Origin of the sequence: uncultured Bradyrhizobium sp., from assembly GCF_936943645.1 — a bacterium.
Lineage (GTDB): Bacteria > Pseudomonadota > Alphaproteobacteria > Rhizobiales > Xanthobacteraceae > Bradyrhizobium.
Genome location: NZ_CAKZJO010000038.1, coordinates 1 through 57352, shown reverse-complemented (window position 1 = coordinate 57352; position 57352 = coordinate 1). Strand labels below are relative to the sequence as shown.

At 61.3% G+C, this 57352-nt stretch carries 51 protein-coding genes (1 of these 51 cut by a window edge); 23 read left to right on the top strand and 28 right to left on the bottom strand.

Annotation, left to right across the window (positions count from 1 at the left end; all coding sequences use genetic code 11):
- The 3 genes from Q0743_RS04270 to Q0743_RS04260 all read right to left on the bottom strand — a co-directional run.
- A protein-coding gene (locus tag Q0743_RS04270; RefSeq protein WP_298240343.1) for a cytochrome P460 family protein crosses the window boundary here: on the bottom strand, positions 1 to 549 show its 5' portion. 60 nt of this gene lie to the left of the window's left edge; only the first 549 of its 609 coding nucleotides appear in the window; the start codon lies at positions 547 to 549; its stop codon lies off the left edge, out of view.
- Between the two features lie 178 nt (positions 550 to 727).
- Positions 728 to 2131: an amidase gene (locus Q0743_RS04265; protein ID WP_298240342.1), complete on the bottom strand. Its 1404-nt coding sequence runs from the start codon at positions 2129 to 2131 to the stop codon at positions 728 to 730.
- A gap of 232 nt (positions 2132 to 2363) precedes the next feature.
- Positions 2364 to 3878, bottom strand: a complete 1515-nt coding sequence (locus Q0743_RS04260) for an amidase (protein ID WP_298240341.1) — start codon at positions 3876 to 3878, stop codon at positions 2364 to 2366.
- A gap of 221 nt (positions 3879 to 4099) precedes the next feature.
- Between Q0743_RS04260 and Q0743_RS04255 the strand changes: the two genes are divergently transcribed.
- From Q0743_RS04255 to Q0743_RS04245, 3 genes are read left to right on the top strand one after another with little or no spacing between them, the layout of a single operon-like run.
- On the top strand, positions 4100 to 4717 hold the full coding sequence (locus Q0743_RS04255) for a sulfite oxidase-like oxidoreductase (protein WP_298240340.1): 618 nt from the start codon (positions 4100 to 4102) through the stop codon (positions 4715 to 4717).
- Positions 4704 to 5465 carry a ferredoxin reductase gene (locus Q0743_RS04250; protein ID WP_298240339.1) on the top strand — a complete coding sequence of 254 codons (762 nt, stop codon included), beginning with the start codon at positions 4704 to 4706 and terminating at the stop codon, positions 5463 to 5465. Before Q0743_RS04255 ends, Q0743_RS04250 begins: the two co-directional genes overlap by 14 nt.
- 7 nt (positions 5466 to 5472) lie before the next feature.
- Positions 5473 to 5739 (top strand): DUF6510 family protein, encoded by a 267-nt coding sequence (locus tag Q0743_RS04245; protein ID WP_298240338.1) that lies wholly within the window; start codon positions 5473 to 5475, stop codon positions 5737 to 5739.
- A 249-nt stretch (positions 5740 to 5988) separates the two neighbouring features.
- Here the strand turns inward: Q0743_RS04245 and Q0743_RS04240 are convergent, their stop codons facing one another.
- From Q0743_RS04240 to Q0743_RS04190, 11 genes are all read right to left on the bottom strand, one after another.
- Positions 5989 to 6759: an SDR family oxidoreductase gene (locus tag Q0743_RS04240; RefSeq protein ID WP_298240337.1), complete on the bottom strand. Its 771-nt coding sequence runs from the start codon at positions 6757 to 6759 to the stop codon at positions 5989 to 5991.
- Between the two features lie 29 nt (positions 6760 to 6788).
- Positions 6789 to 7763: a zinc-binding alcohol dehydrogenase family protein gene (locus Q0743_RS04235; RefSeq protein WP_298240336.1), complete on the bottom strand. Its 975-nt coding sequence runs from the start codon at positions 7761 to 7763 to the stop codon at positions 6789 to 6791.
- On the bottom strand, positions 7763 to 8671 hold the full coding sequence (locus Q0743_RS04230) for an alpha/beta fold hydrolase (RefSeq protein ID WP_298240335.1): 909 nt from the start codon (positions 8669 to 8671) through the stop codon (positions 7763 to 7765). Before Q0743_RS04230 ends, Q0743_RS04235 begins: the two co-directional genes overlap by 1 nt.
- A gap of 140 nt (positions 8672 to 8811) precedes the next feature.
- On the bottom strand, positions 8812 to 9780 hold the full coding sequence (locus Q0743_RS04225) for an AraC family transcriptional regulator (protein ID WP_298240334.1): 969 nt from the start codon (positions 9778 to 9780) through the stop codon (positions 8812 to 8814).
- 305 nt (positions 9781 to 10085) lie between these two features.
- A complete protein-coding gene (locus tag Q0743_RS04220) occupies positions 10086 to 10685 on the bottom strand; it encodes a response regulator (RefSeq protein ID WP_298240381.1) in 600 nt (199 codons plus the stop codon).
- Positions 10686 to 10702: 17 nt separating this feature from the next.
- Positions 10703 to 12349, bottom strand: coding sequence for an ATP-binding protein (locus Q0743_RS04215; protein ID WP_298240333.1), 1647 nt, complete (start codon positions 12347 to 12349; stop codon positions 10703 to 10705).
- 325 nt (positions 12350 to 12674) lie between these two features.
- The gene (locus Q0743_RS04210; RefSeq protein WP_298240332.1) at positions 12675 to 13289 is read right to left on the bottom strand and encodes a sensor histidine kinase; all 615 of its coding nucleotides are present in this window, start codon (positions 13287 to 13289) and stop codon (positions 12675 to 12677) included.
- A 489-nt stretch (positions 13290 to 13778) separates the two neighbouring features.
- Entirely contained in the window at positions 13779 to 14726 is a 948-nt protein-coding gene (egtD, locus tag Q0743_RS04205; protein ID WP_298240331.1) for an L-histidine N(alpha)-methyltransferase, read from the bottom strand.
- Between the two features lie 81 nt (positions 14727 to 14807).
- On the bottom strand, positions 14808 to 15293 hold the full coding sequence (locus Q0743_RS04200) for a sigma-70 family RNA polymerase sigma factor (protein WP_298240380.1): 486 nt from the start codon (positions 15291 to 15293) through the stop codon (positions 14808 to 14810).
- Between the two features lie 152 nt (positions 15294 to 15445).
- Positions 15446 to 15811, bottom strand: coding sequence for a response regulator (locus Q0743_RS04195; protein WP_298240330.1), 366 nt, complete (start codon positions 15809 to 15811; stop codon positions 15446 to 15448).
- Positions 15812 to 16201: 390 nt separating this feature from the next.
- On the bottom strand, positions 16202 to 16888 hold the full coding sequence (locus Q0743_RS04190) for a haloacid dehalogenase type II (RefSeq protein ID WP_298240329.1): 687 nt from the start codon (positions 16886 to 16888) through the stop codon (positions 16202 to 16204).
- Between the two features lie 336 nt (positions 16889 to 17224).
- Between Q0743_RS04190 and Q0743_RS04185 the strand changes: the two genes are divergently transcribed.
- A complete protein-coding gene (locus Q0743_RS04185; protein WP_298240328.1) occupies positions 17225 to 22426 on the top strand; it encodes an AAA family ATPase in 5202 nt (1733 codons plus the stop codon).
- Between the two features lie 113 nt (positions 22427 to 22539).
- Here Q0743_RS04185 and Q0743_RS04180 read toward each other — a convergent pair whose 3' ends face one another.
- A complete protein-coding gene (locus Q0743_RS04180; RefSeq protein ID WP_298240327.1) occupies positions 22540 to 23454 on the bottom strand; it encodes an AraC family transcriptional regulator in 915 nt (304 codons plus the stop codon).
- Positions 23455 to 23744: 290 nt separating this feature from the next.
- Between Q0743_RS04180 and Q0743_RS04175 the strand changes: the two genes are divergently transcribed.
- The 5 genes from Q0743_RS04175 to Q0743_RS04155 all read left to right on the top strand — a co-directional run bounded on the left by Q0743_RS04175 (position 23745) and on the right by Q0743_RS04155 (position 28528).
- Complete coding sequence (locus Q0743_RS04175; protein WP_298240326.1) at positions 23745 to 24500, top strand: HAMP domain-containing sensor histidine kinase; 756 nt, start codon at positions 23745 to 23747, stop codon at positions 24498 to 24500.
- A gap of 172 nt (positions 24501 to 24672) precedes the next feature.
- On the top strand, positions 24673 to 25545 hold the full coding sequence (locus Q0743_RS04170; protein WP_298240325.1) for a DUF427 domain-containing protein: 873 nt from the start codon (positions 24673 to 24675) through the stop codon (positions 25543 to 25545).
- Between the two features lie 58 nt (positions 25546 to 25603).
- Positions 25604 to 27367, top strand: coding sequence for an MOSC and FAD-binding oxidoreductase domain-containing protein (locus Q0743_RS04165; protein ID WP_298240324.1), 1764 nt, complete (start codon positions 25604 to 25606; stop codon positions 27365 to 27367).
- A gap of 30 nt (positions 27368 to 27397) precedes the next feature.
- Positions 27398 to 27829 (top strand): VOC family protein, encoded by a 432-nt coding sequence (locus Q0743_RS04160; RefSeq protein WP_298240323.1) that lies wholly within the window; start codon positions 27398 to 27400, stop codon positions 27827 to 27829.
- 381 nt (positions 27830 to 28210) lie between these two features.
- A complete protein-coding gene (locus tag Q0743_RS04155) occupies positions 28211 to 28528 on the top strand; it encodes a hypothetical protein (protein WP_298240322.1) in 318 nt (105 codons plus the stop codon).
- A gap of 14 nt (positions 28529 to 28542) precedes the next feature.
- Here the strand turns inward: Q0743_RS04155 and Q0743_RS04150 are convergent, their stop codons facing one another.
- Positions 28543 to 29550, bottom strand: a complete 1008-nt coding sequence (locus Q0743_RS04150) for an AraC family transcriptional regulator (RefSeq protein WP_298240321.1) — start codon at positions 29548 to 29550, stop codon at positions 28543 to 28545.
- A gap of 127 nt (positions 29551 to 29677) precedes the next feature.
- Between Q0743_RS04150 and Q0743_RS04145 the strand changes: the two genes are divergently transcribed.
- The 5 genes from Q0743_RS04145 to Q0743_RS04125 all read left to right on the top strand — a co-directional run bounded on the left by Q0743_RS04145 (position 29678) and on the right by Q0743_RS04125 (position 33450).
- Positions 29678 to 30214 carry a carboxymuconolactone decarboxylase family protein gene (locus Q0743_RS04145; protein WP_298240320.1) on the top strand — a complete coding sequence of 179 codons (537 nt, stop codon included), beginning with the start codon at positions 29678 to 29680 and terminating at the stop codon, positions 30212 to 30214.
- Between the two features lie 43 nt (positions 30215 to 30257).
- The gene (locus Q0743_RS04140; protein WP_298240319.1) at positions 30258 to 30770 is read left to right on the top strand and encodes a DUF417 family protein; all 513 of its coding nucleotides are present in this window, start codon (positions 30258 to 30260) and stop codon (positions 30768 to 30770) included.
- Positions 30771 to 31120: 350 nt separating this feature from the next.
- Positions 31121 to 31831 (top strand): SDR family oxidoreductase, encoded by a 711-nt coding sequence (locus Q0743_RS04135; RefSeq protein WP_298240318.1) that lies wholly within the window; start codon positions 31121 to 31123, stop codon positions 31829 to 31831.
- Between the two features lie 106 nt (positions 31832 to 31937).
- A complete protein-coding gene (locus Q0743_RS04130) occupies positions 31938 to 32471 on the top strand; it encodes a DUF417 family protein (RefSeq protein ID WP_158671076.1) in 534 nt (177 codons plus the stop codon).
- A gap of 91 nt (positions 32472 to 32562) precedes the next feature.
- Positions 32563 to 33450, top strand: a complete 888-nt coding sequence (locus Q0743_RS04125; RefSeq protein ID WP_298240317.1) for a haloalkane dehalogenase — start codon at positions 32563 to 32565, stop codon at positions 33448 to 33450.
- Positions 33451 to 33717: 267 nt separating this feature from the next.
- Here Q0743_RS04125 and Q0743_RS04120 read toward each other — a convergent pair whose 3' ends face one another.
- From Q0743_RS04120 to Q0743_RS04100, 5 genes are all read right to left on the bottom strand, one after another.
- Positions 33718 to 35298 carry an OprO/OprP family phosphate-selective porin gene (locus tag Q0743_RS04120; RefSeq protein ID WP_298240316.1) on the bottom strand — a complete coding sequence of 527 codons (1581 nt, stop codon included), beginning with the start codon at positions 35296 to 35298 and terminating at the stop codon, positions 33718 to 33720.
- A 200-nt stretch (positions 35299 to 35498) separates the two neighbouring features.
- Positions 35499 to 36323, bottom strand: coding sequence for a haloacid dehalogenase type II (locus Q0743_RS04115; protein WP_298240315.1), 825 nt, complete (start codon positions 36321 to 36323; stop codon positions 35499 to 35501).
- Between the two features lie 62 nt (positions 36324 to 36385).
- Positions 36386 to 37732: a cytochrome c gene (locus Q0743_RS04110; RefSeq protein ID WP_298240314.1), complete on the bottom strand. Its 1347-nt coding sequence runs from the start codon at positions 37730 to 37732 to the stop codon at positions 36386 to 36388.
- The gene (locus tag Q0743_RS04105) at positions 37729 to 39498 is read right to left on the bottom strand and encodes a GMC family oxidoreductase (RefSeq protein ID WP_298240313.1); all 1770 of its coding nucleotides are present in this window, start codon (positions 39496 to 39498) and stop codon (positions 37729 to 37731) included. The genes Q0743_RS04110 and Q0743_RS04105 overlap by 4 nt, the downstream gene beginning before the upstream one ends.
- A gap of 2 nt (positions 39499 to 39500) precedes the next feature.
- Positions 39501 to 40274 carry a gluconate 2-dehydrogenase subunit 3 family protein gene (locus Q0743_RS04100; RefSeq protein WP_298240312.1) on the bottom strand — a complete coding sequence of 258 codons (774 nt, stop codon included), beginning with the start codon at positions 40272 to 40274 and terminating at the stop codon, positions 39501 to 39503.
- 816 nt (positions 40275 to 41090) lie between these two features.
- Here Q0743_RS04100 and Q0743_RS04095 point away from each other — a divergent pair.
- The 5 genes from Q0743_RS04095 (at position 41091) to Q0743_RS04075 (ending at position 47994) form a co-directional block, all read left to right on the top strand.
- Entirely contained in the window at positions 41091 to 41393 is a 303-nt protein-coding gene (locus Q0743_RS04095) for a hypothetical protein (protein ID WP_298240311.1), read from the top strand.
- Positions 41394 to 42074: 681 nt separating this feature from the next.
- Entirely contained in the window at positions 42075 to 42305 is a 231-nt protein-coding gene (locus tag Q0743_RS04090) for a hypothetical protein (RefSeq protein WP_298240310.1), read from the top strand.
- A 168-nt stretch (positions 42306 to 42473) separates the two neighbouring features.
- Positions 42474 to 45239, top strand: a complete 2766-nt coding sequence (locus tag Q0743_RS04085) for a DUF2235 domain-containing protein (RefSeq protein ID WP_298240309.1) — start codon at positions 42474 to 42476, stop codon at positions 45237 to 45239.
- A gap of 128 nt (positions 45240 to 45367) precedes the next feature.
- The gene (locus Q0743_RS04080) at positions 45368 to 46051 is read left to right on the top strand and encodes a response regulator transcription factor (protein ID WP_298240308.1); all 684 of its coding nucleotides are present in this window, start codon (positions 45368 to 45370) and stop codon (positions 46049 to 46051) included.
- Entirely contained in the window at positions 46048 to 47994 is a 1947-nt protein-coding gene (locus Q0743_RS04075; RefSeq protein WP_298240307.1) for an ATP-binding protein, read from the top strand. Before Q0743_RS04080 ends, Q0743_RS04075 begins: the two co-directional genes overlap by 4 nt.
- Before the next feature lie 289 nt (positions 47995 to 48283).
- On the opposite strand, the gene Q0743_RS04070 is transcribed toward Q0743_RS04075, so the two are convergent.
- A complete protein-coding gene (locus Q0743_RS04070) occupies positions 48284 to 48589 on the bottom strand; it encodes a hypothetical protein (RefSeq protein ID WP_298240306.1) in 306 nt (101 codons plus the stop codon).
- Between the two features lie 237 nt (positions 48590 to 48826).
- Here Q0743_RS04070 and Q0743_RS04065 point away from each other — a divergent pair, with 237 nt between their 5' ends.
- The gene (locus Q0743_RS04065) at positions 48827 to 49051 is read left to right on the top strand and encodes a hypothetical protein (RefSeq protein WP_298240305.1); all 225 of its coding nucleotides are present in this window, start codon (positions 48827 to 48829) and stop codon (positions 49049 to 49051) included.
- Positions 49052 to 49117: 66 nt separating this feature from the next.
- On the opposite strand, the gene Q0743_RS04060 is transcribed toward Q0743_RS04065, so the two are convergent.
- Together Q0743_RS04060 and mddA are read right to left on the bottom strand one after the other, a co-directional pair.
- The gene (locus Q0743_RS04060) at positions 49118 to 49540 is read right to left on the bottom strand and encodes a GFA family protein (protein ID WP_298240304.1); all 423 of its coding nucleotides are present in this window, start codon (positions 49538 to 49540) and stop codon (positions 49118 to 49120) included.
- Between the two features lie 211 nt (positions 49541 to 49751).
- Positions 49752 to 50540, bottom strand: coding sequence for a methanethiol S-methyltransferase (gene mddA / locus Q0743_RS04055; protein WP_298240303.1), 789 nt, complete (start codon positions 50538 to 50540; stop codon positions 49752 to 49754).
- A 134-nt stretch (positions 50541 to 50674) separates the two neighbouring features.
- On the opposite strand from mddA, the gene Q0743_RS04050 reads away from it, so the two are divergent.
- Positions 50675 to 52222: a winged helix-turn-helix domain-containing tetratricopeptide repeat protein gene (locus Q0743_RS04050; RefSeq protein ID WP_298240302.1), complete on the top strand. Its 1548-nt coding sequence runs from the start codon at positions 50675 to 50677 to the stop codon at positions 52220 to 52222.
- Positions 52223 to 52347: 125 nt separating this feature from the next.
- On the opposite strand, the gene irr is transcribed toward Q0743_RS04050, so the two are convergent.
- On the bottom strand, positions 52348 to 52833 hold the full coding sequence (gene irr, locus Q0743_RS04045) for a Fur family transcriptional regulator Irr (protein WP_298240301.1): 486 nt from the start codon (positions 52831 to 52833) through the stop codon (positions 52348 to 52350).
- 180 nt (positions 52834 to 53013) lie between these two features.
- Between irr and Q0743_RS04040 the strand changes: the two genes are divergently transcribed.
- A complete protein-coding gene (locus tag Q0743_RS04040) occupies positions 53014 to 53325 on the top strand; it encodes a hypothetical protein (protein ID WP_298240300.1) in 312 nt (103 codons plus the stop codon).
- A 3-nt stretch (positions 53326 to 53328) separates the two neighbouring features.
- Here Q0743_RS04040 and Q0743_RS04035 read toward each other — a convergent pair whose 3' ends face one another.
- The 3 genes from Q0743_RS04035 to Q0743_RS04025 all read right to left on the bottom strand — a co-directional run bounded on the left by Q0743_RS04035 (position 53329) and on the right by Q0743_RS04025 (position 55495).
- Positions 53329 to 53898: a DUF2147 domain-containing protein gene (locus Q0743_RS04035; protein ID WP_298240299.1), complete on the bottom strand. Its 570-nt coding sequence runs from the start codon at positions 53896 to 53898 to the stop codon at positions 53329 to 53331.
- 32 nt (positions 53899 to 53930) lie between these two features.
- Entirely contained in the window at positions 53931 to 54593 is a 663-nt protein-coding gene (locus Q0743_RS04030; protein ID WP_298240298.1) for a DUF3313 domain-containing protein, read from the bottom strand.
- A 263-nt stretch (positions 54594 to 54856) separates the two neighbouring features.
- Positions 54857 to 55495 carry a TetR/AcrR family transcriptional regulator gene (locus tag Q0743_RS04025; RefSeq protein ID WP_298240297.1) on the bottom strand — a complete coding sequence of 213 codons (639 nt, stop codon included), beginning with the start codon at positions 55493 to 55495 and terminating at the stop codon, positions 54857 to 54859.
- A 217-nt stretch (positions 55496 to 55712) separates the two neighbouring features.
- On the opposite strand from Q0743_RS04025, the gene Q0743_RS04020 reads away from it, so the two are divergent.
- A complete protein-coding gene (locus Q0743_RS04020) occupies positions 55713 to 57263 on the top strand; it encodes an ABC transporter substrate-binding protein (protein WP_298240296.1) in 1551 nt (516 codons plus the stop codon).
- Positions 57264 to 57352: the final 89 nt, after the last annotated feature.

Below are 57352 nucleotides of genomic sequence, written 5' to 3'. Positions count from 1 at the left end.
GGCGTTGGCAATGTGGCAGTAGGCGCACTCGTCCTTCGACTTCACCTTGGCCATCGTCGCCTTTGGTTCATGATGATTGAAGTTGAAGTACCCCCAGCCATTTGTCTCGGCAAAGCGCTTGGAGTCCTTGACGGTCACGTCGGCTCCGTTCCACTTGCCCGGAAAATACCCGCGTCCCGACGCTTCCGTCCGCGAACCGTCGGCATTCTCCTGCGGCAACGTGAGCTGCAATTCCTTGAAGAGGATCGTCCCCTCGGGGAATTCGCCGGTCTTCTTGTAGATCTCGTACGAACCGGGCTCGATATAGACGTTGTGAAATTCCGGAAAGTTTGCTTGCCCCGCGTTGAGGGCATTTGGCGTCAAGGGTGAACCGACATAGACCCACTCGTGGAAATTCTTTGGCAGGAGCAGCTGTCCGTCCGCCGTGTATTGCGGCAAGTAACGCGCAGTGCTTTGAGCGCTGCTGTCCTTCAGCGATCCGAAAAACAGCATCGTCGCAACCGCACTGCCCGCGATGACCACCGCTGCTGCCTGAGCTCCAATCCGCATAGCTTTCTCCCGCGATTGCAACCGAGCGCGCATGGCGTCGGCACGAATGATCTGTCGGGGTCCGGGATAACCAATCGCAACAAGACTTGCGCGTCGGCGATTGCCCTCTCTTTTTCTATCTTGATGTATTCTGTTCGCACGGCGCCGCGCTGAGATCACTGGACATCGCGCACGGTGATCAGGCGGTCAGACCCGAAATCGAGGGTACTCTCAAGTGATGGTCCGTACGGCTCTCAAATGCTTGCCCGACCCGCAGAATGGCTTCCTCCTCAAATGGCTTGCCGATAATTTGAAGACCGATCGGAAGCCCATCGGGCGCGAAGCCACACGGAATGGAAGCTGCTGGAAAGCCCGCCAGATTGAAGGGAGCGCAGAATCTCGCAGAGACCTCGAAGACCGTCTCCTCCTTTGCGCCAATCTTGCTCATAGTCTGGCCGACCTTCATCGCGGTATTCGGCAAGGTCGGGGTGACCATGACCTCCACGGCTTCCATGGCGGCGCGCAGTGACGACCTCCAGGCATGCCGGACGCGCTGCGCATTGATATAGGTTGTGGCAAGCGTCAGCTCGCCGGCCTCAAGCAGAAATCGCACATCGCTCGCGTACAAGTCGCCTTTCGAACGGAGGCTCTGCTGATGATAGGTCGCGGCCTCCGCCAGGGCGATGGCGAGCCACGAGTCGATGATTGCTTCCATGCTCGGGACGGTTAGCGGGACGATCACTGCTCCCAGCCTCTCGAGCACGATCACGGCTTCGCCGACAGCATGCGCCACCGCGGGCTGGACGTCATCGAAGAAGTAATTGCTCGGCACGCCGATGCGGATCCCCCTGACGTCGCCGTCCAGAGCCTTCGTATAGTCCGGCACCGGAAGGTTCCTGCTGCTTGGATCATTCGGATCGACCCCGCTCATGACGCCGAGCAGAACCGCAAGGTCTCTCACGGTCTTTCCCATCGGGGCGGGATGATCAAGCGACCAGCTGACGACGGTGATGCCCGCCTTGCTCACGCGACCAAAGGTCGGCTTGATGCCAGCGACGCCATTCGCCGCGGCCGGTGTGCGGATCGAACCACCGCTATCGCTGCCTACGGCGGCCAGGCACAGCCGGGCCGCGAGGGCCGCCGCCGCGCCGCCGGTCGAGCCCGAAGGAATGTGGTCCAGATTCCACGCATTGCGCGTCGGGGGAGCGTCAAAGCCGAAGGCAAATTCATAAGTCGTGGTGGTCCCGAGCAAGACAGCTCCGGCGTCCTTAAGCTTACGGATGACGGCGCCATCGGCCCGTGCGGCATAGTTTTCCCGTACCCGTGAGCCGGAACGGGTCTTGACGCCGGCAATGTCGTACAGTTCCTTGACCGCGATCGGGATGCCATGCAGCGGACCGCGATATTGGCCGTTGCGAATTTCGGCATCGGCTTGCTTTGCGGACGCCCGCGCCTGCTCAGACAGCACTTCGACAAATGCCTTCAGATGAGGATCAATCCTGGAGATCCGCCCCAGCATGTGCTCGGTGAGGTCGATGGGCGAAAGGGACCGGGACAGTATCGCTTGAGCTGCCCCCGTAACGTCCAGACCGGCAATGTCCATTCTTCAAGCTCCGTTATCGTGGATCAAACACGAGTGCCGGAGGCGATTCGATTGGCAGCGTGTCCGCTCGCCGAATGACTGCCGCTCTCGCCGACGCCATCAACGCAGCGATCCCGACTCGGTCCACCTCTGCGATGGAGAGGTTCACTGTCGCTGCCAGTTCGCTCACGATTGCCGGATTCATCGGATCATCGCTCATTGAAAATCTCCGTCGCTCACAAGGCCTCGTCGGTCACGCCTGAAGGGGGCGCTCACGGCAAATTCGGTAATTGTCGTGCCATGGCCGAAGCCGCTCGAACGCAGCGCTCGCCGCCAGCACATCCGAATCGGCATTTCTCCGGCCTATGATTTGCATCCCGACCGGAAGTCCCTCGGACAGACCCGCCGGGATCGACGCCGCCGGATGTCCCGTAAAGTTGACAAAGTAGGTCAGGCACCAACCGATAAGAGGATCTATCTCCACGCCGTTGATGGACGTTGGACCGATCGTATTCCCGTCGCTTGAATTATCGACCGGCGGACACGCGAGAGTGGGCGTGACGAGCAGATCGAACTCCTCGAAAACACGCTGGAAAGCGTCGTACACCTCGGTCCGGACGGCCTGGTCTCGAAAGAAATCGAGACCAGACATCCGATTGGTCTTTTCGACCCAAGCCAGATATTCAGGCGGAAAGTCAGCGCGATGCTGCCCGAACAGATCGATGCCATCGCGCCTGATGTTCTCGATCGCCTGCAGGTTCAGAAGCATGTAGAGGCGAGACCAGACGTCGCTCAATTCCCGCTGCGAACGGGAGATGCCGAGCTTGACTTCCTGAACGTGAGCTCCGGCTTCCTCGAAGGCCATCAACGCGCGGCCAACCGTCTCCGCCACCTTTCCGTCGACCGGAAAGACATCCAGGTTCGGACTATAGGCAATCTTGAGACCGCGAATGGAACGTCGGGTCGCCGCCGTGAAGTCGACCGCCGGATCGGTCAGGCTGAAAGGATCCCGCGGGTCATGGCCTGCAAGGACGTTCAAAGCGACGGCTGCGTCCTCGACCGTCCTGGTGATAGGACCTTCGAAGAGGAAGGGCGAATCAGCCGCGCCGAATGCGTTAGGGCGCACCAGGAACGGCACGCGGCCAAAGGATGCCTTGTAACCGTAGACGCCACACCAGGCGGATGGAATGCGTATTGATCCGCCGGCATCCGTGCCTTCTGCAATGGGCAGCAGTCCATCGGCCACCGCTGCGGCACTGCCGCCGGAGGAGCCGCCGGAATTCTTGGAAAGATTGAAAGGGTTGCGTGTGGGACCAAATAGGTAATTGTCGCAGGTTCCCCGGAAGCCCATGAGGGAGCTGTTAGTCTTGCCCAGAAACACCGCTCCGCCACGTTTCTCCATGCGCTCGCAAAATGCGCAGTAGCCGTTCACGACGTGGTGCTTCAGCGCACGGATGCCGCCAAGGCTCGCTGGCCAACCCGGCTTGAAGTCGAACAGATCCTTGAGCGCCGACGGGATGCCATGCAGCGGCCCCAGCGGCTCGCCGGCACATAGTGCGCGTTCGGCCTCTTTCGCACTTGCACGGGCTCCCTCGAAATCGAGATAAACGAGCGCGTTGAGGCTCGGATTGCGCACTTCAATGCGCCGAATGAAGTCGTCGATCACTTCAACCGGCGACAATTCGCGCCGACGGATGCGAGCTGCCAATTCCTGAGCGCTGAGGTAAGCAAGCTCGTCCGAATGCAGCGCCCGCCTCACGTCCGACATCGTTACCTCCTGCTCGAACCACTCAAAATCGCTGGGCTCTAGATATTGAAATGAGCCGTGGCTGCGCTTTCGCGATTGCTCTGTCTTTCTCGATCTTGATGCATTCTCCGCAACGGCCATCGACAAGCCATCAACCGAGGTGCATCTGCGTTGGAGCGGGATCCACGGCACACCGATATCTCGTCCGGACTCCTGCGCGTCAGACACAAGGACACGCATCCATGGACCAGCCTATTGTTTCCCGTGGCTTCAGATCAAAACGACAGACTTCCGGAGCGGCCGAGTTGCCGCCCGGGCAGTATCTAACGACCGACTTCCCCGTGCTCTCCGCCGGACCGACACCGGACATCCGTGTCGCCGACTGGAAAGTTGCGCTTCAACTTGGCGGAACGTTGCTCGGCAGGTGGACCTGGGACGAATTCGAAGCACTGCCCCAGACCACGATCAAAACTGACATTCACTGCGTCACGAAATGGTCGAAGCTCAACACGGTTTGGCAGGGCGTCACGTTCGACGACCTTCTCAAGGTGGTCGGACTGGACGAGCCCCCCAATACGTTTGTCATGGCGCATTGTGACGGTGGTTACACAACGAACCTTCCCCTTGCGGACCTGGTCGGCGGAAAAGCGATGATTGCGACCCGCTATGAGGGCTTGCCGCTCGCTCCGGCTCATGGAGGCCCTGCGCGGCTTGTTGTTCCTCATCTATATTTCTGGAAGAGCGCAAAGTGGCTCCGGAGACTGCGCTTCATGCCCAAGAACGAGCCGGGGTTCTGGGAGTCGCGTGGCTATCACAACTACGGCGATCCCTGGAGGGAACAGCGATATGACGGCGATTGACGCGCCTCGGTTGCGGTCCCGGATCGAATGGCAGATCGGACGCGTGCAGGCTATCGTTGCCGAAACAAGCCGGGTGAAGAGCATCGTCCTGCAGCCCGCCCGTTGGCCCGGGCACCAGCCAGGACAACACGTCGACATTCGCCTCACAGCCGACGACGGCTATCGGGCTGAACGAAGCTACTCGATCGCATCGCCTCCGTCGGAGCAGCTCATTACCCTCACCGTGGAGCGGATCGAGGACGGCGAGGTCTCCTCCTATCTGCTCGATGAGCTGCAGATTGGTGACGCTCTCGAGTTTCGCGGACCGATCGGCGGCTACTTTACCTGGAATCAAACGGCCAATCACCCCATATGCCTCGTTGCCGGCGGCAGCGGGGTTACGCCGCTCATGGCCATGTTGCGTCACCGACGAGCATTGCGCGTCCCCATACCTGCATCGTTGATCTATTCGGCTCGCAGCCTGGACGACATCATTTACCGGGATGAACTCGATGCGATGTCATACAGCGATGCGGATCTGCGCGTGATCTATGCTCTTACTCGCGAGGGTCCTCGCGATTGGAACGGACATAAAGGACGGGTCGACGAAGTCCTGCTCGCGAAGAACAGCTTTGCGCGCGAGGAAGACCCCTTGTTCTTTGTCTGCGGTCCCGCAGGGTTTGTTGAGAGCATCTCAAGCATGCTGGTGAAGCTCGGCTTTGACCCGCTCGCCATCAAGACTGAACGCTTTGGACCATCAGGAGGATAGTTGTTCCATGTTCAACACTATCTCTGACCTCATCATCGGCGGCGACCCAGCTACACACCTACTTCAGGCACCCTTCGCATTTGACATCACCCTGACGAAAGTTCAGTGCGACGCATGCTGCACGATGGTCGGCCTTGGCTCTCTTGTCGCAAGCGGAGGGCGCTCGGAGGCGATCGTAAGGTGTTCCAATTGTGGAAACGAGCTGATCAGGGCGGTGCGTACCCGAGAAGGACACCTGCTTGAACTGAGCGGGGTGCGGCACCTGCGCTTCTGAACGCTAGCCCTGGTTCGCATACTCTTGGCGCGACTGCGAAGCGGCCCGCCACCGCGGTGATCGCAGCGGCAAAGTCCCCCGGAAAGCGCCGGGCCTCCTCAGCGATCGACCGCTACGGAGAACAACTTCGAAATGCTCGGGGTAACCCATGCCATGCTCTGCCGCGAAAGCCGGTACACGCGATCGGCGGCCGAATGGCATCAGGCCTTCCAAGCGCGTGCTTTCCGCCCTCGAGGGCATGCACCGAACTCAAATCGATTTCACCTCACCGCCATCCATTCGCAAGGCCGCCCCGGTCATCCAACGCGCGCCTGGCGATACCAGGAACGCCATCAGTTCAGCGATCTCTTCCGGCTCACCGTAGCGCGCGATACCGGCATCCCTGGGGAATTTCGTGGTCGCTTCCTCGACCGTCATGTTATGCGAAGCAGCCCAATGCTCAAGATAGGAGCGGCGGCGCCCCGTCATGACCGGGCCGGGCAGAACGCTATTGACTTGCACTCCATCGCCAATCCCCTTGTCGGAGAACGCCTTTGCCAGGGCGATGATCGCGGCATTGATGGTACCTACCGCGGCATAGGGCGCTTTGGGGAATAGGGCGGAGTTTCCGGACATCAACACCACGGCGCCCTTGGTTGCCATGAGCGATGGCCAAGCGGCGATGGTGAGCCGCCGGGCGCCGTGTAGTTTCAACGCCAGTCCGGCTTCCCACTGTTCGTCCGTCGTCTCGAACAAGTCGACCTGCGGCACCGCGCCTGCAATGTTGAGGAGAGCATCGATGCGGCCAAAGAGAGCCAGAGTCTGGTCGACGACAGCTTTCGCAGCGCGAGGTTCCGACAGATCGGCCTCGATCACCAGAGTTTCTGCACCGGCAGCCCTAGCCATCGCCGCAGTGTCCTCCAGATTGGAGCGATTTCGTGCAACGACAACAAGCGCCGCGAAATCGCGCGCCAGGCGCACCGCCGTTGCGCGGCCGATGCCCTGGCTTGCGCCTGTAACGATAGCAACTGTCCTTGACATAGCAGGTCCCCACGATTCGCCTTTGTTCGTCAATCGATCACGACGACCATCTTTCCGATCGCCTCGTTCGCTTCCATGACGCGATGCGCCTCGTGGATCTCGTCGAACCGAAATATCCGGGTTGGCTTGACATCGAGCCGCCCAGCCGCGGCGTCCGCGGCAATTTCTCCCAGAGGTACGTCGGAGAGAGGAAACCCGGGTGTCCCGAATACGAAGCTGCCGAAGAAGGTCAGATAGACCCCGCTTGCCATCTGCAATAAGGGGTTGAAATCGACAATCGGATCAAGTCCACCCAGCCAGCCCGCAAGACATGATCGGCCTCCGCGACGGAGCAGGCCGAGCGAATCGAGGGCGGCACTGTTGCCGACGAGATCCAGAACAGCATCTACCCGCTTCGCTTCGGGAAGATGCTGTGAGAGATCGCCCCGTTCGATTTCGCAACGGGTCGCGCCAAGTTTCTCCAGCATGGCAAAGCGCTCCCGGTTGCGGGTCGTCGCAATGACTCGCGCGCCGGCATTGATCGCGAGCTTGAGTGCGGCTTGACCGAACGAGGATGTCGCGCCGCGGATGACGAGAAGCTCACCGCGGCGAAGCGCCAGGTTGCGGAAGAGACATGTCCATGCCGTCGCAAAGGTCTCTGGTATGGCTGCGAGCTCTGCCCAGGGCAACTTCGAATCAAACAGGGCGACGTTCGAGACCGGAGCCCGCGTATACTCGGCATAACTTCCATTAATCGTCCGACCGAGACCGCCCATCAGTGCGGCCACCTTCGCTCCGACAGGGAATTCGCCGCCCGGACACGACTTCACGAGGCCCACGCATTCAATTCCGCTGATCGGCGCCGCTTCAGCCCATTCGCCTCGGCGCATGTGCATCTCCGCGTGATTAATGCCGAATCCCTTCACTTGGATGACGGCATGACCGTGCGAAGGCTCTGGCTCCGGAACATCCCGATAGGCCAGGCTGTCCAAGCCGCCGAATTTTTCAAGGACGATGGCGCGCATCATGTTGTCCTGGCGCTCGCTGCTGCAAGTGCATTCATTCGAGCGTCTGACGTTTGCCGCACAAGAAACTCGCCGATCACGGCCGCGATCTCCGTTGCATGTGTTTCGAGGGCAAAATGGCCCGTGTCGAACAAGCGCACCTCCGCGTTTGCGATGTCGCGCTGAAACGCGTTTGCGCCCGCTGGTAGGAAGAACGGATCGTTCTTGCCCCAGACAGCGAGAAAGGGAGGCTGATGTTTGCGGAAGTAGGCCTGGAATTCCGGATACATCGCGACGTTGGTTTTGTAATCCGCGAACAGATCGAGCTGTATTTCGTCGGCACCGGGACGCGCGAGATAGTGATTGTCCAAGGTGTATCCATCGGGGGAGACCAGCGAGGCATTCGGCACCCCGTGGGTGTATTGCCAGGTCGTCGTTTCCGGCGAAAGCAATACGCGCAGCGCCGCCCGGTTCTCCTTCGATGGGTCCATCCAGTAAGTCCGGATTGGATCCCATCCGTCGCTCAGCCCCTCTTCGTAAGCGTTTCCGTTCTGCGAGATAATGGAAACGATGCGTTCGGGGTGGCGGACGGCCATTCGAAAGCCCGTCGGCGCGCCATAGTCAAAGACGAACAGCGAGAAGCGAGCGAGGCCTACGACTTCAGTGAACCGCTCGATCACCTGCGCCAACGCCGCGAATGTGTATGTGAAGCTTGCGCGGCCGGGCATGTCGGACTGGCCAAATCCGGGCAGGTCCGGCGCCACAACCCGGAAGCGACTTGACAGGGCCGGGATCAGGTCACGGAACATATGGCCAGCTGTCGGAAAGCCGTGCAGCAGCAGCAGCACCGGCGCGTCGGTCGGTCCAGCCTCGCGATAGAATATCTTCAGTCCATCCACGTCAGCTTTGCGATATCGAATGCCTGTCATCCGCAGTCCCTTTCTGTTCGCCCTTCAACGCCCGGGCGGCTGCCAGAACGCCTAAATGATCATCCGCAAGCGGCACTCCGGGCGTGCCGATTATTTCGCGGCTCGCAATGCCCTGGTTACAAGCCTCCCGGCGATTCGCTTCATTTGAGCTCCCTGCGATAATTGGTAGGCGTCCAACCCGTCGCTTTTCGAAAGGCCGAGCTGAAGGAGCTCGTCTGCGCATAGCCGAGACTGAGCGCGATGTCGGTGATCGAGGCCGCCCGATCAGCCAACCGCAATTTCGCGAACTCCATGCGTCGAAGAACCTGGTATTGATAGGCGGGCATCCCGAAAGACCTTTTGAACGCTCGGCAAAAGTGGTGAACGCTCAGCCTGGCGAGCTCGGCGAGCTTGAGCAGGCAGACCTGCTCTCCCAAATGCTCTTCCACGTACTCGACGACGACGCGCTTCTGCCAACCTGCCAAACCTCCACGACTGACGGGTGTCGGCTCGCGAACCAAGTCGCCATCGGGCATTGAGAGCTCGTGGGCGAGCACGCCGCAGAGGGCTTCCAGATAGGGCGCGCACTCCGTTCCGCAGCTTTCTATAGCCTTCTTCAACTTGAAGGCCGTTTGCCAAACGAGCGCATCCTCGAAGTACACCCTCGGCAAAAACTGAGCGTTGGTGGCTTCCGATAGGCGAAGCGCAGCGGGATCGAAGTAGAGAAATGTCACCTCTGTAAAGGAGGCTGTCTCATGCCATTCCCGGTAAGCGCGTCCCGCCGGGACGAATGTCAGAAGGTGGTCGGAACCGCGCAGCTTCGAGCGACATACACCGTCGACGGACGCCTCCCCTCTTTTCCCGGCGCCTTCGTTGTAGAGTGCGAGAAGATGCCTCGACCCCTGAAAGCGAAACTCGGCTCTGCTGCCGCAAGGCAAGTGAACACTCTCCGAAACCCACCAACGCCGCCCCATCTCGAGGCGCGTCACCGGATCGGCAGGGGTTATGCCAACTCTTGAATCGAGGGCGACTGTGGAAGACTTGACCGCCTGCGCTTCGCCTACCAATCGCGCCGGTGAAGCTGAGGCTGCGCCTCGTTGCTTGCTCTCACTCGAATTTGCTAGGTTCATTCCCATCATCGTCGCCCTACCTTGTGCTCCGGATGGCAGTGTTCGCTCATCAACGAACTTCCGTGCCGAGGGGATGCTTGGTTGTCTGTTCGCAGGTGTTGAAGCCGCAAGCTGCAAGGGCGGCATCGCTTCTCCGGCCAGGTGCGCTGCCAATCAATGGAAGCACCTCACAGGGAGAGCATGCTGTTCAAACGCCCTGTCAGCAATCTCACGGTTGTACGGGCTCAGCCCATACCTAGGTATGGGTGCCGGGGCGTGAGTCGCGCCGGCGATTTCAGCATCGGCTGCTTGTCTAGCGCAACGATCTATCGCTGGAGTTGAAGCGCCTCAGCCATTCGAACGAGCATCGCCGCCGTTCTTGCTCCCAGCTTCCGCATGACGCTTCCGCGGTGCATTTTGACCGTAGCTTCACTGATGGAGAGTTCGTTGGCGACCTGTTTGTTCATCAACCCGGATGTCACAAGCGTCATCACCTGCCGCTCGCGAGCGGTCAGCAGCGAGAACTTTTCCTGCAATTGCGCAATATGTGCACTGTCGTCGCGTCGATCGATATCCTTTCGAATCGCGGCGGTGACGGCATCCAGAAGATCCTGGTCTCGTATCGGCTTGGTGAGGAAATCGACCGCGCCCAGTTTCATGCCTCTGACCGACATGGGGATGTCGCCGAAAGCGGTCATCAGGATCACCGGGATTCCGACATTGATCTTCGTTAGGTATTCCTGCAACTCAAGACCACTTGTTCCAGGCAGTCTGACGTCAAGCACCAGACACGCCGGCGCATCCGATAGCTCGACCTTCAAGAAGTCCGCTGCAGACGCGTATAGCGCGACCTTGTAGTTCAATGATTCGAGGAGATCCCCGAGGGACTCGCGGACAGCGCGGTCATCGTCAACAATATGGACGATCCCGGATTGAGACGCGTCTACTGGATTCTCGACCCCCGAACTGCTTGGCGGCGCGGGAGACTGAACGTGAACCTCGCTCCGCACCTCCCGTTTTCTTCCACCCATAGCTTTCCTCCGTGAAGCCTGACTATCTTCCGGCAGATCGATAGTCCCAGACCGAGCCCGGCTCCCTTCGTCGTGTAGAGAGTCTCAAAGACTCGATCTCTATCGGCCGGATCGACACCCGTACCCGTATCCGCGATCGCAACCGAGATCATATCATCAGCGATCCACGATGAGATGGTCAAAATGCGGTTCCCCTCTCCTACTTCGGTCATCGCCTCTATGGCGTTGCGCACAAGGTTAAGAGCAACCTGCTGGATCTGCACTCGATCCGCCTCGAGACGAGGCGCCGTCCGGTCGAAATCCGTACGTACGACGACACCAGCTCGCTCGACCTCTCGCTTTGAAAGCAGAAGGACTTCTGCAACCGCGTCGTTGATATCGAATTCTGCAAAACGAACCTGGGCGCCTCGTACCAGGGACCTGACCCCTGTCACCACATCTGCGGTTCGGCGCGCCTGCCTGATAATGCGTGCAATCGATTTTCGCGCTTCCGCAGCCTCGGCGGGATCCCTGTCGAGCCACCGCGCGCAAGCCTCTGCGCTTGTGAGTATGCCCGTCAGAGGTTGATCGATCTCGTGAATGATGGAGCCAGCGAGTTCACCAAGCGAGGTCAGACCCGACGCATGCGCAAGCTCATTCCGCGCGTCTGCAAGCGCCTGCTCCGCCGCCTTCCGCTGTGAGATGTCAGTGATGATGCCCTCGAGCTCCAAATCTCCCGTTGGCCCCTCGTCGAATTGCCCAACAGCGACGACATGCAAGGATTTTCCGTCCCTATGAATGACGCGATATTCGTGAGCAAATGGCGATTTGGTGCTGATGGCCTCGCCAAGCGCCCGCTCCAACGCAGGATAGTCTTCCGGATGGATTCGACTTATGAACATTTCGAACGGCACGGGATTTACATCCAGATCAAGATCCAGGATGCGGTAGCACTCGCGCGAACCTCGGGAGAGGAGAGTCCTCGTATTCCAGCGATAGCTACCCATGCCACCGATCTGCTGACCTCTGACCATCCACATGTTGGTCTCACGTAGTGCCTCGAACAGCCGAACCGATTCGAACGAAATGGCGGCTTGACTGGCCAGCATCGAGATCACCCGCACGCACTGGGGCGTAAAGATCCCTACATCGTCGTCGGACTCGAGATAGATTACGCCGATTGCCCAATTCTGATGAACCAGCGGCACGCATAATTGAGCTATCTTGCCGGACGATGGCTTCGTCGCGTCAATGAGCGCCGAGCTCGCAGCTCCGGCAACCCTCACCACCGTCCCTTTTCTCCCGAGGACCTCTTCGGCGAGATCTTCAGGTAGACTGAATTGCGCGCTTTGAGGGAAGGAGGCAAGAAAGTTTGCCCTCTCGCGAGGGAAGCTCGCATCCGCCTTGGCGAGCATATCCCGTTGTCCGCTGAGCAGGATCGCGCCGCGGGTTGCACCGGAGTAGCTTAGCGCCTCGGCGAGGAGGGCTTTGGCCAATCCCTGATAACTGATTTCCCTCGAGATGACCTGGAATGCCTTCGCGACCAGCTCAAGTTCGCTCGTCTCGCTTTCCCGGCTCATGCGAGTTGCCCCTGGTGACCGCTGGAGCCGTTCGGCGAGACGCGACGCATTCCGGTCGAGGTCGAGCGCTCCAGAGAAGGGGCCCTCATCGATAGCGGCGACATGCCGCTCTTCGCTACGACTGCGCCATTGAGGTTGCAGGAGGAGCCTGCCCTGCAGTCCTGAGCGCGCAGGACAGGTGCATTGCATCTCGCGCAGCCTTTCTCTGCACGCGCGTCGAAAATGCCCATGAACATCCACGAAACCGCAGGCGACCCCACCGGATTCATTTCGAACCTCGTTACACAGACTTTGGTTGGTGAAGGGAAGGAACAACGAGCATCGGTCAACCAACCTCGTGCCGGCCGGCCGCTGCGTGGTCCAGATCGACCAGCAACCGACAGACGAGACCATCGGGCGCGAAGTCAAGATCGACCTCGGCGTTCGGCAAGGCCCTCTCGATCAGCTTCGTCCCAAAGCCTACGCGGCCCGGCTTTCTAACACTTGGTCCGCCGCGCTCACGCCACTCTATCGCAAGGGCCTGCCCCGTGAGGTGGGGCGGCCGATCCCAGCTGATTTCCACCGCGCCTACAGCTGACGACAACGCACCGTGCTTGCTGGCATTGGTAGCCAATTCATGAAAGATGACGTGCAGGGACAAGGCAACGTGCGGCTCCAATCTCACGTCAGGCCCGGAGAGAAGGATGCAGTGGCGGTGCGACATCGCGTGCGGCCGGAGCGTGCGCTCTAGAAGCCATGCCAGCAACACCCGACGCTCTTGCGCGCCCTCAATCATCCGATAGGCGTCCGACAGGGCTGCGATTCGAGCCGAAAGTGCTAGACGAAGTTCGGAAGCAGTATCCGCGTCAGTCGTATCGACGAAGCACAGAACGACGCTGAGGAGATTGCGCATTCGGTGCTGCAACTCCCTGACAACGAGCCCGAGCGTGTCGCTGCTCATTTGAACCGCCCGCCCACAACCCGCGTATCCAGTTTCGGCCTTGGCTGAGTATGTGTCAGTGCGCCTCATGTTCGGACCTACCATCTGCCTTGACGTTGGGAATTCAGCACCCGCGACATATCTTCAACTTCTTGTCGAGCTCCGCATCGAGGTCCTGCTGCTTCTGATTGAAATCGGTTATGCGTCTCTGCAACGCGTCAACAGCCTTTGAATTGGGCATGAAGGCACTCCCGCGCGGCTGCACATGCACGCTCTCGGCCATACCTGGTTCAACGGACGATGGGGGCGTGGAGACTGGGTCCGCGAGGGCGGAGAGAGGTATCGCAGCGAAGCTGATAAGAAGGGATGAGCGGAAATGCATGGCCTCACCTCGGTACGGTTGGTTCGCGTGAATGCTCTCTCATTATGCAGCACACGGACCGATCCTGCTGTTCGTGGATTGCCGTAATTGAGGTTACATTGTTTGAATCACTCCCGTTGACGGACGGCCTATGGTGCCGCTTGCGGCGGCTCTTGCTCCGCGAGAACGACAGAGAAGAGTCCTGCATCGTCCGTCCAGTCCGCCACCGGCTTCCATCCCCCAGCTCGCAAGAGGATGAAGGCCTCGCCTCGCCCGTATTTGACGCTGTTCTCGGTGTGGATGGTCTCACCTTCCGCCAAGAAGAAGGCGCGACCGCCGACATCGAACCGGACGTCTCGGATCGCCTCCAGATGCATTTCGATACGAAATTCTGTATCGTTCCATCGTGCCACATGACGAAATGCGCCCAGGGGAATCGACCCACCCAGCTCGCGGTTGATCCGATGCAGGAGGTTAAGATTGAACGCCGCGGTGAGTCCCTGCGGGTCGTCATACGCCGGCAGCAGAACCTCTCGACCCTTGATACGATCGATGCCTATGAGCAGCATGGATCCGGCGCCTAACGTCCCGGCCAAAGCCCGCAGCAGATCGACCGCTGCATGCACTGTCAGATTACCGATCGTCGAACCGGGAAAGAAGCCAAGGCGGGGACTCCTGGCAATCTGCTTCGGCAGCGCGAAAGGGCGCGTGAAGTCCGCCTCGGTTGGGTAGATCGGAACTGTTGGAAACGCAAGCGACAGGCCTGCTGTCGTGTCCCGAAGAAACTCTCCGGAGATATCGATCGGAACATAAGCCGATGGCTCGATGTCTGCCAGCAACAGCCTCGTTTTGGCCGATGAGCCTGAACCGAACTCAACAAGGGCGCGGCCCGGCCCTGCGATGGCAGATATCGCCGGGAGCGCGGAAGCAAGAATCGATCGCTCGGTCCGGGTTGGATAGTATTCGGGCAACAGGGTGATCGCTTCAAACAGAGCCGACCCGCGGTGGTCATAAAGCCACCTCGCTGGAATTGCCTTTGGGTTTCGAGTCAGCCCTTCAAAGACATCGTTGCGGAATGCGATCGTCGCGTCAGCCATCTCGCATGGCAATTCATTCTGGAGTGGGAACAACCTCAATTTCTTCACACCTTTGTCTTGGTCCGAAAGCCCCGAAATATCTCAAGAGACCATTGCCGCCAGTTTCTTCATCCCGCGATGGATATTGATCTTGACGAGCTCGACTGACTGGCCGGTCGCACCGGACGCTCGGGCGATGCTGAAGCCATTCAGCTTGACGAGGCGGATCACGTTCTCTTGCGCGGGCTTCAGTCGGCCGAGCAACTGATCGATCGCGACGACGCTGATTGCTGCGCTCTCGTGGCCTTCAGTTGCAGTCTCTTCCTCTGGCGCGAGGGCCTTGTAGCGCGACGCATCGCGGACCAGATCGACCCACTTGTAGCGGGCAATGGCCGCAACCCATGCGCCGAACGGCTTCGACGGCTCGAACGTGTGGCGCTTGGCGTGAATGGCCATAAGCACCTCCTGCCTTGCGTCTTCTGCAGCGCAGAATGGGAGCCGCCGAGCGTAGTAGGCACGCAACCACTGATTCAACTCGCGTAGCAATTGTTCATATGCCGCTTCATCTCCCGAGCGTCCCGCGAGCATCAGCTCGGACCATCGGCGCGAGCGATCTCTCCATCTATCTCCGGATGCAGCGTTGGACCGATCCAGTCTTGCGCGGGCGACGTTGCTTGGGGGCCGCCTGCCAAGCGACTGCGCGGACATGCCTGCTACAGCATCGTAATGCGAGAACGCGTTCATCGTCGAAAGCTCTTGTCGAGACACTCGAGCAGGACGCTCGTTTCAAACGGCTTTCTGATAAGGCAAAATGCGCCGATCGATCTTGCTTCCTCGTCCAGCTGCTTGTCCGGGAGACCGGTGATGAGGATCACCGGCGATCCTATCTTCCGTCGCTGGAGCTCCCGAACCAGGTTGAGCCCACCCATACCCGGCATATGAACGTCCGCTATGATGCAATCAAAGCTCGAAACAGCCGTGTAGCTCAGCAGGGCTTCAGCTCTGTCAAACGGTTCAGAGCGGAATCCGACAGATCGCATCAAATCCACCAAGGACAGGCACAGAGCCTCGTCGTCATCGACGACTCCGACAAAAGGGACCTTCACCTGACTTACCCTCGCAAGACGCGATCATCATCGAGATGCGATCGTGACGTGGTCGATCGGCGCACAAGCCGCCTCCCCGTCGACCAGGCTATCGATATCGCGGCGTTCGACAATGATTCGCGAGAGGCGCATGTTCGATGCCCCGTATAAGAGCTTTCCAGCAGCTCCGCGGAGGCTTGTTGCGCAGCTGAGCCTGGAGCATGCGGTCAGTTGATTTCCTCCACAATCTCACGATTGGGATGCACAGACCCATACTTTGGTATGGGTTTTGCCGGCGCGGGGAACCAGGCGGGCATCGCATCAAGGCCCGCACGAGCGAGTTGTGCGCCGATGCTTTCAATGCAACAGCGCGTTCATTGCCCTGTCCTCGTGAACCGGCGCCTGACAAGGTCAGCGTCGCGCCGCGTAACGAGCGATGAGTTGCTGGGCGACATCGGTGAGATCACTGCCAATGATTTGCGGCTGAGGACCAACTCCGATGAGTTCGTTATCGGCCCGTCTGACAAAAGCGGCGCTCCAGCCTGCCGCTACTGCGCCTAGCGTGTCCCAAGCGTGGCAGGCGACCATGCAGAGCTGCGACGGCTGAACCGCCAGTTCACGCGCGACATGGTCGTAGGTTTGCGGCCATGGCTTGAAACGATTCACGCTGTCCACACTGAACAACCCTTCAAAGAACCCCGCGATTCCCGCGCGTTCGAGCTGGTGAGCTTGAACCTCGGCCAGGTTGTTCGTCAGTGTGAAGAGCCGAAAGCCGGCATTGCGCAGGCTCTCCAGTGCTCCCGGCACCTCCGGATAGGGCGGCATCGTAGAGAACTTCTGCCGAAGTTCATCGCTATCCGCCCGCTCGAGCCTGACGCCTTGAGTATCCGCAAGCATTTTGAATACGGCGGCGCCGATATCCGTAAACGGCACATACGAGCGCGCTGCCGTCAGGGCGAGCGAATACAGCACGAGGTTCGCGAACCAATGCCGCACATCGACTTTATCTTGGAATACTCGCTTGAAGACCGGCTCCACCGTCCGGATATCCAGTAGCGTTTCGTTGACATCGAAGACGATCAAAGGAAGGTCAGACATGGTGCAAGCTCCATCTTCGCTTCAACCGGTTCACCTGATCTGCGCAGATTCTGGCTGGATCAGTACACGGTGCCTGGCGTCATTCGCGGCAGGGCACGGCTTGGTTACAGCGCGACATGAAAGACCGTCTGACGCGGCGAAGGCTCGTTCACGCGGCAGTTACCGGTGCCCCAGATAGATTGCAATGTGCCGGCAACACGCATAGCAAGGTCGTCGAGTACACGAGGTCCAGGATTGCGCTTCCGGCGCCCCGCAGCCATCCCAGTGAACTGGTCGGCTGGCGGCTCGGGAACCTGACGAGCCAGTTGGGTCCATACGATTGTGGGAAGCCGGCAGATGAACGGCACTTTGGAAAACGGGGTAACGTTCCCGGAAGTGGCCAACTCCAGAGTTCGCCAGATGCATGAATGCTCAACTCCTAACGGAGGTGCCAGTCTCGAGATCTTGTGCGATGACGGAGCGCGTGTCCTTTGTCGCCAGTGGTCCCGAGACGATGAAGGCAAAGTCAGCAGTATCCTCGTCGTAAGAGCCACTCTGGAGTATCCTCCGGCCGAGGTCCTTGAACGCTTCGCCCACGAACTCGCTTTGCGCAGTGAGCTCGACCGTAGCTGGGCCGTGCGGCCCCTGGAATTGATCCGCAGCGGCGGCCGAACTCTATTGACGTTAGAAGATCCTGGCGGCGAAGCTCTGGAGCAATTGCTCATCGCGCCGATGAAGCTGGATCACTTTCTACGGTTGGCTGTCGCCATCACGACGAGCGTCGAATATCTCCATCGACGCAACCTGGTTCACAAGGACCTGAAGCCGGAAAACATTCTGGTGATTGGGGAGAATGAGGTCCGAATTACCGGATTCGGCCTCGCATCTCGCGTGCTGCGAGAGCGACAGCAGTTTGAAGCAGCAGAGACCATCGCAGGAACGTTGGCCTATATGGCCCCCGAACAGACCGGTCGCATGAACCGGTCCATCGATTCCCGCAGCGACCTGTACGCACTTGGCGTGACATTCTACCGGATGCTCACGGGTTTACTGCCGTTTAACGCCGCCACTCCATTGGAATGGGCGCATTGCCATGTCGCAAGACTGGCAATTCCGCCCCACGAGCTGACGAATCGCGTACCGGCAGCCGTATCGGCGATCATCATGAAGCTTCTCGCCAAGACGGCCGAGGACCGCTACCAGACCGCCGCCGGCCTCCGGAACGACCTCAATCACTGCCTTGCGGAGTGGGCCACGCACGGACGGATCGAGCAGTTCCCTCTCGCGCAATCGGATCGGTCGGACCATCTTCTGATTCCGGAAAGCCTTTATGGCAGGGAGCACGAGATCGAGGCCTTGCTCGCCTCGTTCGATCGCGTTGCCCAAAGTTGCGTGCCAGAATTGGTCCTGGTGTCGGGCTCCTCCGGAGTGGGCAAGTCCGCGCTTGTCGACGAGATGCAGAAAGCGATAGCGCAGTCTCGAGGGCTGTTCGGGTCCGGCAAGTTCGATCAGCACAAGCGCGACGTGCCCTACGCATCGCTCGCACAGGCATTCAGCGGGCTTATCAGGAACCTTCTTGCCAAGGAAGAAGCCGACCTTGCACCCTGGCGCAACGCATTGCGCGAAGCGCTTGGCCCGCTTGCTCAACTCATGGGCGATCTCGTGCCGGAGCTGCGCCTTCTCATTGGAGATCAACCATCTGTCCCCGATGCATCACCGCGAGATGCGCAACGGCGTTTTCAACTTCTCTTTGCCCGCTTTATCGGTGTGTTCTGCAAACCGGCCCATCCGCTCGTTCTCTTCCTGGATGACCTGCAGTGGTCGGACATGGCCACGCTCGACCTGATCGAATATCTGCTGGCCCGGTCCGATCTGCAAAATCTACTCTTGATCGCCGCGTATCGTGACGGCGACGTCGAGATGGGACATCGGCTGGCCGCACGACTCGCCGAGATCCGCCAATCCGCCAAGAACGTTCAGGGCATCAATTTGCTTCCCCTCACCCGGGAATCTGTCGGGCAATTCGTGGCCGATGCGCTTCGCCGCGATCTGCCATTCGCTTTGCCAATCGCGGATATTGTCTACGCGAAGACTCGCGGCAGCCCGCTCTTCTTTACCCAATTTCTACGAACACTGGCGGAAGAGAACCTGCTTCTATTTGATCACGCTGAGGGAGAGTGGCGCTGGGATCTTGCTGGCATCAAGGAGAAGAGCTACTCCGACAACGTTGCCGATCTAGTCGTCGGAAAGTTGAGCGGCTTGCGCGACGACGCTCGTGCCGCGTTGTTGGAGCTGGCGTGCCTTGGCAATGCCGCCGAGATCGAAACTCTCTGCCTTGTGCACGGCACGTCGGAGCAGGCTCTCCACTCGGACTTGAATGAGGCGACACGTCTCGAACTGGTCCGACGCCTCAACAATTCATATGCATTTGTGCACGATCGCGTCCACGAGGCGGCCTATGCGATTGAACCGCACCTAGACAAGCAAGCCGCCTTGCATCTCCGGATCGGCATGGCTCTTGCCACACAACTGACACAGGCCGAGCCGAGCGAACGGATCTATAGCGTAGCCAGCCAACTCAACCGCGGCGTCGCCGCTGCGAAGACCGGCGACGAGAGAAGCACGATCATTGCCATCAATCTCGCCGCAGGTCAGCGCGCGCGCGGTGCGACAGCTTACCATGCCGCCGTAGTTTACCTTGAGATGGCCCGCAGATTGATCGAGGAAAAACGGTCTGCGCAGCATAGCCAGATCGCCTTTTCGATCGGCCTGCTCCACGCTGAATGCAAGTTTCTCCTTGGCGATCTAACCACCGCAGAAGCAGAGTTACGGGCCTTGTCGCAGAGTTGGTCCGATGTTGTGCGGAGTGCGGAGGTCACGAGCCTTCGTGCGCAGCTGTACACCGCTGCGGGACAACTGGAGCCGGCGGTCGACGTCTGCCTGGCATTTCTCCGGAAGGTCGGAATTGACTGGCACCCTCATCCGACTCGCAGCCAAGTTGACGAAGATCGTCGACGATTGCGAGCTTTGGCCGAAACATCGTCTGACGAACAGCTTCGCACACTCGCGCCGATGGCCGATCCGGATCATCGCGCGATCATGCGTGTCTTGGCCGACCTCGTCACACCTGCGTTTCTCACCGATCGCAACCTATCTGACATCATGCTCATGGAGGCCACCCGGCTGACCCTCGAGCACGGGATCAGCCCTGAATCGTGCTATCCGCTGACCGCCATATTCGGTGTGCTCGCGAGCGATTCGACCGACGCGGAACTTGCCTTTCGCCTCTCGCAGTTCGGCGCATCTCTGGCTGAGACACGCTCGGAGACAGGACTGAGCGGCCGTGCTCTCCTGGTATTTGGTCTCCATGTGACTCCATGGATCCGTCCCGTCCGATCCGGAAGGTCATTCGTTCAACGCGCCCTCGAGATCTGCCTGACCACCGGAGATCTCGCCTTCGCGGCGTATTCGCATCGGGGGCTTCTGGCGCTGGATCTATTCAGCGGCGAAGCACTTCCAGGCGTTCTGTTGCATGCCGAGCAGGCGCTGGGATTTGCGGAAGCCTTGGGTATCCGGTTGAATTCCGAATGCCTGGCGACGCAACGGGCGCTCGCGCTCAGCCTGATGGGGCGTGATGCGGATTTCGATCCGAGCAAGCCGAGTTCAATTGAGGCCCCGGCCACAACGGAGCCGTTGAGTTCGTTCTTCGACTATGTCGTGCGGGTCCAGCTCGCGGTTCTTGCCGGACGTAGCCATGACGCTATCGCTTTGGCCCGATGCGCAGCCGAGTACGCGTGGTGCGCCAGAGCCTATTGTGAGTTCGCCGAGTACCGGTTCTATACAGGGCTTGCCCACGCCGCCGCCTATGACGAGGCGCCGGAACAGGATCGCGAGCAACACGTCATTTGCCTTCGCGAACACTACCGCAAGCTGGTTGCATGGTCCGACCGCTGCCCGGCCAATTTCGCCGCCCGTTGCACGCTGATTGCCGCGGAGTTGGCGCGGATCGAAGGCCGCGAAATCGAAGCCGAAAGGCTGTACGAGGCAGCGATACAATTGTCGCAAGAAGGTGGGTTCCTGCAGATCGAGGCTATTTCGGCCGAGCGCGCGGCTGCGTTCTACGAGATGCGTGACATTCGTACGGTCGTACTGTCGTACGTCACGAATGCACGAGACTGCTATGCGCGCTGGGGCGCGAGCGCAAAGGTCTACCAGCTCGAGGAGCGCTATCCGAGCATCCGAGAAAAGGGACATGTCGTCCACGCCGCCAGTACTATCGGCACGCATGTCGAGCAGCTGGACCTGGCGACGGTTCTCAAGGTGTCCGAAGCCGTCTCGGGCGAGATCGCGCTGGATAAGCTCACCGAAACCCTATTGCGTTCGGCGATCGAACACGCCGCCGCAGAACGCGCCGTGCTGGTTCTGCCGCAGGGCACGGAACTGAGAGTTCGGGCGCAGGCAGCGATCGGCGACGGCTCTATCGCCTTTGACTTGGCAGATTTGCCCCTCTCTGGCGAGGCATTGCCGCTATCGATCGTACTTTACACGGCTCGTACGCAGGAAAGTGTCGTGCTCGACGATGCGTCGACGAGCAGCGCGTTTGGCGGCGATCAATACATCCGGCAGAAAGGTACCCGGTCAGTCCTGTGTGTCCCACTCGTCAAGCAAGGTAAGGCGGTGGCTTTTCTGTATCTCGAGAATAATCTTGCTTCGCGGGTCTTCACTCCCGGCCGGATCGCGATCCTCAGATTTCTTGCGTCCGAGGCCGCGACGTCGCTCGACAACGCCCGGCTGTACCGGGAGTTGCAGGAGCGGGAGCACCGATACCGGGAAGCGCAGATGGAGCTGGCTCACGCCAACCGTGTTGCGGTGATGGGGCAGCTGACTGCATCGATTGCCCATGAGGTTAACCAGCCGAACACAGCCGTCATCTCCAGCGCCCAAGCTGCATTGACCTGGCTGAATCACCAGCCCCCCGCACTGCAACAAGCGCGGAGGGCGCTGACGCGCGTTGTCGAGAACAGCGTCAGGTCAAGCGAGGTCATTGGGCGAATTCGAGACATCGTGAAGAAAGCGCCTCCCAGGCGGGATGCCCTGGCGATCAATGACGTCATCGGTCAGGTCATCGAGCTCACACAAGTCGAAGCCGCGAGAAACCGGGTCTCGATTCGGACCGAGTTCGCCGACCGCCTGCCCAACGTCATCGGAGATCGCGTCGAACTGCAGCAGGTGACCCTTAATCTGATCCTGAATGGGATCGAGGCAATGAGTGAGACAACGGAGGCCAGGCGAGATCTGCTGATCCGAACCGCGAGAGCGGACGACGAAAGCGTACTGGTATCAATTGCGGATTCAGGGCCGGGATTGTCTCCCGAGAGCCTGGCCCGCCTCTTCGAACCCTTCTACACGACCAAGCCGACTGGTCTTGGCGTTGGGCTGTCGATATGCCGATCGATTATTCTTTCGCATGGCGGCCGGCTGTGGGCGGACACCAGCGAAGCCCGAGGAGCCGTCTTTCAGTTCACAGTCCCTGTCGATGACGGGCTGAGCGTGATCTAAGCTCTCGAAAAAATGTCGTCGGATGGAAACCTGCCACGACACACTTGCCGCACGCCCGCGTGCTTTCGCTTCACTCGCTCCAATCTGGAAATGGTCGGCTCCAATAGGCCGCCCTAAGCATCTGAATGCTTGGCACGCCTCCACTCGCCGGGTGTTAGCCCGACCTTTCGCAAGAATACGCGACTGAGGTGGCTCTGATCCGCAAAGCCGCACTCCAACGCGATTTCGCTGATCGATTTTTTCCCGCGTAGCAGATACCTGGCACGGTCTATCCGTTGCTCAACGAGCCACTGGTGTGGCGACGTTCCAAGCGTCCTCTTGAAGGCACGCGAAAATTGCCCGGCGGACAGTCCACACGCCTGCGCCAGCTCGGCTACCGAGCGATCCGCACCGACATCGTCGAGAAGCAACTCCTTGATCCGGGCCACCTCGTGGTCGGACAGCTTTGGGCCGGCTGCGTTGCCAGTCGGATTCAGGCCGCAATAGGCGACCAGCAGACGCGAGCGCAGCGCCGAGAACACGTGGTCGACGAACAACATGGGAATTTCGGCCGGGCTATCCAATGCGGGCAGCACGGCGCGGGCAAGCGACGTCGCGACATCATCCCTGTATTCTCGCGCCACATCGTAGTTGAAACCCGAGAAAGTCGAACCAAGCTCGCGTGCGGTCTCGTCAAAGGCAAGATCAGGGATGAAAAAGTTCAATGCCTCGAACGGCGCCATATTGTCCCCTTCCCAATGATAGCGCATGTCGAAAAGAGAAATCGCTCCTGCTCGCATCGCCGGTCGCATCGCGTGATGGCCGTCTTTCCAGACATCTTGCGCCTCGGGATGATCCGTAAGATATACGGTCACCATGTACATATTCTCGCGGAGATGCATTGAAGTCATCTCCGATCCCTGTCGACGCCTGAGCGTGTGAACGGCGTTAAGGCCGGCTTTGGCAAACTTCGCGCCAGCGACCTCTCGAACCAGGCAGATGCCGTCCTTGGGGTCGGACAAGAAGTCCGACGGCTTCTCTTCCACCATCCTCCTTCGACTTCTCACGCTCTGCTCCGCTTGCTGATGAAGATCCGTCCGCTAACTCATGACTCCCGCTTCGTTGAGAGACGTCTTGACGGTCATTGGAATGAAGCCGGTCATCGCGCCGATCAGATTCATCCAAAACGAACGTCAGGTCTTTTCAAGAACCACGACGTCGCCTGCCGTACGATATCTCCAGAAGGCGAATGGGTCACCAGCATCTCGCATGCTGCATCGCGACAACGAAGCGGTGGGTGCTGAACGGCCACTCGAAGCCACGGTTGCGGAGCATCGGGATGGATTTCTTCGAACCAAGGACGGCGGCCAATCATTCCTTTGATGGAACCGACCTCGAACACGATCGTCAAATGCGGCTGGCGCACCTCGGGGAACTCGCCGGAACAATCATTCATGAGGTCACTCAGCCTCTCGGAGCCGTCATTTCCAGCGCCGACGCCGCTTTGCGCTGGCTCGACCGCGAAACGCCCAACATCGCTTGTGCTGTGAAGTCCATCCAGCGCATCCGCGTCACAGTCGGCCGATGCGGGCGGACCATCGCGGAGTTGCAGCAATTATCGGCCAACATTTTGACCGACCTTATGGAGCAGTCTCTGAATGCCATAGTCGACGAAGCGCTTGCCTTATCTGAACCCCAGATCGCCCTCGCAGAGATCGTAACGAACATCAGCTTTGATCCTGATCGCCAGGTGACAAAGGCGAACAGGGATCTGCTCCTTCAGGTGATGTTGAATATCATTCAGAACGCGATCGACAGCCTGCTTCACGTTACGGATCGCCAAAGAACGCTGAACATTCGAACGTTTACCTCGTCGAACTCCGTCGTGCTCGAAATCGAGGACAATGGCGTTGGCCTTCCCGACGGGACAACAGACATTTTCAATCCCCTCTACACTACAAAAGAGGGCGGCCTCGGCCTCGGCCTCGCGCTATGCCGGCGCGTGGTGGTTGCTCATGGCGGGGCTATCCAGGTGAGGCCGAACGCCGACTGGGGGACGACACTCGTCGTAACTCTGCCGCGAGTGGAACCTTAGTTGCCGCCACACCTCTCGAGCCAAGTCAGCGAAATCGCCGAGCAGCACCGCCTGAAGGCCCCGTAAAAAATATCGCGTTGCCTGTAACTCCGGCCCCTTTGCGCCCGAAATAGCCGGACGAGACCGGATTGGCCTGAACAGGCGGTCCTTTGACGAAAACGAGGAGGCAGATGTGGGACTATCCTGGCAACAAGGCCCGCTATCAGCCGGCGCGGTTGGACGCTTTCTCGTCCCCGAGCCGCTGCCCAAACGGCTTTTGTACATTGAGCCGCTGCGCCGTCGCATGCGCGTGCGCTTGGGCGAAAGCTGGATCGCAGATAGCGAGCGGTGCCTCCTGCTCTTCGAACCAGGTCGCTACCCCGTAGCGTACTTTCCTGAGGCCGATGTGTCGCAACAGCTCATGCAGCGAACCGAGCATATCACTCAACACGCCGACCTCGGCCCCACGTCCTGGTACAGCGTTCAAGCAGACGAGCAGCGCATCGCGGCGCGGGGAGCATGGCAGCACACCAATCTGCCCGCCTATGCGGGCGATTTGCGGGGTCATATCGCTTTCGCCTGGCGTGCCATGGATGCGTTCTATGAGGAAGATGAACGCATCGTCGGTCATGCCGCCGATCCCTATCACCGCATCGACATCCGCCAAACCTCTCGCAATCTCGTGGTCAATCATGAGGGCCGGATCATTGCCGATACAAAGCGACCGCTGGTGCTTTACGAGTCCGGCTTTGCGCCCCGCTGGTACGTTTCACGTTCCGATATAGATGAGTCCGCCCTCACCCCAGTGAAACTCCAGACTTTCTGTCCATACAAGGGTCTCTGCAGCTATTACTCCATCGGAGACGCGCGCCAGGCGGCATGGTCCTACCCCGAGGCCTATTCCGAAGTCGGTCGGATCTCGAATTTGGTATCGTTCGAACCAGATATCGTGACGGTTCTTCTCGATGGCAACCAGATACGTCTCGAGCCGGGCCAGTCGGTCGTTCCACATGGGCCCGACCGGAATCTCGACGTTGCCGAGATAGTCCGCGAACCTGGCGCCTGAAACCCAGTCCACGGCTCATAAGCGGCAAGAAGAACTGCTCGCCAACAGAGAGCTGCATATGGCGCATCTTGTGTCAGTAAACGTTGGGCTTCCGCGCGAAATCGCGTGGAAGGGCCGCACGATACGCACGGGCATTTGGAAAACCCCTGTGCGCGGTCGCTGTCGGGTTGGCCGGCTCAATCTAGAGGGAGATGGGCAAGGCGACCTTAGCGGGCACGGCGGTGAGCAGCGGGCAATCTTCGTCTACCAAATCGAGTCATACCGCTACTGGCAGATGCAACTGGGCCGTACCGACTTCGTACATGGACAATTCGGCGAAAATTTCACCATCGCAGGGCTACCCGACGATAGCGTTTGCATAGGCGATCGCTATCGAATTGGCAGCGCCGTCTTCGAGGTCACTCAACCGCGCGTCACCTGCTACCGCGTCGGCATCCGGACCAACGAGCCGAAGATGCCTGCCCTTCTGACATCCAGTGGACGGCCGGGATTCTATTTCCGTGTCCTGAGTGAAGGCGAAGTTGGGGTCGGCGATCAAATCGTGCAGGTTGGTGAAGCGTCCGAACGGATGACCGTCGCCGAAATCAGCGCGCTGCTCTACTCTCCAGATCACCCGCGTGATCGGCTGGAGCGGGCATTGAGGATCGAGGCACTTTCGCCGGGATGGCGCTCGTCGTTTGAAGCATTGCTTCAGAGCCAAATGGCAGGTGCGGGAGGGAGCGGCAATGCAGGTCTTGCTCCGGCGACCGCTGCTAGTTCGACCGCGCCTGGATTTTCTTCGCTCTTGGTTGCGGCGATCGATCGGGAGACCGTGGACGTCCTCTCTCTTTCCCTTCAGCATCCGCATCGCGAGCCGTTGCCTCTGCCGCTCCCCGGCCAATACGTGGTCGTGCGCCTTCCGCGCGCCGATGGCCCGCCGCTCGTTCGCAGCTATTCGCTCTCCGGTCCTCGATCGACCGAGAGCTATCGGATCAGTGTGAAGATCGAGCCGAATGGAGCCGCTGGAGACTATCTGAAGAGGGTCCTCCAGACCGGCGATGTTCTCGAAGTCAGCTTCCCCCGCGGAGGCTTCATCCTGCAATCCCGAGAGCGGCCAGTCGTGCTCCTCAGCGCGGGCATCGGGGCAACGCCCGTTCTCGCAATGTTACACGCGCTTGCAGCGACCCACTCCGCCCGGCAGGTATTCTGGCTCCATGCCGCGCGCGACGGGCAGCATCATCCATTCGCCGGCGAAGTCCGCCGGCTCGTGCTTGCCCTTGCCCGGGGCCACAGCTTTATCTGCTACAGCAGACCGGCTCCGCGCGACAGGCTCGGCGAAGATTTCGATGCGCCAGGCCGATTGTCGCAATCGACATTCAAGGAGATCGGAATCCCGCACGAAGCGGATGTCTACCTCTGTGGGCCGGCCCGTTTCATGGCAGACATGAAGCAGGCGCTTGCAACGTTCGGCATAGTGCCCGATCGGATTCATGTCGAAGTCTTCAATGGCGGCGAGCCATTGATGCCTGGGATCGTCAACGCAGTTCCCCGAGCTCCTCATCTGCCCAGTGATGCCCGCGGCGGTGGTCCATTAATATCCTTCGCGCGAAGCGGCATCGCTGTCCATTGGAAGCCGTCCTCTTACGGGAGCCTTCTGGATCTGGCCGAAGCGTGTGACGTCCCGGTCCGCTGGTCATGCAGGACTGGCGTTTGCCACAACTGCGAAAGCGGCCTGATTTCAGGCGCAGTGGCCTATGATCCACTTCCGCTCGACATGCCGGCCGACGGCAATCTCCTGATTTGCTGCTCACAGCCTATACGAGACGTCGTCATCGATTTGTAGGTCACAGGCGATGCAATCAATGAGGCCCTCATGAAGTTCTCGGTCGAAGTGATCACCGTTCCCGTGAGAGATGTCGATCGGGCACTGAGATTCTATGTCGATCAGGTCGGCTTTGCCCTCGACGTCGATTACCGCCCCAACGACGCATTCCGCGTCGTGCAGCTCACGCCTCCTGGCTCGAACTGCTCGATCCAGATTGGTAAGGGGATCACCGACGCGCCCGTCGGCTCGCTCCGTGGCACTTGTCTCGTCGTCACGGATCTGGAGACCGCGCACCGCCACCTGCTGGGGCGCGGCGTCCAGGTCAGCGATATCAGGCACAAGACGCCGACCGGCGCATGGGACGGTGGCTTCGCGCCGGGCCTGGATCCCGCGCGCGGGGACTACGCCAGTTTCGCTGATTTTTTGGACCCGGACGGCAACGGCTGGGTGCTCCAGGAACGGGGCTACCGCGCGGCTTGAGGCGTGCGTCGCTGGACATCGTCATTCCATGTAGGCGACCGCTCCGGCCCACCCCAACGAGCCTCCGCCCGCAGCACGAAGAGCATCTGGCCTGGAAGACTGGCCGTGTCGACCGGAGCGGCCCTCTGAGCTGGCCGGCTTTCGTCCGACCGAATCGGTCATCTGCGAGTACCCCCGATCTACCTGCTACGCTGGCCTCACATTCGATCACTGCCGCAATAAGGCCGTGTCAACACCGGGCGGAGCAGTCCAGCTCCACCAATGGCTATGAGACGAACGAGCACATCTTAGAGATCGCCCGGCATTCGGTCTTTGGCGTGCATGACTATCGTAGCTCCCACGGAGCCGCTCATCACGAGCCTCCACCAAGGGAGTTCCGCCATGACCCAGATGTCGATCCAAGCACGTTCGAGCCACCCTGTCCTTGCAGGAATTCTTCTCGTCGCCTTGCTGTCCCCCGCATATGCATCCGATCGGAGCACCTCTCTCGACGCCCTCCACGGGCTGCAGGGACGCGCAGCCGAGCAGCTGGCTTCGGTCGAATTGACATCGCATCGGCCGTGGCTCGCGCCGGTTGGCCATCACCAGCCGAGGCGCGACGACGCACCTCATTCAGGCACTTTGTCAGCGTTGGAACGTGAGCAGCAACAGCGCGATCAGATACTGGACCGCAAGCTGATCATCTGCCGCGGATGTTGAGGTGGCCAACCATCTCAAGCACCTGCTGAGGTGCTTCCAATATCCGACGTCACCTCTGCGCTCTTCGTCAGCTCCAGTTCGTCAGCCGTCGCCGATGTTTGCGCTGCCTTTCGCCATTGCGCAGGCGTGATCCCCATGTGGCTCTTGAAAGCCCGCTGGAATGCTGCCTCGGACAGATATCCGGCCGCTTCCGCCACCGCTCCCGTCGAGATCGACGATCTCCTCAATTCGTTCGCTGCCAATGTCATGCGGATGTCGGTCAGCAGATCGCTTGGGGAACGACCAAGCTTCTCCTGAAACTGGCGCGCGAGTGTGGCACGCGACATGTTGGCGAGCTGTGCGAACTCCGGAAGCGTCCATGCGCGCGCCGGCTCGTTGAACATTGCGGCGACCACTGGCGCCAGGCGAGGATGTCCCGCGAGCGCAAGCAGTCCCCGAGACATATCCCCGGTCTCGCTGGCAAGGCGCAACACGAGCGCGAACATCGCAGTCGACAGCGCATTCAACATCGCGCGGCCTCCCAGTCGATCACTTGCCGTTTCGCCGCGCATCAAGGCAACGAGGCCCGCGAGTTGCCCCGCAGTCCCCTGCTCTCCATCCGTCGCGCCGGCGCTGACGACCAGCACCGGCGGCAGATAATTTCGTAGCAACCTGTCGTGCGGCGGGGCGATCGAGAAGTGCCCGCACAACAGATCGAGTCGCTGGTCGGAGCCGGGATTCTCGCTGATCATGAAATTGAGCGACGCGCGGTTGCGCACCGTCAGCGGCGCGGCGCCGCTGCCATCATGCATGATGTGCCGCGGGTTGCCCGGAAGCAGCACGATGTCGCCAGCCTTGAGGTGCAGCGGCCGGCCACTGGCCGGATCGTCCAGCACCGCCGAGCCTGCCAAAACGGCATGGTACGGGATCTCATTGACATTGCCCGGCCCCTGCTCGATCCGCCAAGGCGCCCCATAGGAGCAACGCAGGTCCAAACGGCCGTGGACTGGCATCATCTCGAACAGCCGGCTCAACCAATCCATCCAAACCCCTCACGACATCCAATTGAGACGAACAAGCATATATTTGCGCCGTATTGGCATTCAATATCTCATCTTGGGACCCCATTGTCACTCCGCAATCATTCACCGGCCAACAAGGAGTGCCACCATGTCCCGCCTTTCCATCCCGAACCTCGACGCTGACGCCGGCCCGTCTGGCCAGCTCTACGCCCAAATCAAGAAGGCCATCGGCAGCGTGCCGAATACGTTCGCGGCCATTGCCGCCCATGGCCCTGCGGCACTCAAGGCCGTCCTCGCTGCCGATACGGTCTTGGCGTCCGGCAGCCTGAGCAAGTCCGACAGGGAGATCATCAAGCTCATCATCAGCGAAGCCGCCGGCTGTGACTACTGTGTCGCCGCCCACAGCCATCTCGGGTCGCTCGTCGGCGTTACGCAGGAAGTGCTGAAGCAGGTGCGCGACGGTAAGCCCACGGGCGATGCCCGGCGTGACGCGTTGGTCACGTTCGTGCGCAAGCTCGCGCGCACCAGCGGCACCATCAGCGACCAGGACTATCTCGCGATCAAGGCCGCTGGCTACAGCGATGCGCAGCTCGTCGAGATCAGCCTTGCCTTTGCAACCACCGTCTTCACCAACGTCTTCAATCGTATCAACGATACCGAGATCGACTTTCCGGCAGTGGCGTAGCGCAACTGTAGCGCATCGTCATCTCGAATCAGGAATCAGGATCATGACTACGCTTGCCAATACCAAATTCGCCCAAAGCCCCGTTCTTCGCATCCTGCATGGATCCGGCTTACTCGCTGTGGATCTCGATTATCACATCGTTCGCGCCTCCATGGTGATCATGTTCTTCTTCTTCGGCTACCAGAAATGGTTTCCGTATGAATTCGAGAGACTGGTCCCGTTCATCGGCAACGGGCCGCTGATCTGGTGGCTTTATCCCGTGTTCGGCCACGCGGGCGCCAGCTACTTCCTGGGCGTGTCGGAATGGACGTTTGGCGCGCTGCTGCTCGCAGGCTTCTGGAGCAAGCGCCTTGGTGTTCTCGGGGCACTCGGCTCGACCGGCACGTTCGTCGCAACTGTCACCATCATTCCTTTCATGCCGGAGGGCTGGGATATTGCGGCAGGAGGCTTTCCAGCGATGACCGGCAATGTGCCTTTCCTGATGAAGGACGTCGTCCTGCTCGCAGTCTCCTTCTACCTGTTGAGACAAGATCTGGTTCGACTGGCACGTCGATAGCCATCGCGCCGACCCTGATCCGTCACCGGCGAGCACGCTGGCTCGCCGGTGAGGCACGAAGCTCGTGTCGAGATCACCGCTTCCAGCGAAGCTCCGCGGTGGCCGGTGTTCGAGCAACCCATACTTCAGTATGCGTTACTGCATCATAATCGCTAGGTTGTGAGCCGCCGTTTCAAGGGGCACCGTGCGACAAGGCACTGCATTCGACGAGACCTTCGGCGAGCCAAGATCCAACCGGGAGGGTTCTCGCGTTCCGTTGAGTTGCGAATCGGAAGCGCCATGGTCTCGCGTTGGGGCACGCCGTCAAAATATCTGCCGCCCAAGGACAGCACAACCAGACGAGGCGTACCATGAACACGGGTCAGAAGGTTGTCGTCGTCACTGGAGCTTCGGGAGGCCTGGGCGAGGCAATCGTCGATGGGTATCGAAGCCGCAATTATTGCATTGTCGCGACTTCTCGGTCGATTGCACCGTCCCGCGATCCGAACTGCCTGGCAATTCGCGCCGATATCGCAGATCCGGAAACCGGACGACGCGTCATCGAATCCGCTCTCGAGCGGTTCGGACGTGTCGACACGCTGATCAATAATGCCGGCATCTTCATCCCTGGACCGTTCGAGAATTACACCGAGCAAAACTACAGAGACGTTCTCGCGACCAATCTGAACGGCTTCTTCTTCATCACCCAGCATGCCATCAAGGTGATGATGCAGCAGAAGAGCGGGCACGTCGTCCAGATCACCACGACCCTGGTCGAATACGCCAACTCGAATGTTCCTGCCGTTCTGGCATCGTTAACCAAGGGCGGCCTCGCAGCTGCGACGCGCGGTCTCGCAATCGAATACGCCACCCGCGGCATTCGGGTAAATGCTGTAGCTCCCGGCATGATCAAGACGCCGCTTCACGCTCCCGAGACATACGAAGCCGTGGCGTCGCTGCACCCTCTCAAGCGCATGGGTGAACCCGAGGATGTCGCGCAAGCGATCCTCTACTTGGAAGATGCGAAATTCGTAACCGGAGAAACCATTCACGTCGATGGTGGCCAAATCGCAGGTCATTGACTGCGAGCGCCACTGCATTTGGCGATCGCATCCTCCGACCTATCCCCTGGTGCCGCACCATCATGGCGCGGTTCCTCATTCATTCGTCAACAGGAGAAAACACGCCATGAACTTCATCATCGACACGCTCGGCCGTTCAGTGCTGCTACGGCGCGATCTCGATTACCATCTGCTCCGCACATCGATGGTGATCATCTTCGCGTGGTTCGGATATGACAAATGGTTCGATTCCGAGATCAGAGGTCTCGTGCCATTGATCACCCACGGCCCATTTATCTTCTGGACGATCCCGGTCCTGGGTATCGGCGGCACGAGTGTTCTTCTCGGAGCTTCAGAATGGACTTTTGGTTCGCTATTGCTCCTGGGATTTTGGAATAAGAAGCTGGGCGTGCTTGGCGCCCTCGGTTCTTGCTGCACCTTCATTGCAACCGTTACGATTTTCCCGTTCGCGCCAGACGCCTGGGATGCCGGCGCCGGAGGGTTCCCGGCCATGGGAATGGTCGCAGCTTTCCTCCTGAAGGATCTCGTCTTGCTGACCGTCTCTGTTTATCTGCTGAAGCAGGATGTCGAGCGGGTTATCGCGGCGCGCGACAAAACGACATTGTCCCGAGGGCGTAGCGTCCTGTCCGCTACGAGCTAAGAAGTTCGAATCAAGATCCCTCCCGACATCGTAACAACGATGACGACATGCATCGACCGATTTGGAACACGATGAGAAAAAGGACAATCGCATGATATCCGCAGCATTTCCGTATGTGAAAAAGCGACAGCGGGTTCTGAATCGGGAGATGGCTTATGTGGAGGTTGGAGAGGGCGATCCCATCTTGCTGCTACACGGCAATCCAACCTCCTCGTACCTCTGGCGCAACGTATTGCCACATGTCGAGCCGCTTGGCCGCTGCATTGCTCCCGACCTCATTGGCATGGGCGATTCAGACAAATTGCCCGACAGCGGCCCGAACTCGTATCGCTTCGTTGAGCACCGCCGTTACCTTGATGCCTTGCTCGACGCTCTGGATGTGCGCGAGCGTGTCACCCTGGTTCTTCATGACTGGGGCTCTGCTCTCGGCTTCGACTGGGCCAACCGCCATCGGGAATCGGTGAGGGGAATTGCATTCATGGAGGCGATCGTAGCGCCCCAAGGCGACGATCATTGGGACAAGATGGGCATGCGCTCGGCCCTGGAGGCCCTTCGTTCGGATGCCGGCGAAACGATGGTCCTGCAGAACAATTATTTCATCGAGCAAATCCTGCCGAACGCCATCATCCGGAAGCTCTCGGCTGAGGAAATGGCGCACTACCGAAGGCCGTTCCTGGAGCCTGGGGAGGGACGACGTCCAACATTGACCTGGCCCCGGCAGATACCGATCGAGGGTGATCCAGCCGATGTGGTCGCGATCGCCACTGATTATGCGAACTGGCTGGGGACGACCGATGTACCGAAACTCTTCCTGAAGGCAGAGCCGGGTGCCATTCTTGACAATCATAGACTGGTCAACCTCGTGCGCAGTTGGCCGGCTGTGACTGAGCGGAGCGTGGCGGGAATCCATTTCGTTCAGGAGGACTCGCCCGACGAGATCGGACACGCGATTGTCGACTGGATGAACACGCTCGCCTAGCTAAGGAGAGCCACGGTGCTCCGAGGATTGGCGATCAAGAGCAATTCATCTATTTGTTGATCGGCGCCTCGGATCAATCCCAACCGTAGCGGCACGCGGTCGGTCCGCGACCAAGGCGTTGAGCGGCCTGGTCGCGCAACGCCTTGGCGGCAATATTATGGGCGCCAAAGGACTCCCGCGTGCGCAGGAGACTGAGGTAGGAAACACGGCGAGCCCTATCAGCTGACACAGTCTCGGCCGGTACCGATGAACCTCGTGCCCACTTCATTAGAATGCGAGCTGGGTACGCATTGCTACCGCGTCAAACGTCGCGCCCCGATCTGCCGTCGAAGTCGGCGATTGTTGCCTGGCGACGTCGCCGTGCAGATAGTCCAGCATGAGACGAAGATTGCCGTTGATGTACCAGTTCAAGGCCGCCGTATAGACGGTCTGCCGACCACCTGCGACCCCGGTTGCGGTCGCCAGCCCGTCGTTGAGATCGATTGTTGAGACGCGACCCGCGACTTCCCAGGCGCCCCAGCCGCCGCTCCGCATTGAGAACGGATCCGCCGGCTTGATGCCGTTGTATGAGCCGGTCGATGCATTGTAGGTGCGGGCCTCGCCGGTCAACACGTAACTTGCCTGGGCATAACCACCTTGAAAATGCAAACTCGGAGCACCGATCGGTGGCAGTCCCGTCGATGCGCCGCGATCGACATTGTACCAGTAGTACTCGCCCTGGAAGTAGAGCGACCCATAGCTCGCAGCCGCTTCCGCACCGTAGACCTGTGCACCCGAGGCGTTGGCAATTGCGCCGGTCGAAATCAGCGCCGTTGGATCGATCCGAAGTTCGGGACGGTCACTGAACGAAACCGTCTGCGCGTTGGTCACGAGATTGCGCGACGGCTGAACGAGCCACTCGGCATTGGCGCCAAGGTGTAAGGAGTAGTTGTTGCCGCTGATGAGCTGGCCCGCAACGCGCGCCACCGCACCGAACTGCTCGGTGGCCCCCGCAGGCGCGACGCTCGAGGCCGAATGGATGGAACCTGTGGTCGGACCGGTCACATAGCCACCGGCCCAGAATGAGTCGTTCCACCAGCGTGTGCCGAAAGTCGAACGAAAATCGCCGGCGGCCACGTTGACCGCGATGACCTGGGCTGATGAGCGTTCCATAAACGTGATGTCGTTCGAGCTGGTGGCCTCGTCGATCGTCCAGGGGATGTCCATAATGCCGCCTTCGATTGCCATCTTGCCTCCGAACGGCTTGAGCCCCGTGTAGCTCAGGTAGGCATTCTCCAACCCCGAGAGCCCCCCGCCGGGAAGAGATCCCGCCGCCGCGCCGCCGAAGCCATCTGACGAACCACCGAAGTCATAGACCAGGGCAAAATTCCAGTCGCCGAAGAACTTGCCCGCGAGACCGATGCGCGCACGGCGGACATTCTCGCCGGAATTCAGTCGCTGCGGGGAGGTCGCCGCGGTATTGGGATGATAATCGTAGCCACCGACGTCCCAGTGGACGCGGCCCGTGATACCGACACAGTTCTCGCCGTCGTCGGTGCAGATGGTCGGTCGGTTGTTCGGCATCGACACGAGCGCGCCCGCCGCCAGCGGCGGCGCTTTCGCTCCGTTAGAGGTCGTTAACGCGGCTCTTGCTTGTGAATTTGCCGCAACCTTTGACTTTGTGGCCCCCGCTGCGCTCCCCTGTTGCAGCTTGTCGAGCCTTTGTTCGAGCAAATGCAGTTGCCGCTTCAAGGAAGATATCTCAGCACTGGTCTGGCCCGCGCCGGCCGCGCGCGCTGAATGGAGTGAAGCCGACGTGAGCGTCGTCGCCGCGAGCATCGCAGTGGAGAAGAACCTACTGATTTTCATTTTTGGCTCCCAACAGGGTATGGCTCAAGACATCATCCGAGGATGGCGAGGACGCACCACATCGACGATCGGGCTTGGCCCACGAAACGCAAGCTTCGCGGAGCCCCGTCTATCCCTTTGCGGACTTTAGACCGGTGCCAGGATTGACCGGCTTAGCGATGGGCGGCACGATTGCTCCACGGCCTTCACTGGCCTTGTTCCTAGCTTCGCCACAACCGGATGGCTTGGGCCGCAACGCCAGGCAAATCGGGCGCAACGATTTGGGGCTGAGGAAGCTGATCCACGAGAAGCGGCGCGTTCCCGGAACGGGTGATCAAGGCACCCGAGTAGCCGACGCTCTGCGCCCCGATCGTGTCCCAGACATGAGCTGCGACCATGCAGAGCGAGGATGGCGCAACGTTGAGTTCTTCGGCCACGAGATGATAGCCTTGAGCAGCCGGCTTGAACCTGCGGACCCGATCTACACTGAACGATCTCTCAAACCATTCAGAAAGACCCGCGTGCTTGAGGGGACTGGCCTTTTGGTCGGGCGGGGAATTCGTGAAGCTCACCAGACGGAAGCCCGCATCCTTCAGCCGCTTCAATCCCGCGAGAACGTCGGGATGAGCAGGCATCGTCAGCATTCGCGTGCGAAGATCGTCGATATCCGACGCAGTGACCTTGGCGCCATGAATCGTGCCAAGCATCTTCAGGATGCCCTGACCTAGATCAAAGAAGGTAACGTAGGGACCCGACAACGTTACTGCGTCGGAGTAGAGAATAAGCTGGTTGAACCATTCGCGCATGACCTTGCGGTCATTGAACACTCTTTCGAAAACAGGGCTGATGTACTCGATATCGAGAAGTGTTTCGTTGACATCAAACACGAGGATCGACGGCGCGTCGGACGTGTCTCGAGCCGCAGCGGCATTCGCAGGCCCCGTATGACCCAGTAGTTTCGCAGTGACACCGCCCACTGCTGCCGTACCTAGTCCCGACAGGAGCTTACGACGATCCATCGGCGTGGGGGCTTCGTTCTGCATCATGGTCTGTTCCATCTGGTTTGACTGACTTCAGCTTCCGTGCGCCGCAAACTGCGGTCTTCCCATCAATCTTGATCGCCTGAATTGTCGGTTCGCCTCGACTCCTGAAGCTTCAGCTGCTTGCGCAGGACGGCAACGTCGTCCGGGTCGATTGCGGAAGCTCGATTGCCCCAATTGTTCCGGACAAAGGTCGCAACATCCGCGATCTCCCGATCGGAGAGCTTCCACGAAAACGCGGGCATGCTCAGAGGCGAGGGGCGGCTCGGTGTGGCTGCAATGCTCGTCCCCGCCAGGATCAGTTGCTCCAGGCCAGTGGCATCAAGTTGTTGCACCATGGCGTTCTTGCCGAGAGGCGGAAATAGTCCCGGCTGCCCCTTGCCGCTCTCCAAATGGCATGATGCGCAGGCATCCGAATAGATCTCGCGCCCGCGAGAAAGCGATGCCGCATCCACCAGCACTGTGGGAGATTTAGAAGGACTTCCCGGAAGATCCTTGAGATACACCGCGATGGCTGCGCGATCCGCATCGGTCAGGAGCGATGTGGAATAGGTTACGACATCGGCCATTGCGCCTCCCGCTCCCGCGTGAGCGTTGCGGCCAGTCTTCAGATATTCGGCGATATCCGCCTCGCTCCAGGCACCAAGCCCCGTACGAACGTTGCCGGTCAGATCCGGGGCGGTCCAGTTGTCGACAACGGCACCCTTGAACTCCTGACCGGCTCGATCGGCGCCGAACGCGTTCTTCGGGGTATGGCAGGCACCGCAGTGGCCGGGCCCGTTCACCAGATACGCGCCCCTGTTCCAGGCTTTCGATTTTTCAGAGACCGGCGCGGCCTGATCATTCTTGAGGAACAACAGGTTCCAGCCGGCAACGAGGCTCCGGTAGCCGAGGGGAAAGATCAACTCGTTTGCCGGCGGCGTATAGCGGACCGGCGCTGTCGTCTTGATGTAGGCAAGCAGTGCATCGTCGTCCGCACGGCTCATGTTGCGAAACCACGGGTAAGGAAAAGCCGGGTAAAGGTTCTCACCATTCACCCCATGACCATCGTGCATGGCGCGATAGAACTGGTCTGGCGTCCACCGCCCGATGCCGGTTTCCAGATCCGGAGTGATGTTGGACGAATAAATAATTCCGAATGGGGTTTTAAGTCCGAGTCCGCCGGACAGCGGCTCACCGCCTTTGCGCATATGACACGACACGCAATCGCCGGCACGCATCAGGTCCTGTCCGTGGCGCAGCTTCTCGGCATCTGCGCCATCGGGGATCTGCGCGGTTAGAACCGCGAGAGCCGTGACCGCTGGCGAGCGATGCCGGGGCAGTGCCGACGTCTGACCTTCAGCCCAACCGATCGCAGCGAGTGCTGCGACACCGAGGCCCAAGGCGGTGGTCATGAAGTACAGTGAGCGCTTCATGCGTGCACCATAGGACCAGGGGCCTTCAGATAGCGCGCTATGATATGTTGAGCAGCGTGATAGGTAAGCGCTGCGACAGTCGCTGTCGGATTGTAGCCGGGGTTCTGCGGGAAGGCGCCGGCGCCCATCGAGAATACATTCGGCACGTCCCACGACTGCAGATACTTGTTGATGACGCTGTTCTGCGGATTGTCGCCCATGATGGCGCCGCCCGTGTTGTGCGTTGTTTGATAGGGAACAACGCTCCAGGATCCTTTCCGACGATTTTCCTTGATCTCCCGGGGATTCATTGCTCGCGCAATCTCTGCCGTCCTGTCGGTGAGGTAGTTCGACATCTTCAAATCGTTTTCGTTGAAGTCGAACGTCATCCGAAGCATCGGCCGGCCGAATACGTCACGGTAGGTCGGATCGAGATCCAGGTAGTTGCCACGCGAGCTCATGCTTGAGCCGTGGATGCTTAGATTGAACGAACGCAGATAGTTTTTCGCGGCGGAATGCTTCCACTCCAGGCCCCAAGCCGGCGTACCCTTCGGCGTGTACATCATTTCGATGGGACGCCCGCCGGTGACCATGCCGGCGATATAGGCACCACCGATGAAGCCCAGGCCCGAGTGATCGAAGTTGTCGCCGTTGAAATCGTCGACCACCGTCGCCAGCGCACCGGCGCCAATGAACGGATTGATGATCTTGTCGTCGAAGAAGACATTCACAGACGACATTGTCTGGTAGGCGTAATTCTTGCCTACCAGGCCCTCGCCTGTTCTGGGGTCGTATGGCTGCCCAATGCCGGACAACAGTAGGAGCCGTACGTTGTGCAGGATATACGCTCCCAAGAAGACCATCTCGGCCGGCTGGAAGAACTCCTCGCCCGCGCTGTTCACATAGGTAACGCCAGTCGCTCTCTTCTTGTCTGGCGTAAGCTCGATCCTGAGCACCTCGCACTCCGTGCGGAGCTCGAAATTCGACTTCCGCATCAGATATGGAAGCACCGTCGTTTGGGGGCTCGCTTTCGAATAATTTCCGCAGCCGAACTTCTCGCAAAAGCCGCAATAGGTGCATTTCCCCAACTGGCAGCCCAGCGGGTTCACGTAGGATTGGCTGAGGTTGCCTCCGGGATGCGGGAAGGGATGACGGCCGAGCGAGGCTGCAGCTTGGCCGAACAGAGTAGGGCCGTAAGTCTGCTTCATTGGCGGAGTGGGATATTCGTCCGAACGGGCCCCCTCGAATGGGTTGCCCCCGGGCTGAATTTGTCCCCTCAGATTTCCTGCCTTGCCGCTGGTGCCACATAGCTTGTCGAACGCATCGTAATGAAGCTCAAGCTCATCGTAGGTCACACCCCAGTCCTGCACGGTCAGGTCGTAGTCTGTGACCGCGTTCCTGCCATAGCGCTCCTGGTTGTGGCTCTTTGTCCGAAAGTCGCTCGGAAGAAAGCGCCATATCTGGCCGTTCCAGTGCACGCCACCTGAACCGACGCCCGTTCCGAGCAGGAATGAACCCAGATGGCGCATCGGCAGCGCTTCCTGGCTCAGATTGTTTCGAATGGTGAGAGTGTCATCCGAAACGTTCTGGAACAGGTGGTGGCGCCACATGTAACGCAGCTCATCCTGCGCGAAGCCCGTAGCAAATTCGGTGGGCGTATCTCGCCAGGGGCCGCGCTCGAGTCCGAGCACATTCAAACCTGCATCGCAAAGTTGTTGGCTCATGATCGCGCCGGTCCAGCCAAACCCGACCATGACCGCATCAACGGGCTTCAGAGTGGTAGCCATGCTCAGGCCTCCCGCCAGCCAGGACGGCCCTTGAATGCCACCGGCGGATAGGGCACGCGCTCCCCATGCCGCTCCACCCACTCGCTATAGTCGTAGTGCGCACCAGGAAAGCCGATCATCTTCCAGGCGGCCATATCCTTGTTGCCGCCATAGATCGGATCGGAGAAATAGCCCTCCTTGGTATTTTGGAGGAGCATCGCAAAAAATATGCGCGCATTGACTCCGCCATCAAGCGCGATGCTGCCGTCCTCGAGCCCCTTCAGAACACGATCCCTGTCGCTTCCGCTGAGTTGAGCGAAGGAAGCTCTGTTGAATTGTTCGGACGTATGGCTGTTGATCGCCTTGATCGCAGCTCGATACAGTTGCGCCGGCGAGAAGCGTAGCTGATAGCCCTGCTCCGGGGCACCTTCCTTCCAAGGTCCGCCGAGATAGTAGTGGTCGCCGCGCCCAAACGGGCCCGCCAACTGCCGATCCAAGAAGAACGGCACATTTGCTTCGACTGCACCTGGTCCAACAGCATCCGGCGGGATCAGTCGGTCGACGGCCGCCTCGACAAATTCCCGCTCTTCAGCTGTAAAGAATTTGTAGTCGGTGCCGCGAACCTCAGGTGGCGAATCGGCTGCGCCCTCTTGAACGGGCATCGATCCACGATAAGAGCGAGGGGGTGCCCCCAGTTCGCCATCCCGTATTGTAGCTGCCGCTGCCGTAGCTGCTCCAATCATTGCGCCGCCCAGGACAAAGGACCGGCGCGCGAATCCGGGAGTCTGTTTTGTCATTCGCCATCTCCGCGACTGGCCGCGTCTCGCGTTGAAAGACAACGACAACCAGCCAATACAATTGATGGCGAAACATTGGGATCGGCCTCGACAGCTTGTCAACGAAGCCTATGTTGACCCACGTCGATTGCAGCAAGTTTCGCAAAGGCACGCACATTTAGAGACGATTGCGGTCGTTGTTGCATCCATCGACGTTACGGATCCCGAAGTCTAACGAAGACATAATCAGATATAGCAGCTTGGTGGGCGGTCACGTATGAAGCAATTGTGTGCGCGCGCTTAGCAAGATATCGGTGTCGAAATAAGAACCCATTGAGCTGGCTGTCGGCAATGGGCCGATCTCATTCTAGTTCTGGTTCGCTGCAATCGAATCGTAAAGGCACTTTGTTCGAGGCGCTCGCCGAGCCTTAGAATGGCCTGCCAGGAAGTTTGGTCAGCACCGGGCTCGATTCCCGTCGGGACAACTGTCGCGACGGAACGGCATGGGCATGGCCGCTACTGTGAGCCTGCTGAAAATTTCTTTATCTGTTAATGGCGCGGCCACTTGCTGGTATTTGTGCTGGTATCAGCAGCAATTGACGATGAAATTGACTTCAAATTCAATTGCTTACGGTACTAAGCGATTACCGGCCAGGGGCACCACGCTTCGCCCTTCGGGCTTCGCGTGGCGCAGCCCCGCTAAACCGAAGGGCGAAGCGCGTCCGGCGTAGCCTCTTGGCGAAGACGGACCGGCTCAGCAAGCTCTGCTCTCCCTTCCCATCCCCGCATCCCCCCTGTATAAACCGGTAGCTTCTTCCGTTATTCGAAGGAGCAGATATGAACGACCTGCACGCGTGGCTTTCGCAACAGCACCACGGTTTGCGGACCTTCCAGACCTTTCAGCACAAGCTCGAGGCGCTCGGCCGGCGCGATCCCGCCCAGCGTGGGCTGTGCCGCCTGCTCAGCGGTATCGTCGGCAGCTATGTCGAGGCCTTTGACGAGGCCCCGCTTCCGGTCGAGACCGCCGACGGCGCCTATCGTCGCCTGCTGACATTGGTCGAAAGCCTCGATCTGCACGGAGATGCCGCGCGCCGCCTCGCCGACATCAACCGCGTGGCGACCTGCGAACTGTGGCAGTGATCGGCAGGATCGGCGGGCACGCCCCACGATTTCAAGCAACTGGACATGCTTCCGCGCTCTCGCGGCGCCTGACGCCCGAGTCCTGTGCTTCTCTTGACGCCCTCTCCTAAGCAAGGGCGCAGGGAAGGCCGGGCGCCGGCTGGCACCCGCGGTCCGCTGTGCGCAAATTGCGCGAAAACAGATGCACAGCGGCATACAGGGCAGCCCGGGACATCCCGGCCTTTCCCCGCGCGATGGTTTGACGGCTTATGGCGTGCTCTCCCCGGGGAGCGATGCACTATTGCCCCCGTCGTCTTGCGGATGCTCGGTGCACGCCCGGTTGGGCCGCTTCACCACCGCAAGCCTTGACGCACAGACCCCGGGCGTCAGGACGACACGCTTTTGCCGTACGCGGACCGCACCGGTCGTGTGCGCGCTGCTCAATTGCTCACGGGCCAAACCCGCCCTGCGATTGCTGGCGCGCCGATGCACTCCACGTCCACCGCCACCCCGCCCGCGTATCGTGACGATCGCGAAACGCCCCTTTTCCTTGGGCCGGGATGACGGAGAGATACGACATTTCCGAATTTCGGTCAAGCAGAATTTAGGCTTATGGCACGGCCGGCGCGTCCCGAGGCATTCGACTTCGCCCCACCACTCCCTATATCCTGTGGCAACCGATGTGATGCAGTGGACAGCTTGATGGCCAGGAGACGCACGACGGACACGGACGCCGACGACCTTCCCCGCTATTTCGTCTGGGTCCGGGGGCTCGAAGGCCCCGAGCCGCAGAAATGGACGGCGATGGATTTCGGCATCGGTGACTGGAAGCGGCCGCTTGTGCTGGCCTATCTGGAGCTGCCGGCGGACGAGCGGCGTCTGTCGCTGTCGATGCTGGCCCGGCGCTATCCGCCGCCGCGGGTGGACGTCTAAACCGCCTCGGCGCACCATTCAGCCCGAGGCTGACGCGATCCCGCTTGCTACCTCGACGGGATTGAGTGCAGAATACACCTGCTTTTCATGACGCAGCGATTTTTACACCTCGGGAAGTCCAGCCCGGCTTGAGCCTGACGCTTTCCCGGTCGAGTTGCCGGAGGGCCCATGACGCATCATGATATCGGCCGCAATTCCGAGTCTCCCGAGCCGCAACGGGCGTCCAGTGCCGCGAATGCCCGCGGAAATGCGGCTGCCGGCCAATCAAATCGCAAGCTGGTGCTGTTTGCCGACGGCACCGGCAATGCGTTCACCACCCAGGAATCCAGCGTCTGGCGTCTCTACGAGGCGCTCGACCACACCCAGCCGGACCAGATCGCCTACTACATCAAAGGCGTCGGCACAGCCGGCTGGGCGCCACTTGCCGCGCTGGACGGCGCCACCGGCATCGGTGTGCCCTCCAACGTCCGCAAGCTCTATCGTTTCCTGTGCTGGAACTGGCGACCGGGCGACGAGATCTACATCTTCGGCTTCAGCCGCGGCGCCTTCACCGTGCGCACACTGGCTGCGCTGATCGCAAGTCAGGGCCTCGTGCCCGCGGAGATCGAGAACGTACCGGTCTCGCATGCCGAGATGGAGCGCAACGCCATGGCGGCGTGGCGGGCCTATCGCAAGAAGTCGGTCGGCTATTGGAGCCTTCCGACGATCTGGTTTGCACGCTGGATTCGCGACCTGCTGCTTCTCCTCTATCATTTCATCTGCGGTCACCGCTCCTATTGCACGGTCCGCAAGGCCATGGCGGGCCGGAGGAACGTCAAGATCGAATTTCTCGGACTGTTCGACACGGTCGAGGCATTCGGCGTTCCGCTCGAGGAGCTGCGCGTCGCGATCGACTGGTCCGTCTGGCCGATCTCGTTTCGCAACCACGAGCTCTCGCACGCAGTGAAGCGCGCCTACCACGCGCTGGCGCTGGACGATGAACGCACCACCTTCCATCCGTTACGGATCGACCAGAGAAATCTGAAACGGACGCATCAGGTCGTCAAGGAAGTGTGGTTTGCCGGCGTGCATTCCGACATCGGCGGCGGCTATCCGGAATCGACGCTGTCCTTCGTTCCACTGGTCTGGATGGTCGACCAGCTCGACGGCAAATTGCGTTTCCAGGACGGCACGATCGAGCGGTTCCGCGACCGGCAATCGGCGCTCGGCCCCCGGCACGATTCGCGCAGCGGCGCGGCGGTGTTCTACCGCTACGATCCGCGCCCGATCCTGGAAAGCAAGGCCAACGGCGGCACGCCGGTGGTTCACTTCTCGGCGGTCGAGCGGATGCTGTTCGGATGCGACGACTACGCACCAATCATGCTTCCCGCGAACGCGCGCGTGCTGATGCCGGACGGAAGCATCCAGGAGCTCACCGACGACTCCACGCACAAGGCAATGCAAGACGCCTATCTTGAAAAGAAGGGCCCGGCAGGCGAGGCGGACGCCGACGCATTCACCGCAATGGCAACGCCCAACGACGAGATGGTCAAACTCGCGCACGGCGCCGTGTGGTGGCGACGCGTGGCCTATTTCTCTCTGCTCGTCATGGCGGGCGTGATCGTGGCCTGGCCGTGGATCGCGCGCAAGATCGTCGAATTGTCGGTGAATAACGGCCTGCGCGATACGCTCCTGCTGCGGATCGTCACCGACATCGACTGGGGCCTCGGTGCCGTGATCGGGTCCATCGCCAACCTGCTCAGGAACGTAATGCCGTCCTATGCCGGACCTTGGCTCGACATCGCGCTCTACTATCCCACGCTGACCTTGATCGTCGTACTCCTGACGCGGGGCGTCTGGCGTGTGAACGCCCGGCTGCGCGACGGCATCCAGGAGCGCGCGCGGCTCGCCTGGTACCGACCGGATCGCAAGGCGAGCCTGAAGAACCTCGGCAGGCTGAACCTGTTGATCAGATTCGGCGGCTTCATGCAGGGGAACGCCTGGTGGATACACGTCCCGTTCGCCAAATTCATCATACCGGTCGTCGCCATCATCGCGATCTACGGCTTGGCGCTCCTGATCGGCTCGAGCAGCTTCTTCACCTGGCGCCTCGCAACGGGGCAGGTCTGCGAGAGCCCGGAAACAAGAGCGAAAAGCGGGACAGGAGCAAAGGCGTCGGCGAATATCGCGCCGACGATTCCGGTCGGTGACAACGCCGTCCAGGCGACCGAATTGTTCAAGGTCGACCAGTTCTGCTGGGCAAGCAGGCTCTCGGTCGAGAAGGGCCGCAAATACCGCGTCTGGATCGACATGGAGGACCCCTGGTTCGACCGCACGATCATGACCGGCGTCAACGGATTCCAGACCTACGAAACACATCACTACGCCGCCCTGCCGTTTCGGCGGCTGTTCGGTGCGGACTGGTTCCAGCCGCTGGTGCGCGTCGGCGAGAAGGGCTTGAACGATCAACCGCTGCAAGCCGTGAACACGATGTCCGCCGACGAGCTGCCGCGCAGGATGAATCCGTTTCTCGCTGCCGAAAAGGACAATGACAAGTCGAAGAACAGATTTCCCGTGCACGTGGAAGATGCAACGGAGCTGCCGGATCCCCTCGACACGGAGAAGCTGAAGAAGCTCAGAAGCGACGTGGCGGGGATGGGCACGTTCGATGCGCTCCCGGACAGCGATACGGCCCGCAAGGTCTGGGACACGCAGAAACTGGCAAAGCGGATGGTCGCCGAATTCGTGGCGCCCGACTCCGGCGAGCTGTTCTTCCACGTCAACGACGCGGTGCAGATCCTGCCGGGATTCCTGCAGTGGGTATTCCCGGCGAGATACGCGGACTTTTTCGGACCGGACGATCAATACTACAAGAACAACAGTGGCACGGCGCGGATTACCGTCCAGCGGCTGCCGGCACCCGGCACGCCGGCGTCCTCGCCGGCGAACAAATAGCATGACCGGCGCGGTGGGCCGCGTTACGAAAGGCTTGCCGCCCCCATGATTATGGGTGTCGTGGCATCCGCGCGGCAGCTAGACTTGCCCTTGCGCCGCGGGGGACACGCGGGCGCGGGACCATGATCATGACCGAACAAGGCGAGACGGGTGACGTCATCACCATCCTCCTCGTCGAGGACGACGCGCCGACCTGCTGGCGGCTCCAGGATGCGCTGGTCAAGGCCGGCTATCAGGTGCGCAGCGCCGGCACGCTCGGTGAAGCCCGGTCGGCCCTGGCCGCCGGCGCGCCACGCGTGCTGCTGACCGACCTGCGGCTGCCCGATGGCCACGGCATCGAGCTCATCCGCGAGATGCGGCAGCGCTTTCCCGACACCGAGATCATGGTGATCTCCGCCCTCGGCGACGAGGAGAGCGTGATCTCCGCGATCACGGTCGGCGCCACCGGCTATCTGCTCAAGGACGCCTTCCCCACCGACATCGCCACCACCGTGCGCGATCTCGTTGCCGGCCATTCGCCGATCTCGGCCTCGATCGCGCGCTTCATCGTGCGCCGGACCCAGGGTGCCGCGCAGAGCTCGGCGGAACCGCCGCCAGGACCCGTGCTCAACACCGCGAAGCTCACGCCGCGCGAGATCGACATCCTCTGGGGCATCGCCAAGGGCTTCAGCTATGCCGAGATCGCGAGCCATCTCGGCCTCTCCAAGCAGACCGTGCCCGGCCACATCAAGAACATCTATCGCAAGCTCGAAGTGCACACGCGCAGCGAAGCGGTGTTCGAGGCGGTGCAGCAAGGCCTGATCAAGCTGTGAGCGAGGTCACGGCCAAAGCATCGATCAAGGCACCTGGCAAGGCACCTGCGCGTCCGCGGCGCCAGCTGATCGCCTCGCGCCTCGTACCCTATCTGCTGCTCCAGGTCCTGATCGTGGTCATCACCATCGTCGGGCTGGGGTTGCTGCAGCCGATCGACCCCGACGAGCTTGCGCTGAACGGATTTTCGCTGCGGGAGAACGGCGTGACGCGTCCGGTGACGCTGCCGCATTTCACGACGTCGCGCTATTCCCTGGACGATCCGCCGTTCTACACCGGCAGCTTCACGTTCCGCCGCGGCGATGCGGCGGCGGGGTGGTCGGTGTATCTGCCGCGCTTCAGCAACGCCGTGGAGGTCGCCGTCGACGGCGTCGTCGTGCTCGACTCCCGGCGCGATGCCAATGCCAACCGGCCCGACCGCAACACGCCGCAGATCGCGGCGATCCCCGCCTCGCTGCTGCGCGAAGGCGCCAACGAGATCACGGTGCGGCTGTTCGTGTGGGGACCCCTCAAGGGCTTTCTCGACACGGTCTATGTCGGTCCGGATGCCGCCTTGCGTCCGGCCTTTGAGACCCGCACGCTGCTGTTCGTCACCCTGCCGGTGGTATTCTCGGCCTGGCAGTCGATCCTCGCCGTCATCCTCGCGATCATGTGGCTGATGCGGCGTCGCGAGCCGGTTTACGGCGTGCTGGCGGTGGCGATGGTGCTCGGGGTCATGCAGGCCTTCATGCCGCCGCCGGTGCCGCCGGCCACCGTGTCCCGGCTCGCCGCCGTGCTGCTGGCCTCCGCACCGATCGAGAGTGCGCTGATCGTCGTGTTCGGCGTGCTGTTCTTCGGCTGGCGCTGGCCGCGCTACGGCACGCTGCTGTTCGCCCCGGGGCTGATCGTGTTCGTGGTCGGCCTGATCGCCGGGCCGCCACTGCCGCGCATCCTGTTTCTGCTGCTTGGCATCCCCACGGTCGGGATCTGCCTGTTCCTGATGGCCTGCGTCACCGCGGCCGCAGTGGTGCGGCGCCAGGACGCGGCGAGCTTCACGATCGGCTGCGCGGTGACCATCGTGCTGACCTGCTGGGTGCACGACATGCTCTCGGTGTCCGAGATCGTGACCAACGAGCGCATCTTCGTCTCGCGCCTGTCCTATTCGGCGATGCTGGTCGCGATCGGCGCCGGGCTGACCTGGCGCTTCGCCCGCGCGCTGAACCAGGTCGACAGCTTTGCCGGCCAGCTCGTGACGCGCGTGCGCGAGGCCGAGGAGCGGCTGAAGGCGAGCTTTGCCCGCGAGGAGGAGCGCGCCCGCGCCGCCGCGCTCGCCAACGAGCGCACGCGCCTGATGCGCGACCTGCATGACGGCCTCGGCGGCCAGCTCGTCAGCATCGTCGCACTCTCCGAGCGCGGCCAGGACGGCGCGACCATCACAGATGCCGCCCGGGCCGCGCTGAAGGATCTGCGTCTCGTCATCGATTCCATGGACGACATCGGCGGCGATTTGATGCTCGCGCTCGGCTCCTGGCGCGAGCGCGCGACGGCGCAATTGCGTCCGCACGACATCACGCTCGACTGGCGCGTGGCGACCCCGCAGGGCGTGCCGCTGCATCCCGAGCTCAGGCCATGGCACGTCATCCAGATCGTGCGCATCCTCGACGAGGCCGTGACCAATGCGGTCAAGCACGCACAGGCCCACCGCATCACGGTGACCATCGACACGTTCGACGCGGGCGAGGGGCCATACGGCGTGATCAGCGTGACCGACGACGGCCACGGCTTCGCGATTGCCGGCGATGGCGAGGCCGGACGCAACGGCCAGACCGCGCGCGGCCTGCGAAACATGAGAAACCGTGCCGCGCGCTGCGGCGCCGTGCTCGACCTGAGCTCCGATGCCTCGGGGACGCGCGTGCGGCTGCAATTGCCGCAGCGTTTTCCCGACAGCGACATGGCTGCGAGCTGAAAAACCCCCTCCCCGAACGTGTGGGGCGCACGGAGAGAGGGGACGGGCCGGGTGAAATCGCCTGCGGAGGACGGGGGGTGTTCGTCCGCAGGCCCCGTTGGCCCGAACTCTTCTCCCTCGCCCCGCTTGCGGGGCCGCGACGAGCTTCGCTCGCGCCGGGAGAATCGGGGTGAGGGGGAGTCTCCACAGGGACAGAGGCAGTTGGATTCGTGGAGAGTCCCCCTCACCCGAATTCGAGCTCCGCTCGAATTCGACCTCTCCCCGCAAGCGGGGCGAGGTGAAGAAGCAATCAGCGCACGCCGACGCGATTGACCGGACCGCCGCGATTCATCGGCGTTCCCGCGCGGACGCCGACACCGGGCGCACCGACGCCGGGCGTTGCGACCGCCGCGGCCGCAACCGGCGCTCCCGGGGCAACCACCACCGCCGCCGTCGGCCGCACCACGCAGCCCTTGGGCACGCCGACAGTCTTGCAATAGACCACCGCCTGCGCCGGGCTCGTGCCCAGCGACACCATCGCCGCGCCCGCGAGCGCCATGACCGTCAGTGCCGTGACCGTCAGCCTTGCGCTCAGCGCTCCAGCTCTCTTCGACATTCTTGCTCTCCTGCTTCCCGTTCGGCGTCCCGATGCAATCACCGGGTTTCGCAGCCGAGGTGCAGCCTGAATGACAAAAGACGGCGCGCGGATACATGCCATGAAGATGGGGGTACCGCGCCCCCCAGGGCCTGCCGGTGCCATGAACATGGCATGGACCCCCGCCCGGCCTTCGCGGGATGGTCCGGCCCGATTGATCCCGGTCGGGACCAACGAGGATTCCAGAAGAGGTGCTTTATGAAGATTACGGTTCTTGCCGCGCTGCTGCTCGCTGCTGCCGCCCTGCCCGCTGCCGCGCAATCCGGTCCGTCAGTCCAGGAGCAGATGGCCTGTCGCGGCGACGCCAGCAAATTCTGCGCCGAGCATATCGGCAAGCCGCCGCAGATGAACGCCTGCCTGCGCGAGAACAAGTCGAAGCTCTCGGACAGCTGCCGCAAGGTCGTTGAATCCCGCGGCGGCTGATCCGTCGTCGTTCTCGCGAAGTAAGAGAGGAGCGGCGCGCTGCCGCCCTCTCACCCCCCGGCGCTGCTACTCCTGCATCATCTCGCCGCTGCCGCCGAACTCGGCCGGAAAATCCTTCAGCTTGGGCAGGCCGTCGCGCATCGGCAGCACGGTCTCGGCATAGTTGACGTGAACGCCGGGCGCGAATGCGAGCGTCGGGATGGTGGCGGTGAAGACGTCGACCAGGCCGAGCGGCGGATGGTTGGTCATGAGATGACCGCCGCATTTCTTGCAGAACTGCCGCTGGCTCAGCGGCGTCTTGGCGAAGGTCGCGACATTCTCCGCGCCCTCGGTGACGCGCACGGCCTCGGGCTTCCACAGGCTGAAGGCGTTGACCGGACCGCCCGACCACGACCGGCAGGACCGGCAATGGCAGTAGCCCATCGCCTCCGGCGCACCCGTGACCTCGACCGTCACCGCGCCGCAGAAGCAGTTTCCGACATGTTTCATTGGGTCGTCTCCGTTTGATGGAAGGGGATCCTCTCCCCGCTCCTCGTCCACAATATGTCGGGACCGATGGGATGCGGGGAGAGGCGTCGGGATGAAGGGGGACATCACCCCGGGGGACGTTGGGGGGACGGGCGCGTGAGATGCTCGCGTACCGCACCCGGCGTGCCTGCGCGTCCTCCGTTCGGCGGACGCGCGCAATGCCGCGCCGAGGTTAGAGTGACCGGCGCCAGGGAATAAGCATCGACACCCGTTGTTTGTACTGCCGGTACTCGTCGCCGAAGAGTGCGACGAGATCGTGCTCCTCCAGTGCGATGCCGACGAAGATGTAGAGCGTGGTGACGACCGCGAACAGCAGATGGCCCGCGGTCATGGTCGGCGCCGCCCAGAACGCGATGATGAAGCCGAGATAGATCGGATGGCGCACGAAATTGTAGAGCAGCGGCGTCTTGAAGCGCGGCGGCGGCGTCTCCTTGCCGATCAGATGGTTGGTCACCTGATGCAATCCGAACAATTCGAAATGATTGATCAGATAAGTGCTGGTGAACACCAGGATCCAGCCCGCAAAGGACAGCGTGACCAGAATCACGGCGAGATCCGGATTCTCGACGTTCCATATGATCGCAGGCAACGGACGCCACTGCCAGAACAGGAGCAGCAATGACAGGCTCGCCAGCAGCACATAGGTGCTTCGCTCGACCGGCTTGGGGACGAACTGTGTCCACCACGCCTTGAACTGCTGACGCGCCATCACACTGTGCTGAACGGCGAAGATCGACATCAGGACGAGATCGATGACGACGGCCTCGATCGTCGGGGCCTGGGGTCCGATGTCAATGGTCTTGGGCACCACCAGGCCCGTGACGAAGCCGATGGCGTAGAGAATGGTGACGAAAAACACGAGATACGCCGCAATTCCGTACAAAAAGGCGATGAACTTGAAAATGCGAGAGCCCGCAACCTCCGGGTCAATCGAATGAATTTGATGATCGAGTTGGGTCATGAAAACAGCTCCGTTGTGCCGGAACGCCGGCACCTCGTTGGTTGCTCCACCATGCCCCTCGGACGGGTTTGAAGCTTTCGCGGACGATTGATTTTCGCCTGAGACGACTTTGATTTTTGCTTGAGACGAACAACGTGCGATTCCGTTTTGAAAACAACGTGCTCGACGGCAACCTGCGGGAACTCACCTGCGGCGGGGCGACTGTTCCGTTGCAGCCGCAAGTGTTCGATCTGCTGCTCTATCTCGTCGCGCAACGCACCCGCGTGGTCAGCAAGGATGACCTGATCAGCCAGATCTGGAGCGACCGGATCATCTCGGATTCGGCGCTGAACAGCCGGATCAACGCGGCGCGCAAGGCGCTCGGCGACGACGGTGCGACGCAGCGGCTGATCAAGACCATTCCGCGCAAGGGCTTCCGCTTTGTCGGCGAAGTCCGGGAAGAAGTGGCAGCATCGATCGTGCCGGCCGAGGCCAGGCCCACCCTGCCGCGCGTGGCGGACCGCCCGGCGGTCGCGGTGCTCGCCTTCGAGAACATGAGCGGCGATCCCGCACAGGATTATTTCGGCGACGGCATCAGCGAGGACATCCTCACCGCGCTGTCGAAGCAGCGCTGGTTCATGGTGATCGCCCGCAACTCGTCCTTCACCTACAAGGGGCGCGCGGTTCATATCAGGCAGATCGCCGAGGAGCTCGGCGTCCGCTACGTGGTCGAAGGCAGCGTGCGCAAGGCAGGCAGCCGGGTACGCATCACCGCGCAGCTCAACGATGCCAGCTCAGGCAGCCATCTCTGGGCCGAGCGCTATGATCGCGAGCTGGTCGACGTCTTCGCCGTCCAGGACGACATCACCAACGCGATTGCCGCAGCGATCGAGCCGCAGATTCACGCGGCGGAAAGTTTCCGCGCCCACAGCAAGCCGCCCGCGAGCCTGGACGCATGGGATCTGCTGATGCGGGGGCTGTCGCATTTCTGGCGGGTGACGCGGCGCGATCACGAGGCCGCGCGGACGCTGCTCGAACGCGCCATCGCCATCGATCCGAGCTACGGCCAGGCGCTGTCGCTGCTGGCGGCCAACCACATGTTCGGCGCGCATCTCGGCTGGGGCGACCTCGCCGCGGTGGCGCCGGTGGCCGAAGCTGCCGCGCTCGCCGCGGTGCGCTGCGACCACGAGGATGCCTGGGCGCATGTCGCGCTCGGCAGCGTCTATTTCTCGACACGCAGGCTCGCGGACGCGCTGTCCGGGTTCGAGCAGGCGCTCGCGCTCAACCCGAACTTCTCGCTGGCGCAGGGCTATTACGCGCTGGCACTGTCCTATGCCGGACGCTCCAGGGAGGCGTTCGAGGCCGCGCAAAGGGCGATCCGGCTGTCGCCGCGCGATCCCTCGCTGGCGATCTATCAGGGCATCGCCGGCTATGCGCGCTTCACCGAGCGCCGGTATGACGAGGCCATCGCGCTGGCGCGCGAGGCGATCCGCCATCGCGGCGATCTCACCGGCGCCTACCGCGTGCTCGCGGTCTCCGCCGGCATGACCGGCAACGACATGCTCGCCGAGACCGCGCTGGGCGAGCTCCGCCGCGCCCAGCCGGGCATCTCGCTGCACTGGATCGCGACCCAGCTGCCATGGGCCAATGACGCCGATCGCGCGCACTACCTTGAAGGATTCCGGCGCGCCGGATTGCGCTGAGGTGCAGCGGCGCTCCACAGAAGGTCGTCATGCCCGGGCTTGTCCCGGCCATGACGACGCGGAGATTACTGCGCCCAAAAGTGCACCGCTCATTTGCGGCGGCCCTCTCCGAGGGGAGATAATCGCTACACGCGCTTGCGGCGCAGATGGACGATGACGTCGAGCCGCGCGATCTCGTGGCCGGGAAGCGCCTCGGGGATCCTGGTGAAGGTGAGGCCTTCGGCGACGTCGACCAGCATATCCTCGCCTTCGAGATAGAAGTGCGGATGGATCGACGTGTCGGTGTCGAAGAACGACTTGAGGCCGTCGGCGGCGATCCGGCGGAGCAGGCCGGCCTCGGTGAACTGGTTCAGCGTGTTGTAGACGGTCGCCAGCGACAGATAGGCGTTCGCCGCCATCGCCTCCTCATAGAGGCTCTCGGCGGTGACGTGACGATGTCCGTTCAGGAACAGCAACTGGCCGAGCGCGAGACGCTGGCGCGTCGGGCGCAGGCCGGCGTTGCCGAGCAATTGCAGGCAGTGCTGCACGCCCGGATCCGGCGCCGCCTCGAGGCCGGCGACATCGGGTCCGTGATCGTCAGCCGCAAGGATAGTGGTGGCCTGAATGTCCATCGCTCGTCTCACGCCCAAGGGAGCGGGACACGCAGTGCCGGGCCCCCGCCAGTTGCTATTCGATCGCAAAAGCGGCGGCCTGACTTTGATCCGGATCAAATCCGGAAGCCGCCTCTGACCTATCGCAAGGCGGCCCGATCTATTCCCGGCGAGATTTGGCCGTTATCCAACGAGGCTCACATGTCCAGGCCGGTTCCCGACAAGGCAGAGGTCGCGCTCGAATACCCCGACAAGTTCTATGTCGGCACGTTCGAGCGTTCGTCGAAGTTCGAGGCGCGGCTCGACGGCAGCGGCGTTGCGCTGGTGCTGCAACATCCCGGCGCGGACGACGAACGCAAATCGGTGCATCTGCACCTCAATTTCGGCCTGCTCGCCGGCATCCTGCGCGAGCTCGCCGGCAGTGTCGCGGCCATTCCTGCGGACGACATCGCTCACCGCGAGCAGCTCGCGGAGGCGCTCGACGAGTTGCGGCAGGCGCTGCGGACCTCCTGAAGGCTACTTCGCTTTCGCCGGGATCGGCTTCGGGGCGGGCATCGCCGCCCATTCCCTGTCGGCGCGCGGGCCGTTGAGATCGCCGGTCAGGCCAATGAGCTGACCTGGCAGCACATCGAGCGTCTGCTGCCAGGTCTGGGTCTGGCACAGGAATTTGATCAGACAGCCTTTCAGCTTGAGCCGCTCGGCAGACTCGCGCCAGATCGAGACCGAATAGAACTTGCCGTCCTCGGCATTATAGATGTCGCCGGCGAAGCGCCCTTCCGGCGTCGCCTGCAGGCCCATGATGAGCTGGTGGCCGAGCAGTGTGCGGGCGCGCTTGTCCGGATCCGGATTCTGGGTGTCGCGATAAGGCTGGCCGCGCTTGTCGGCCGGCTCCTTCATCCAGACGATGAAGCCGCAAAGGCGGTCGCGCGACGGCCCGCAGCGCTCGAGGCGAATGCGGGCGCGGCCGTCCTCGACCAGCCAGGTGCCGCTCGGATCGGTCGGCGCAGCCGCGCCGGCGCGGCCACCGATGATCATCATCACGACGGTGATCGCCACACGCAGCACGAAGCGAAGGAGAATGTTCATCGGCAGCACCTTTCGTTGAATGGATCGCGGCGTCAGTTGAGCTGCGCCATCAGCGCATCGGCGCCCTTGTCGAGGCCGGCCGTGGCGGCCGCGAGCGCGCCGGCGGTGGCCTTGATGTCGTAGGCGGCTGGATATTGCTTGGTGACGTAGGCAGAGAGCAGACGCGAGGTCGTGGCGTCGAAGATTTCGACGCCGTAGATGACCGAACCGGTCATCATGCCCTCGCCGTCGCGCGCAGCCTGCACGCCGTTGTAGACCGCGCCGGCCATATCGAAACGCGACAGCGTGCCGAGCACGGGCGTGTTGGTGACGGCACCGGTGAGCGTCAGCCTGATCCGCAGCGTGTTCGGTCCACGCTCCTGCACCAGCGCGAAGCGTCTGCGCAGCCGCTCAGTGAAACAATTCTGCATGTAGGCGGCGAGCGTCGCCTTGTCCTTGGCGGACATATCGCCGAACTGGTGGTCCCGCCCGCGATAGACCACGACGGGATCGAGGATCACCTTGTTATAGGCGCGCCAATCGACCGGCGTGGAATAGCGGTAGGGCACGCGGCCGGAGGCGTCCGATTTGTCGGGAGCCATGTAGGCCGAGGACGCCATCTCCGAATAGGGCACCGGCGCGACCGAGGCGCAGCCGCCGACACCCGCGCAAAGCACCGGCGTTCCCAGACCGCGCGCAGCGATCGAGCTACTCATTCCAGACTCCTCTTGCCAGACGCCTCTTGGCGCTGTTCGGGCGATGGCGACCGCAGCCGCGTCAGGGACCGGACGCGGCTGCGGGGCTCACCATTGCCAACCCTCGGCTTCGTCCGGGGCCATGTCGGAAGCTTCGGGTTGCCTCAGTGTCCGGATCTATAAAACCGACTAGACGGTTTGTAAATAGCCGAAATGTGGACCTGATGCATTTCGCCGCTGGCGCGGCTTTGTGCAGGTCAAGACGAGCTTTCGTTAAGGACGAATCAGGCGCGCTTGCGCCGGGTTGCAGCCTTCGCGGCTGGCACCGTTGCGGATTTGACGGCGCGCGTTGCCGCCGGCTGTTCAAGGCCGCCCCATTGCGAATCGTCGACCAGACGCGCGAACAGGCGCTGATGCTCGTCCTTGCTGAGCGGCGACATGCCGAACAGCGAGGTCAGCAGCAGTCCCATCGCGCCGGCCCAGCGCAGCATCGCCAGATCCGGATCAGCGGCCTCGTCCCTGATCGCCGCCATCCTCTCCATCTCGCGCTCGCGGGGCAGCGCCATCAGATTGGGATTCTCGACCATGGCCGCAACCAGCGCCAGCGCAGCGGAATTCGGCGAGGTCGCCGCTTCGCGCACGGTCGCCAGCTGCGTCGCCAGGTTGGGATTCGCGGAGGTCTCGCTCGCCTTCGCCATGTAGCGCGTCGAGAACTCCTCGAAATGCGCCATCTGCCGGTCGAGCAGCGCCTTCAGCACGGCTTCCTTGGTGCGGAACTGGTGCATCACGCCGCCCTTGCTGAGGCCGCTCTCGCGGGCGATCGCGTCGAGCGTCAGCCGTCCGGGCCCGTCGCGCGCGATGATCGCGATGGCCGCTTCGAGTGCAGCATTGCGGGATCGTTCGGAGCGCGTGGCATTGTCCATGGCGAACTTGTCTCCCGTGACACGGGAATGAATCAAGTGAAAACAGGACGCGCTGTACATTTTTTGTGCGACCGCTGTCGAGACTTTCATCTTGCGGCGCCGAACGAGACTGTGTGAGCCTCGACACCGGATGGGGACTGGGATGGGCTGGCCGCAGCTTCGCACGTCGTGACGTCGCGAAGCGCTTTCGGCTGGTCGCGCTTGAGAAAGATACGACATGCCGAAACGAGTGTTGCTTGGTCTCCTCCTGGCTTGCGGGCTTGCGGCCCCGGCGCTGGCGCAAGAGCCGAAGACGGGGGGCGTGATCAATGCCGTGATCCAGCCCGAACCGCCCGGCCTGATGCTGGCGCAGGTCCAGAACGGCCCGACCCAGATGGTGTCGGGCAACATCTTCGAAGGGCTGCTGCGCTACAGCCCGAAGCTCGAGCCGCTGCCGGAGCTTGCCGAAAGCTGGACCGTCAGCGAGGACGCCAAGACCTACACCTTCAAGCTCAAGAAGGGCGTGACCTGGCATGACGGCAAGCCTTTCACCGCCGCCGACGTCCTGTTCTCGATGGAGATGCTGAAGCAGACGCATGCGCGTGCCCGCACCAATCTGGCGCAGGTCGACAAGATCGAGACCCCGGACGACTATACGGTGGTGTTCACGCTGAAGCAGCCGTTCGGTCCGTTCCTCGGCATCTTCGAGGTCGGCTCGATGCCGATCGTGCCGAAACATCTCTATGAAGGCACCGACTGGAAGACCAACCCCTACAACAACGCGCCCGTCGGCACCGGCCCCTTCATGTTCAAGGAGTGGCAGAAGGGTTCGTTCATCCGCCTGGTCAAGAACCCGAACTACCACGAAAAGGGCAAGCCCTATCTCGACGAGATCTACTGGCAGATCATTCCCGACGCGGCCGCGCGCTCGGTGGCGTACGAGACCGGCAAGGTCGACGTGCTGCCCGGCGGCTCGGTCGAGAACTTCGACGTGCCGCGGCTGTCCAAGCTGAAGGACACCTGCGTCACCGGCGCCGGCTGGGAGTTCTTCTCGCCGCTGGCCTGGCTCTGGCTGAACAACCGCCAGGGGCCGCTCGCCGACAAGCGGGTGCGGCAGGCGATCATGTACGCGGTCGACCGCGATTTCGCCAAGGACGTAATCTGGAACGGGCTCGGCAAGGTCGCGACCGGCCCGTCGGCGTCGACCATCAAATACTACACCGACGACGTGAAGAAGTATCCGTACGATCCGGCCAAGGCCAAGGCGCTGCTGAAGGAGGCCGGCTACAAGGGCGAGAAGATCCGCCTGCTGCCGCTCGCCTATGGCGAGACCTGGCAGCGCTGGGGTGAAGCGGTGAAGCAGAACCTCATGGACGTCGGCATGAACATCGAGACCATCGCCACCGACGTTGCCGGCGGCAACCAGAAGATCGGCGACTGGGACTACGACATCGCCTTCACCTATCTCTACCAGTATGGCGATCCCGCGCTCGGGGTCGGCCGCAACTACATCTCCAGCAACATCGCCAAGGGTCAGGTGTTCAACAACGTCGAGGGCTATTCCAACCCGGAGATCGACAAGCTGTTCGCCGACGGCGCGGTCGCGACGCCCGATTCCAAGCGCAAGGAGCTCTACGAGAAGGCGCAGAAGATCCTGGTCGAGGACGTGCCGGTGGCCTGGATGCTCGAGCTGCAATTCCCGACGATCATGCGCTGCAAGGTCAAGAACCTGATCACCACGGGGATCGGCGTCAATGACGGCTTCAAGGACGCATGGCTCGACAAGTGAGTTGTGACATTCGATCGATCGGCGAAGGCGGTGCACCTCTCCCGCTTGCGGGGGAGGTCGGCGCGAAGCGCCGGGTGGGGGCTCTCTCC

What these genes read in the sequence shown, in the direction of transcription:
- Q0743_RS04265 (WP_298240342.1), bottom strand. Translation starts at nt 2,131, where the DNA reads ATGGACATTGCCGGTCTGGACGTTACGGGGGCAGCTCAAGCGATACTG.
- Q0743_RS04260 (WP_298240341.1), bottom strand. Translation starts at nt 3,878, where the DNA reads ATGTCGGACGTGAGGCGGGCGCTGCATTCGGACGAGCTTGCTTACCTC.
- Q0743_RS04255 (WP_298240340.1), top strand. Translation starts at nt 4,100, where the DNA reads ATGGACCAGCCTATTGTTTCCCGTGGCTTCAGATCAAAACGACAGACT.
- Q0743_RS04250 (WP_298240339.1), top strand. Translation starts at nt 4,704, where the DNA reads ATGACGGCGATTGACGCGCCTCGGTTGCGGTCCCGGATCGAATGGCAG.
- Q0743_RS04245 (WP_298240338.1), top strand. Translation starts at nt 5,473, where the DNA reads ATGTTCAACACTATCTCTGACCTCATCATCGGCGGCGACCCAGCTACA.
- Q0743_RS04240 (WP_298240337.1), bottom strand. Translation starts at nt 6,759, where the DNA reads ATGTCAAGGACAGTTGCTATCGTTACAGGCGCAAGCCAGGGCATCGGC.
- Q0743_RS04235 (WP_298240336.1), bottom strand. Translation starts at nt 7,763, where the DNA reads ATGCGCGCCATCGTCCTTGAAAAATTCGGCGGCTTGGACAGCCTGGCC.
- Q0743_RS04230 (WP_298240335.1), bottom strand. Translation starts at nt 8,671, where the DNA reads ATGACAGGCATTCGATATCGCAAAGCTGACGTGGATGGACTGAAGATA.
- Q0743_RS04225 (WP_298240334.1), bottom strand. Translation starts at nt 9,780, where the DNA reads ATGAACCTAGCAAATTCGAGTGAGAGCAAGCAACGAGGCGCAGCCTCA.
- Q0743_RS04215 (WP_298240333.1), bottom strand. Translation starts at nt 12,349, where the DNA reads ATGAGCCGGGAAAGCGAGACGAGCGAACTTGAGCTGGTCGCGAAGGCA.
- Q0743_RS04210 (WP_298240332.1), bottom strand. Translation starts at nt 13,289, where the DNA reads ATGAGCAGCGACACGCTCGGGCTCGTTGTCAGGGAGTTGCAGCACCGA.
- egtD (WP_298240331.1), bottom strand. Translation starts at nt 14,726, where the DNA reads ATGGCTGACGCGACGATCGCATTCCGCAACGATGTCTTTGAAGGGCTG.
- Q0743_RS04200 (WP_298240380.1), bottom strand. Translation starts at nt 15,293, where the DNA reads ATGCTCGCGGGACGCTCGGGAGATGAAGCGGCATATGAACAATTGCTA.
- Q0743_RS04190 (WP_298240329.1), bottom strand. Translation starts at nt 16,888, where the DNA reads ATGTCTGACCTTCCTTTGATCGTCTTCGATGTCAACGAAACGCTACTG.
- Q0743_RS04185 (WP_298240328.1), top strand. Translation starts at nt 17,225, where the DNA reads ATGAACGGCACTTTGGAAAACGGGGTAACGTTCCCGGAAGTGGCCAAC.
- Q0743_RS04180 (WP_298240327.1), bottom strand. Translation starts at nt 23,454, where the DNA reads ATGGTGGAAGAGAAGCCGTCGGACTTCTTGTCCGACCCCAAGGACGGC.
- Q0743_RS04175 (WP_298240326.1), top strand. Translation starts at nt 23,745, where the DNA reads ATGGATTTCTTCGAACCAAGGACGGCGGCCAATCATTCCTTTGATGGA.
- Q0743_RS04165 (WP_298240324.1), top strand. Translation starts at nt 25,604, where the DNA reads ATGGCGCATCTTGTGTCAGTAAACGTTGGGCTTCCGCGCGAAATCGCG.
- Q0743_RS04160 (WP_298240323.1), top strand. Translation starts at nt 27,398, where the DNA reads ATGAAGTTCTCGGTCGAAGTGATCACCGTTCCCGTGAGAGATGTCGAT.
- Q0743_RS04155 (WP_298240322.1), top strand. Translation starts at nt 28,211, where the DNA reads ATGACCCAGATGTCGATCCAAGCACGTTCGAGCCACCCTGTCCTTGCA.
- Q0743_RS04150 (WP_298240321.1), bottom strand. Translation starts at nt 29,550, where the DNA reads ATGGATTGGTTGAGCCGGCTGTTCGAGATGATGCCAGTCCACGGCCGT.
- Q0743_RS04145 (WP_298240320.1), top strand. Translation starts at nt 29,678, where the DNA reads ATGTCCCGCCTTTCCATCCCGAACCTCGACGCTGACGCCGGCCCGTCT.
- Q0743_RS04140 (WP_298240319.1), top strand. Translation starts at nt 30,258, where the DNA reads ATGACTACGCTTGCCAATACCAAATTCGCCCAAAGCCCCGTTCTTCGC.
- Q0743_RS04135 (WP_298240318.1), top strand. Translation starts at nt 31,121, where the DNA reads ATGAACACGGGTCAGAAGGTTGTCGTCGTCACTGGAGCTTCGGGAGGC.
- Q0743_RS04130 (WP_158671076.1), top strand. Translation starts at nt 31,938, where the DNA reads ATGAACTTCATCATCGACACGCTCGGCCGTTCAGTGCTGCTACGGCGC.
- Q0743_RS04125 (WP_298240317.1), top strand. Translation starts at nt 32,563, where the DNA reads ATGATATCCGCAGCATTTCCGTATGTGAAAAAGCGACAGCGGGTTCTG.
- Q0743_RS04120 (WP_298240316.1), bottom strand. Translation starts at nt 35,298, where the DNA reads ATGAAAATCAGTAGGTTCTTCTCCACTGCGATGCTCGCGGCGACGACG.
- Q0743_RS04115 (WP_298240315.1), bottom strand. Translation starts at nt 36,323, where the DNA reads ATGATGCAGAACGAAGCCCCCACGCCGATGGATCGTCGTAAGCTCCTG.
- Q0743_RS04110 (WP_298240314.1), bottom strand. Translation starts at nt 37,732, where the DNA reads ATGAAGCGCTCACTGTACTTCATGACCACCGCCTTGGGCCTCGGTGTC.
- Q0743_RS04105 (WP_298240313.1), bottom strand. Translation starts at nt 39,498, where the DNA reads ATGGCTACCACTCTGAAGCCCGTTGATGCGGTCATGGTCGGGTTTGGC.
- Q0743_RS04100 (WP_298240312.1), bottom strand. Translation starts at nt 40,274, where the DNA reads ATGACAAAACAGACTCCCGGATTCGCGCGCCGGTCCTTTGTCCTGGGC.
- Q0743_RS04095 (WP_298240311.1), top strand. Translation starts at nt 41,091, where the DNA reads ATGAACGACCTGCACGCGTGGCTTTCGCAACAGCACCACGGTTTGCGG.
- Q0743_RS04090 (WP_298240310.1), top strand. Translation starts at nt 42,075, where the DNA reads ATGGCCAGGAGACGCACGACGGACACGGACGCCGACGACCTTCCCCGC.
- Q0743_RS04085 (WP_298240309.1), top strand. Translation starts at nt 42,474, where the DNA reads ATGACGCATCATGATATCGGCCGCAATTCCGAGTCTCCCGAGCCGCAA.
- Q0743_RS04080 (WP_298240308.1), top strand. Translation starts at nt 45,368, where the DNA reads ATGACCGAACAAGGCGAGACGGGTGACGTCATCACCATCCTCCTCGTC.
- Q0743_RS04070 (WP_298240306.1), bottom strand. Translation starts at nt 48,589, where the DNA reads ATGTCGAAGAGAGCTGGAGCGCTGAGCGCAAGGCTGACGGTCACGGCA.
- Q0743_RS04065 (WP_298240305.1), top strand. Translation starts at nt 48,827, where the DNA reads ATGAAGATTACGGTTCTTGCCGCGCTGCTGCTCGCTGCTGCCGCCCTG.
- Q0743_RS04060 (WP_298240304.1), bottom strand. Translation starts at nt 49,540, where the DNA reads ATGAAACATGTCGGAAACTGCTTCTGCGGCGCGGTGACGGTCGAGGTC.
- mddA (WP_298240303.1), bottom strand. Translation starts at nt 50,540, where the DNA reads ATGACCCAACTCGATCATCAAATTCATTCGATTGACCCGGAGGTTGCG.
- irr (WP_298240301.1), bottom strand. Translation starts at nt 52,833, where the DNA reads ATGGACATTCAGGCCACCACTATCCTTGCGGCTGACGATCACGGACCC.
- Q0743_RS04040 (WP_298240300.1), top strand. Translation starts at nt 53,014, where the DNA reads ATGTCCAGGCCGGTTCCCGACAAGGCAGAGGTCGCGCTCGAATACCCC.
- Q0743_RS04035 (WP_298240299.1), bottom strand. Translation starts at nt 53,898, where the DNA reads ATGAACATTCTCCTTCGCTTCGTGCTGCGTGTGGCGATCACCGTCGTG.
- Q0743_RS04030 (WP_298240298.1), bottom strand. Translation starts at nt 54,593, where the DNA reads ATGAGTAGCTCGATCGCTGCGCGCGGTCTGGGAACGCCGGTGCTTTGC.
- Q0743_RS04025 (WP_298240297.1), bottom strand. Translation starts at nt 55,495, where the DNA reads ATGGACAATGCCACGCGCTCCGAACGATCCCGCAATGCTGCACTCGAA.
- Q0743_RS04020 (WP_298240296.1), top strand. Translation starts at nt 55,713, where the DNA reads ATGCCGAAACGAGTGTTGCTTGGTCTCCTCCTGGCTTGCGGGCTTGCG.